The sequence below is a fragment of the Paenibacillus sp. cl130 genome (genome assembly GCF_900116035.1).
In the GTDB taxonomy this organism is placed as follows: domain Bacteria; phylum Bacillota; class Bacilli; order Paenibacillales; family Paenibacillaceae; genus Paenibacillus; species Paenibacillus polymyxa_B.
In genome coordinates, this window is record NZ_FOYG01000008.1 from 1 (window position 1) to 57,671 (window position 57,671).

Annotated in this window: 60 protein-coding genes and 1 rRNA gene (1 of these 61 running past the window's edge); 15 read left to right on the forward strand and 46 right to left on the reverse strand. The window is 45.4% G+C overall.

Features of this window, described 5'->3' with window-relative positions:
• From BM358_RS20165 to BM358_RS20245, 16 genes are all read right to left on the reverse strand, one after another.
• Positions 1-191: ribosomal RNA gene (locus BM358_RS20165) — 16S ribosomal RNA — on the reverse strand; the annotation flags it as partial.
• A gap of 453 nt (positions 192-644) precedes the next feature.
• Complete coding sequence (locus tag BM358_RS20170; protein WP_028541865.1) at positions 645-1,523, reverse strand: nucleotidyltransferase-like protein; 879 nt, start codon at positions 1,521-1,523, stop codon at positions 645-647.
• 112 nt (positions 1,524-1,635) lie between these two features.
• Positions 1,636-3,354 (reverse strand): glycosyl hydrolase family 18 protein, encoded by a 1,719-nt coding sequence (locus tag BM358_RS20175; protein WP_028541864.1) that lies wholly within the window; start codon positions 3,352-3,354, stop codon positions 1,636-1,638.
• A 185-nt stretch (positions 3,355-3,539) separates the two neighbouring features.
• Positions 3,540-3,971 carry a Fur family transcriptional regulator gene (locus BM358_RS20180; RefSeq protein ID WP_013311903.1) on the reverse strand — a complete coding sequence of 144 codons (432 nt, stop codon included), beginning with the start codon at positions 3,969-3,971 and terminating at the stop codon, positions 3,540-3,542.
• Between the two features lie 108 nt (positions 3,972-4,079).
• The gene (locus BM358_RS20185) at positions 4,080-5,483 is read right to left on the reverse strand and encodes a DUF4097 family beta strand repeat-containing protein (RefSeq protein ID WP_028541863.1); all 1,404 of its coding nucleotides are present in this window, start codon (positions 5,481-5,483) and stop codon (positions 4,080-4,082) included.
• Between the two features lie 7 nt (positions 5,484-5,490).
• Positions 5,491-6,144, reverse strand: coding sequence for a hypothetical protein (locus BM358_RS20190; protein WP_023990254.1), 654 nt, complete (start codon positions 6,142-6,144; stop codon positions 5,491-5,493).
• Positions 6,145-6,226: 82 nt separating this feature from the next.
• A complete protein-coding gene (locus BM358_RS20195) occupies positions 6,227-6,940 on the reverse strand; it encodes an MgtC/SapB family protein (RefSeq protein ID WP_028541862.1) in 714 nt (237 codons plus the stop codon).
• A gap of 98 nt (positions 6,941-7,038) precedes the next feature.
• Positions 7,039-7,500, reverse strand: coding sequence for a GNAT family N-acetyltransferase (locus BM358_RS20200; RefSeq protein ID WP_028541861.1), 462 nt, complete (start codon positions 7,498-7,500; stop codon positions 7,039-7,041).
• A gap of 130 nt (positions 7,501-7,630) precedes the next feature.
• A complete protein-coding gene (gene gatB, locus BM358_RS20205) occupies positions 7,631-9,076 on the reverse strand; it encodes an Asp-tRNA(Asn)/Glu-tRNA(Gln) amidotransferase subunit GatB (protein WP_013311908.1) in 1,446 nt (481 codons plus the stop codon).
• A 26-nt stretch (positions 9,077-9,102) separates the two neighbouring features.
• Positions 9,103-10,560 carry an Asp-tRNA(Asn)/Glu-tRNA(Gln) amidotransferase subunit GatA gene (gatA, locus tag BM358_RS20210; protein WP_028541860.1) on the reverse strand — a complete coding sequence of 486 codons (1,458 nt, stop codon included), beginning with the start codon at positions 10,558-10,560 and terminating at the stop codon, positions 9,103-9,105.
• A 27-nt stretch (positions 10,561-10,587) separates the two neighbouring features.
• Complete coding sequence (gene gatC / locus BM358_RS20215) at positions 10,588-10,875, reverse strand: Asp-tRNA(Asn)/Glu-tRNA(Gln) amidotransferase subunit GatC (RefSeq protein ID WP_013311910.1); 288 nt, start codon at positions 10,873-10,875, stop codon at positions 10,588-10,590.
• Between the two features lie 368 nt (positions 10,876-11,243).
• Complete coding sequence (locus BM358_RS20225; RefSeq protein WP_013311911.1) at positions 11,244-11,633, reverse strand: hypothetical protein; 390 nt, start codon at positions 11,631-11,633, stop codon at positions 11,244-11,246.
• Between the two features lie 80 nt (positions 11,634-11,713).
• Positions 11,714-11,923 (reverse strand): hypothetical protein, encoded by a 210-nt coding sequence (locus tag BM358_RS20230; RefSeq protein ID WP_023990258.1) that lies wholly within the window; start codon positions 11,921-11,923, stop codon positions 11,714-11,716.
• Positions 11,924-12,166: 243 nt separating this feature from the next.
• Complete coding sequence (locus tag BM358_RS20235; RefSeq protein WP_023990259.1) at positions 12,167-12,796, reverse strand: MBL fold metallo-hydrolase; 630 nt, start codon at positions 12,794-12,796, stop codon at positions 12,167-12,169.
• A gap of 3 nt (positions 12,797-12,799) precedes the next feature.
• Positions 12,800-13,369: a thioredoxin family protein gene (locus BM358_RS20240; protein ID WP_013311914.1), complete on the reverse strand. Its 570-nt coding sequence runs from the start codon at positions 13,367-13,369 to the stop codon at positions 12,800-12,802.
• Between the two features lies 1 nt (position 13,370).
• Positions 13,371-13,985, reverse strand: a complete 615-nt coding sequence (locus BM358_RS20245) for an undecaprenyl phosphate transporter UptA (protein ID WP_013311915.1) — start codon at positions 13,983-13,985, stop codon at positions 13,371-13,373.
• Between the two features lie 144 nt (positions 13,986-14,129).
• Between BM358_RS20245 and BM358_RS20250 the strand changes: the two genes are divergently transcribed.
• On the forward strand, positions 14,130-14,453 hold the full coding sequence (locus tag BM358_RS20250) for a hypothetical protein (protein WP_023990260.1): 324 nt from the start codon (positions 14,130-14,132) through the stop codon (positions 14,451-14,453).
• A gap of 81 nt (positions 14,454-14,534) precedes the next feature.
• On the opposite strand, the gene BM358_RS20255 is transcribed toward BM358_RS20250, so the two are convergent.
• Positions 14,535-15,749: a class I SAM-dependent methyltransferase gene (locus tag BM358_RS20255; protein WP_028541858.1), complete on the reverse strand. Its 1,215-nt coding sequence runs from the start codon at positions 15,747-15,749 to the stop codon at positions 14,535-14,537.
• Positions 15,736-16,392 (reverse strand): DUF6483 family protein, encoded by a 657-nt coding sequence (locus BM358_RS20260; RefSeq protein ID WP_028541857.1) that lies wholly within the window; start codon positions 16,390-16,392, stop codon positions 15,736-15,738. The genes BM358_RS20255 and BM358_RS20260 overlap by 14 nt, the downstream gene beginning before the upstream one ends.
• Positions 16,393-16,788: 396 nt before the next feature.
• Between BM358_RS20260 and BM358_RS20265 the strand changes: the two genes are divergently transcribed.
• On the forward strand, positions 16,789-17,355 hold the full coding sequence (locus BM358_RS20265; RefSeq protein WP_023990263.1) for a pyridoxamine 5'-phosphate oxidase family protein: 567 nt from the start codon (positions 16,789-16,791) through the stop codon (positions 17,353-17,355).
• A gap of 95 nt (positions 17,356-17,450) precedes the next feature.
• Here BM358_RS20265 and BM358_RS20270 read toward each other — a convergent pair whose 3' ends face one another.
• Positions 17,451-18,245, reverse strand: coding sequence for an alpha/beta fold hydrolase (locus BM358_RS20270; RefSeq protein ID WP_023990264.1), 795 nt, complete (start codon positions 18,243-18,245; stop codon positions 17,451-17,453).
• 89 nt (positions 18,246-18,334) lie between these two features.
• Positions 18,335-18,925: a spore protease YyaC gene (yyaC, locus tag BM358_RS20275; protein ID WP_049828442.1), complete on the reverse strand. Its 591-nt coding sequence runs from the start codon at positions 18,923-18,925 to the stop codon at positions 18,335-18,337.
• Positions 18,926-19,045: 120 nt separating this feature from the next.
• Between yyaC and BM358_RS20280 the strand changes: the two genes are divergently transcribed.
• The gene (locus BM358_RS20280; RefSeq protein WP_013373034.1) at positions 19,046-19,273 is read left to right on the forward strand and encodes a DUF1128 domain-containing protein; all 228 of its coding nucleotides are present in this window, start codon (positions 19,046-19,048) and stop codon (positions 19,271-19,273) included.
• Positions 19,274-19,469: 196 nt separating this feature from the next.
• Here the strand turns inward: BM358_RS20280 and BM358_RS20285 are convergent, their stop codons facing one another.
• Positions 19,470-20,189 carry a pirin family protein gene (locus tag BM358_RS20285; protein ID WP_025721764.1) on the reverse strand — a complete coding sequence of 240 codons (720 nt, stop codon included), beginning with the start codon at positions 20,187-20,189 and terminating at the stop codon, positions 19,470-19,472.
• A 231-nt stretch (positions 20,190-20,420) separates the two neighbouring features.
• Between BM358_RS20285 and BM358_RS20290 the strand changes: the two genes are divergently transcribed.
• The 4 genes from BM358_RS20290 to BM358_RS20305 all read left to right on the forward strand — a co-directional run bounded on the left by BM358_RS20290 (position 20,421) and on the right by BM358_RS20305 (position 22,540).
• A complete protein-coding gene (locus BM358_RS20290; protein ID WP_028541855.1) occupies positions 20,421-21,125 on the forward strand; it encodes a phosphatase PAP2 family protein in 705 nt (234 codons plus the stop codon).
• Positions 21,126-21,262: 137 nt separating this feature from the next.
• The gene (locus tag BM358_RS20295) at positions 21,263-21,520 is read left to right on the forward strand and encodes a GlsB/YeaQ/YmgE family stress response membrane protein (protein ID WP_013311925.1); all 258 of its coding nucleotides are present in this window, start codon (positions 21,263-21,265) and stop codon (positions 21,518-21,520) included.
• Positions 21,521-21,570: 50 nt separating this feature from the next.
• Entirely contained in the window at positions 21,571-21,972 is a 402-nt protein-coding gene (locus BM358_RS20300) for a YtxH domain-containing protein (RefSeq protein WP_023990268.1), read from the forward strand.
• Positions 21,973-22,063: 91 nt separating this feature from the next.
• Positions 22,064-22,540: a DUF5665 domain-containing protein gene (locus BM358_RS20305; protein ID WP_049828439.1), complete on the forward strand. Its 477-nt coding sequence runs from the start codon at positions 22,064-22,066 to the stop codon at positions 22,538-22,540.
• 115 nt (positions 22,541-22,655) lie between these two features.
• Here the strand turns inward: BM358_RS20305 and BM358_RS20310 are convergent, their stop codons facing one another.
• From BM358_RS20310 to BM358_RS20360, 11 genes are all read right to left on the reverse strand, one after another.
• Complete coding sequence (locus BM358_RS20310) at positions 22,656-23,615, reverse strand: magnesium transporter CorA family protein (RefSeq protein WP_028541853.1); 960 nt, start codon at positions 23,613-23,615, stop codon at positions 22,656-22,658.
• Positions 23,616-23,735: 120 nt separating this feature from the next.
• On the reverse strand, positions 23,736-24,509 hold the full coding sequence (locus tag BM358_RS20315; RefSeq protein ID WP_028541852.1) for a sigma-70 family RNA polymerase sigma factor: 774 nt from the start codon (positions 24,507-24,509) through the stop codon (positions 23,736-23,738).
• Positions 24,506-24,958, reverse strand: a complete 453-nt coding sequence (gene rsbW / locus BM358_RS20320; RefSeq protein WP_023990271.1) for an anti-sigma B factor RsbW — start codon at positions 24,956-24,958, stop codon at positions 24,506-24,508. Before rsbW ends, BM358_RS20315 begins: the two co-directional genes overlap by 4 nt.
• Positions 24,959-24,976: 18 nt before the next feature.
• A complete protein-coding gene (locus BM358_RS20325) occupies positions 24,977-25,315 on the reverse strand; it encodes an STAS domain-containing protein (protein WP_023990272.1) in 339 nt (112 codons plus the stop codon).
• 99 nt (positions 25,316-25,414) lie between these two features.
• Positions 25,415-27,085 (reverse strand): response regulator, encoded by a 1,671-nt coding sequence (locus tag BM358_RS20330; RefSeq protein ID WP_028541851.1) that lies wholly within the window; start codon positions 27,083-27,085, stop codon positions 25,415-25,417.
• 19 nt (positions 27,086-27,104) lie between these two features.
• Positions 27,105-27,974, reverse strand: coding sequence for a CheR family methyltransferase (locus BM358_RS20335; RefSeq protein WP_023990274.1), 870 nt, complete (start codon positions 27,972-27,974; stop codon positions 27,105-27,107).
• 79 nt (positions 27,975-28,053) lie between these two features.
• The gene (locus tag BM358_RS20340) at positions 28,054-31,773 is read right to left on the reverse strand and encodes a response regulator (protein WP_028541850.1); all 3,720 of its coding nucleotides are present in this window, start codon (positions 31,771-31,773) and stop codon (positions 28,054-28,056) included.
• Positions 31,757-32,938 carry a PP2C family protein-serine/threonine phosphatase gene (locus tag BM358_RS20345; RefSeq protein WP_028541849.1) on the reverse strand — a complete coding sequence of 394 codons (1,182 nt, stop codon included), beginning with the start codon at positions 32,936-32,938 and terminating at the stop codon, positions 31,757-31,759. Before BM358_RS20345 ends, BM358_RS20340 begins: the two co-directional genes overlap by 17 nt.
• 235 nt (positions 32,939-33,173) lie before the next feature.
• Positions 33,174-33,515, reverse strand: a complete 342-nt coding sequence (locus tag BM358_RS20350; protein WP_023990277.1) for a YflT domain-containing protein — start codon at positions 33,513-33,515, stop codon at positions 33,174-33,176.
• Between the two features lie 96 nt (positions 33,516-33,611).
• Positions 33,612-34,130, reverse strand: coding sequence for a hypothetical protein (locus BM358_RS20355; protein ID WP_028541848.1), 519 nt, complete (start codon positions 34,128-34,130; stop codon positions 33,612-33,614).
• A 51-nt stretch (positions 34,131-34,181) separates the two neighbouring features.
• Positions 34,182-34,703: a DUF948 domain-containing protein gene (locus tag BM358_RS20360; protein ID WP_028541847.1), complete on the reverse strand. Its 522-nt coding sequence runs from the start codon at positions 34,701-34,703 to the stop codon at positions 34,182-34,184.
• Positions 34,704-34,963: 260 nt separating this feature from the next.
• Here BM358_RS20360 and BM358_RS20365 point away from each other — a divergent pair, with 260 nt between their 5' ends.
• Positions 34,964-35,131 (forward strand): DUF1328 domain-containing protein, encoded by a 168-nt coding sequence (locus BM358_RS20365; RefSeq protein ID WP_028541846.1) that lies wholly within the window; start codon positions 34,964-34,966, stop codon positions 35,129-35,131.
• A 125-nt stretch (positions 35,132-35,256) separates the two neighbouring features.
• On the opposite strand, the gene BM358_RS20370 is transcribed toward BM358_RS20365, so the two are convergent.
• Both BM358_RS20370 and BM358_RS20375 read right to left on the reverse strand, forming a co-directional pair.
• Positions 35,257-36,423, reverse strand: coding sequence for a C40 family peptidase (locus BM358_RS20370; protein ID WP_028541845.1), 1,167 nt, complete (start codon positions 36,421-36,423; stop codon positions 35,257-35,259).
• A 191-nt stretch (positions 36,424-36,614) separates the two neighbouring features.
• A complete protein-coding gene (locus tag BM358_RS20375; RefSeq protein WP_028541844.1) occupies positions 36,615-37,484 on the reverse strand; it encodes a cation diffusion facilitator family transporter in 870 nt (289 codons plus the stop codon).
• 410 nt (positions 37,485-37,894) lie between these two features.
• On the opposite strand from BM358_RS20375, the gene BM358_RS20380 reads away from it, so the two are divergent.
• Complete coding sequence (locus tag BM358_RS20380; protein ID WP_013311941.1) at positions 37,895-38,080, forward strand: hypothetical protein; 186 nt, start codon at positions 37,895-37,897, stop codon at positions 38,078-38,080.
• A gap of 181 nt (positions 38,081-38,261) precedes the next feature.
• On the opposite strand, the gene BM358_RS20385 is transcribed toward BM358_RS20380, so the two are convergent.
• The 8 genes from BM358_RS20385 to isdC all read right to left on the reverse strand — a co-directional run bounded on the left by BM358_RS20385 (position 38,262) and on the right by isdC (position 48,848).
• Positions 38,262-39,890, reverse strand: a complete 1,629-nt coding sequence (locus BM358_RS20385) for an ABC-F family ATP-binding cassette domain-containing protein (RefSeq protein WP_023990284.1) — start codon at positions 39,888-39,890, stop codon at positions 38,262-38,264.
• 282 nt (positions 39,891-40,172) lie between these two features.
• The gene (locus BM358_RS20390) at positions 40,173-40,952 is read right to left on the reverse strand and encodes an ABC transporter ATP-binding protein (protein WP_023990285.1); all 780 of its coding nucleotides are present in this window, start codon (positions 40,950-40,952) and stop codon (positions 40,173-40,175) included.
• A complete protein-coding gene (locus BM358_RS20395) occupies positions 40,942-41,925 on the reverse strand; it encodes a FecCD family ABC transporter permease (RefSeq protein ID WP_028541843.1) in 984 nt (327 codons plus the stop codon). The genes BM358_RS20390 and BM358_RS20395 overlap by 11 nt, the downstream gene beginning before the upstream one ends.
• A gap of 14 nt (positions 41,926-41,939) precedes the next feature.
• Positions 41,940-42,899 (reverse strand): heme ABC transporter substrate-binding protein IsdE, encoded by a 960-nt coding sequence (isdE, locus tag BM358_RS20400; protein ID WP_028541842.1) that lies wholly within the window; start codon positions 42,897-42,899, stop codon positions 41,940-41,942.
• A 281-nt stretch (positions 42,900-43,180) separates the two neighbouring features.
• A complete protein-coding gene (locus BM358_RS20405) occupies positions 43,181-47,173 on the reverse strand; it encodes an NEAT domain-containing protein (protein WP_028541841.1) in 3,993 nt (1,330 codons plus the stop codon).
• Between the two features lie 89 nt (positions 47,174-47,262).
• Entirely contained in the window at positions 47,263-47,760 is a 498-nt protein-coding gene (locus tag BM358_RS20410) for an NEAT domain-containing protein (protein WP_023990291.1), read from the reverse strand.
• A gap of 32 nt (positions 47,761-47,792) precedes the next feature.
• Positions 47,793-48,260 carry an NEAT domain-containing protein gene (locus BM358_RS20415; RefSeq protein ID WP_029519187.1) on the reverse strand — a complete coding sequence of 156 codons (468 nt, stop codon included), beginning with the start codon at positions 48,258-48,260 and terminating at the stop codon, positions 47,793-47,795.
• Between the two features lie 72 nt (positions 48,261-48,332).
• Entirely contained in the window at positions 48,333-48,848 is a 516-nt protein-coding gene (gene isdC, locus BM358_RS20420; protein WP_028541839.1) for a heme uptake protein IsdC, read from the reverse strand.
• 399 nt (positions 48,849-49,247) lie between these two features.
• Between isdC and BM358_RS20425 the strand changes: the two genes are divergently transcribed.
• Genes BM358_RS20425 through isdG form a run of 4 tightly spaced genes read left to right on the forward strand, consistent with a single transcriptional unit; the run spans position 49,248 to position 52,376 of the window.
• On the forward strand, positions 49,248-50,228 hold the full coding sequence (locus BM358_RS20425) for an ABC transporter substrate-binding protein (RefSeq protein WP_028541838.1): 981 nt from the start codon (positions 49,248-49,250) through the stop codon (positions 50,226-50,228).
• A gap of 9 nt (positions 50,229-50,237) precedes the next feature.
• Positions 50,238-51,236 carry a FecCD family ABC transporter permease gene (locus tag BM358_RS20430; protein ID WP_028541837.1) on the forward strand — a complete coding sequence of 333 codons (999 nt, stop codon included), beginning with the start codon at positions 50,238-50,240 and terminating at the stop codon, positions 51,234-51,236.
• Positions 51,233-52,024, forward strand: a complete 792-nt coding sequence (locus tag BM358_RS20435) for an ABC transporter ATP-binding protein (protein WP_028541836.1) — start codon at positions 51,233-51,235, stop codon at positions 52,022-52,024. The genes BM358_RS20430 and BM358_RS20435 overlap by 4 nt, the downstream gene beginning before the upstream one ends.
• A gap of 1 nt (position 52,025) precedes the next feature.
• A complete protein-coding gene (gene isdG, locus BM358_RS20440; protein WP_023990297.1) occupies positions 52,026-52,376 on the forward strand; it encodes a heme oxygenase in 351 nt (116 codons plus the stop codon).
• 94 nt (positions 52,377-52,470) lie between these two features.
• Here the strand turns inward: isdG and BM358_RS20445 are convergent, their stop codons facing one another.
• The 4 genes from BM358_RS20445 to BM358_RS20455 form a co-directional block, all read right to left on the reverse strand.
• The gene (locus tag BM358_RS20445; protein WP_028541835.1) at positions 52,471-53,481 is read right to left on the reverse strand and encodes an MBL fold metallo-hydrolase; all 1,011 of its coding nucleotides are present in this window, start codon (positions 53,479-53,481) and stop codon (positions 52,471-52,473) included.
• Between the two features lie 211 nt (positions 53,482-53,692).
• Positions 53,693-53,803, reverse strand: a complete 111-nt coding sequence (locus BM358_RS27210; RefSeq protein WP_007432143.1) for a cytochrome bd oxidase small subunit CydS family protein — start codon at positions 53,801-53,803, stop codon at positions 53,693-53,695.
• A 6-nt stretch (positions 53,804-53,809) separates the two neighbouring features.
• Positions 53,810-54,841: a cytochrome d ubiquinol oxidase subunit II gene (locus BM358_RS20450; protein WP_023990300.1), complete on the reverse strand. Its 1,032-nt coding sequence runs from the start codon at positions 54,839-54,841 to the stop codon at positions 53,810-53,812.
• Positions 54,838-56,184 (reverse strand): cytochrome ubiquinol oxidase subunit I, encoded by a 1,347-nt coding sequence (locus tag BM358_RS20455; RefSeq protein WP_023990301.1) that lies wholly within the window; start codon positions 56,182-56,184, stop codon positions 54,838-54,840. Before BM358_RS20455 ends, BM358_RS20450 begins: the two co-directional genes overlap by 4 nt.
• A 351-nt stretch (positions 56,185-56,535) precedes the next feature.
• On the opposite strand from BM358_RS20455, the gene BM358_RS20460 reads away from it, so the two are divergent.
• Complete coding sequence (locus tag BM358_RS20460) at positions 56,536-57,090, forward strand: MarR family winged helix-turn-helix transcriptional regulator (RefSeq protein WP_023990302.1); 555 nt, start codon at positions 56,536-56,538, stop codon at positions 57,088-57,090.
• 89 nt (positions 57,091-57,179) lie between these two features.
• A protein-coding gene (locus tag BM358_RS20465; protein WP_028541834.1) for an MFS transporter crosses the window boundary here: on the forward strand, positions 57,180-57,671 show its 5' portion. 741 nt of this gene lie beyond the right edge of the window; 492 of the gene's 1,233 nt are visible here — the first part of the coding sequence; it begins with the start codon at positions 57,180-57,182; the stop codon falls past the right edge of the window.

The window sequence follows — 57,671 nt, forward strand, 5'->3', positions numbered from 1 at the left end:
AAAAGGATGTATCGGGTATTAGCTACCGTTTCCGGTAGTTATCCCTGTCTTGTGGGCAGGTTGCCTACGTGTTACTCACCCGTCCGCCGCTAGGTTGATTAGAAGCAAGCTTCTAATCAACCCCGCTCGACTTGCATGTATTAGGCACGCCGCCAGCGTTCGTCCTGAGCCAGGATCAAACTCTCCATTAAAGACCAACCGAAGCTGGTTTATAGAAAGAGCGATAAGCTCATTTTGAAACTGACGAGATAAAATATCTCTTGTTTGATTTTGCGAACAAAATCGTTTTACTCACTCGTTGTTCAGTTTTCAAAGATCAAATCTGCATTTTGTCTTACTTTGTTTCACCACCGCGTCTCAGCGGCGACTTAAATAATGTAACACATAACCTCATTTTTCGTCAAGCTTTTTTTTGAAAATTCATTTTTCTGCTTGATGCAACACGTTTATCCTGCTTTAAACAGTTCAAAATTATTCATGCTGCTTAATGGGGCGAGTTATAACTTATCACATATTTTATATACTCGTCAACCTAAATTGATAATTTATATTTTTTAACTATTTATAAATACTAAATCACGTACAAAAAAAGGAAGAAAAGTCGGTTTAACAACCTTTCTTCCTGACAAATCAACCCCTGCACATCAAATAAGGGAGTAACGCAGTTCACGATTTTGTCCACGCTCCCTAAAATCCCCGGCAGCTGTTTCTCTAATAAGTGAACGATATACCAGTTTACGGAGCACGACGGTAAGATCCAATTGGAGATTCTTTAGCTCAGGATGGTTAATAAGTTCATTTATAGACCAAGGTTCCCGTCTGCTGCCTAATATACGGAATAGCGGAGATGAGCATTCCTCCATTTTTGACATAACTGAAAATTCACAAGCAAGCAGTACTAGTTCAACCCGTTGTTCCAAGGTTTCCGTACTTAATGTGAGTTCGTTATACAGTTTGTCAATCGTTCGATCCAGAGGCTGTACCTGAACCCATAAGTGAACCTTTGGATAAATCCCCCGTTCAATGAGTTCAATAGATGCCCAATGATCCAATGCTTTCAGAACACTTTGATAAGCGTCAATGATCCGCCCTTCTCGCACCGCTCTTTTACCATGAACGTAATTGACCAGAAAGCGGGAGAACTCATGAAATCGCTTCTGCTCCCGCAGTGGATCGTTAAAATCAACAATTTCCTGTCTTAAAAGACGGACCCTGTCATCCCGTTCCCAGACAATACGACCTTCTAGCACATAATCTATAATGTTGGCTTGTTCACCAGCGATAATCCATTCCTTCAGACAACTGAGCGTTGCATACAACACTTGGCATCTTAGTCCATTCATAAATAAGTGTTGAATAGAACGAACTGGCTTGGTGCCTTCTCCAATAATTAGAATGAGTTCATCAAAGTCATACAACATCGAACCGTGAAAATACTCTCCCGGCTTTCTGTACGAAATAACACCTATTGAATCTTCCTGCAACAATTCATCATACATCAGGTTTAATTTGGTTAGCTGCACTTCTCCCTCCATACCTGCAAGGCGGCTATGACCGCAAATTGGATATTTGGATACATGTGATCATTTCTACATAAATAAGAGACTTCCTTCTTCAATTGTATAAATTTTTATCTTATTCACTTATTTTTTTCAGTATTACCCAAGCGTTTTCATCTGCAAAGGTTCGATTCCATGCACCAATTCCTCCGAGCTTCAGCGATTTGGCAAGGTCTACTCTTGCTTTTAGAGATACCTGATCCTCTAGCCAAATCTTTTTGACCACGCCGTCTTCTGTATACTCGACATAATTTTGACCTTCGGAAGCTCTAAACTTAGGCTTCAACTTAAATTTGTTTATGATATCCGCTGCTGACTCCATACCAAGCGATTTGGAGGTGACCTTAATCTTCCCTTCTTTGGGAGTCTCGGACCACACTCGAGTATATAATGGAATACCTAAAACCACTTTTTGAGGCGGCACTTCATCTTCCTGAATAATTCGCTTAATTGACGCTTCCGTCCATGGTAGCGAGGCGACAGAACCAGCCTTTGGACTAGCCGCCCAATGTTCATCATATGCCATTACCATGAGGTAATCTGTGATGGTGCCTAATGATTTTCGATCTAAAAAAGCTGACCACATCTCACTTTGAGATTTAGGCGTTACATCAATGGACAGTATCAAATCATGTTCCCGAGCCATCGGTTTAAGTTCCCGCAAAAATTGGGTGACATTTGGGCCATCCTTCGTATGAACATTTTCAAAGTCAATATTAATACCGTCCAGATCATTTTCTAGGGCAAGTGAAATCATCTGATCTACAATCGACTTTCGACGTTCAAAGGTGGACAAAGCTTCTGTTGTTAATTCGGGATTAAAGCTGTTGCTCAACAAGCCCCAAACCTCCATCCCCTTGCGATGTGCCCAGCTGACATAGGCAGGATCTGCCTTGCTTTCTACAGTACCTTCATGATCGACGACACTGAACCACGTAGGGCTCACCACATTTACTCCAGGCATAGGATCAAACTTGGAAGGATCGGGCTTGCGATTATAGACAGCTTCCCAAGCGAGGTTTACTGATCTACCCTCCCAATGTTTTTCCGAGATGGACAAATCGTCCTTAACCGAAGGGATCACAAGCTCTTCTCCTTCAGCGACATGGTCTGACTTAATGTATCCTGCATAACCATTGTCTAACTGAACAAAATACCAATCGCCCTGTCTGGACCAAATACGCACCTTCGTCCGCTGAGATATATCTGTCAAAATGAAAGATAGGCTAGAGGCTTCTTTACGTAAGGCGATTCTAGCATCCTGTGGGCCATCCTTCTTTTCTACACTCCCCAGCCTGACCTTCTCTCCAGCCTTCATTAGGATGACAGCACCAGTCACAGGATCTTCGTGTATAGAAACGCCGTATACTTCACGTACAGCCTCTATCGGGATATATACCTCTCCACTGATTACCTGAGGGGCTGCGCTCAGCGCATATGTTTTACCATTCAGTTCCCCTTGTGCCTTCGAAACCTTCATATAGAGCAGGCTTTGTCTCGTCGCCATAATAACGGTTTGGCTGTCATCCTCATAGCGAACGGTAGGATCAATTTTACTTTGCACCAATTTAAGCGGCATCAGCATGTTCTTGCCGGAGCTCTGAGCTTCATACCCAGTCAACTTTCCCTGCATAAAAATAGGACGGACACTGCCCTGCCAATCGGGTTTCTCGTGAAGGGGATTGCCAAACCATACAACAGTAATTGCACATATAATCGCTGCAAATAATAGCAGGCTTGCCGCTCCTTTGAATCGTGAACGTTTACGGCGGCGTCTGGAATGATTTCTGGCCAATATTGAACCTCCATTGTATGAACTTTGAATTTCCGTATTTTGTAACCTCAACAGATTACTTAAAACAAAAATAAAGTGATTTAAACAAAAAAACGCGGTAAATCCCCGCTTATGGGGAATTCCTCACGTTTCCAATCCATTACAATATATACATACCGCACAAAAAACTTCTATTCCTTGTTTCGTTACGTTTGTTTGTTACTACAAGCTTTGCATACTCCGTGTAACTCCATACGATGTCCATGCACCTCGAAGCCTGTTTCCAACGCGGCATGGCGTTCCACATCGGCCAAATACGGATAACTGAAATCTTCAATCTTTCCGCATTTTTCGCAAATGATGTGATAGTGCTCCGAAATATTGGCATCATAACGACTGGCGTTATCTCCATAGGTCAACTCATGTACCATACCCGCTTCTATAAACATCTTTAAGTTATTATAAACCGTAGCCACACTCATACTTGGAAACTTGGACTCAAGCGCTCGATATATTTCATCTGCAGTCGGGTGCCCCATAGTTTCCATTAAATAGTTTAATATGGCATGACGCTGGGGTGTTATGCGTACACCTGTCTTCTTCAGAAGTTCCAAAGCATGCTGGACGCGTGCTGCCATATATGTCCACCGCCTTATCCCTTACTTACGATCCTATCAATTACCACGCATCTATTTACAATTCACTTCTAAACCTACTCACATTGTACGGTCTACTCAAGTTTCTTGTCAACGCGCCGTATTGTCGCCGGATATTCCTATAGAGGTATCTGTCTCAGAAGCTCCCGGTTCAGCCGCAGAGCTTTCAGATGTATCGGGCGCAGTCGTACCCCCGGAATCATCCAAGTCGGGTAACGACGGCATCAGTAACTTTTTAATGGTTAAATTACTGTTGCCCTCTACGTTGATCGCATACTTGCCTGTCCCGTTTTGGCCTGAAATACTTTTACTGTCTATTTTAAATGGAAAATCGGATTGAAGATTACCATAACTGCTTGAACCCTCTAACTGAAAATCTCCATTCGACGGAAGATCCAATACGATATCACCGACAGCACTGTATATTTTCCAATCTCCGCCTATCTGCTCGCTATGCACTTTGATAGAGCCATTAAGCGAATTTGCATTCAGCTTGGCTGTAGAATTCAGCACATTCATGTCACCATTCTGAGTATCTACGGTGATGTCCCCTTCCGAACGAGCGAGCTGAATATCACCTACCATGGTGTGCAGTGTCACAGCTCCTTCAATATCGCCTGCTTGCATGTCGCCACGGTTCGTGCGCACATCCACATCTCCAGAAATCCGATGCAATTTAACCTGACCGTTCAGCGTGCCTCCCTTGACATTGCCGATAGCGTCATTAACAGTGAGATTTCCATTACCGCTCTCAAGCCGAATGCTGTCAATTGCATCAACTCCATTCAAGGAAATATTCCCGTTGGAGGTTCTAATCTGCACATTGAACCGCCGGTCCTCCGGCACGGTGATCAGCATGTTCACACGAGGCTGACGTTTGCTTGATGCTCCGTACGACTTTGCCTCCGGACGAATCTGGATAGTCTTGCCGTCGGTAGAAGTCAGTGAAGAAGCTTGAGCAATCTTGTCCGCTTCGGCAGCAGGCGCTTGATCCACCCATAGAGTCCCTCGTACCTCTATATTGGACACAGGCCGTCTGATCAGTGTTACATCACCATTAACCGAATCAACTACTAAATCGGACGTCTGCATAGTTACAGGTACCAGCATACCACCCATATCATACCGATTCTCTTTAGCCTGGCTAAAATCCATAGAGGCTGACGTCAGATTGAGACTGACCCGGTTCCACAGATACATATAATGATTTTGCTGGGTCACGATAAAAACCGAGGCTGCCACTACCAAAGCGGACAGAATCCCCTTTAGGTCAGGTCTGAATCGCCTTCCGTTGTCAGACTTGCCTTCTTTCCGATAGTACATGGCAAAAAAAATCAGATACTCCAGTCCCCAAAGCACAAAGATTACGGGCCACCAAACGAGGAGCTGAAGCATATATTCAGTATTTTGAAACACATCTACAATAAGCAAAATGCCTACAGCCATCAACAGAAGCGAAGAGGTGTAGCGCCCGACTCTTATTTTGCGGTGCACGCCAGCTTCACCCTCTTTCTTTCAACTTTTTACGCTTAAAGTTCAGAAAGGCTTCCCTTAGAAAAAGGAATAAACCGATCATCATTAATAAAATGGCCAGCGTAAGGAATCCATAATCCTCAAAGAAATTACTCAACCAGCGAGGTTTCATGCGAAACAAAATCATAAGTCCACCGCCTGCCACCATTAGCACAGCAAAAGCAAAGCCTCTCTCCCATGCATAAAAAGGACTACTTTGCTGGCCTCTAGCATCCATTCGTGCATAACGATCTGGCTTACGCCGATAACGAACCATGTAATCTGCTGACTGTAAGACATCATATACATTATAAAAATATAAAATGGGTATGAACAATCCAAGCAAAATAAGTAATGGAATGTTGATCCTCAAGCCGTCAGAGGAAACATACAACATCGCAAAAATATCTAGCAGGAGCAATACAATAAAACTAAGCCCCCTAATAAACAGTCCTAAAAAAAGATGTCCCAGTCCGGGTAACAATGCCGCCATGATAATAGCAATCACTTTGCGAAATTTAGCGTATTTTAGACGTTTCCCCTGTCTGGGCTGTTCCCGCTGTTCCGATGCTTGTAGCTGTCCAGCCTCTCCAGACGGTAACGGTTGTTCCGAGTTCATGCCATCCTCCCCTTTGAATCCCATGCGTGGCTCCGCTGAAAATACTTCGATGCTTACATAGTACCCCAATCGGATTTAAGAGTAACTGTTAAAAAAAGGTAGACTATTACTCGACGGAGACAGCAGCTATATCTTCCCATTGTCGTAAATCAGCTGCAATACGTACGGGATTAAAATCATGACGGGCCAGCACCTCTAGGGAAACTTCCATACTCTGCCGATCTGGGTGTAATTCGTGAAATGGGACATTTTCATGTTCTTTAATCATTATTTTACGTATTTCCACTTTTTCTTGCTCTAAATAAGTCGAAATCTGCTCCAGCAGTCCGTGAGAGGACAATCCGTACAATGTAATAAGATGACGCTTGCGTCCACGCATATACCGAAGTTCAACTTTGTTAAACACCCATAAATTTAAAAATACGAGCACTGTCGCCGCTATAGACGGGAAATAAAAGCCTGCTCCCACCCCAAGGCCAATAGCAGCCACGACCCAAATGGAAGCCGCAGTCGTTAGTCCGGTAATGGATTTACCTGTGAACATAATCGTCCCTGCACCCAAAAAGCCTACGCCAGTGATCACAGCCGTAGCCAAACGAGCGGGATCTATGCGTACATTAACTTCTTTAATGAAATCGGCAAAGCCGTAAATGGAGAGTAGCATAATCAGCGTCGAACCAAGACTGACCATAATATGAGTCCTCAAACCAGCTGCGTGATTGGAACGTTCGCGTTCAAAACCAATGAATCCACCGAGAAGCATGGACAGTAAAAGCCGTAAAATGATATGTGAATCGTCTATAATCCACGGATTATTCATTCGAGTCTCTCCTCCCGGTTATGTCGTGCTTCCCACTCCGGGTGCGCGGTTTGTGGGCTTATGTGCATTTTTAATGCCAATTTAATGTTATCTCAATGCTATTCCACCTTATGCAGATGGTAGGTGGTTAATTCCACGCCTGGGGCGACCTCGGCCGCAGATACGGGGCGAAAGCCATGTTTTCGATATAATGTCACCGCAGGAGTATTTAAGGTTCCTGTAGAGACGATAAACAACGGGATATTTTGATATTCACTCAAAACATGCTTCATTAAAGAGTCCGCAATGCCTTTACGAAAATGATCCGGGTGAACCATCATACGTGTAAGGGTAAGCGAATCGGGCGACTCAGACTGCACAGCCAGTGCTCCTAGCAATTCACCGTCCTCCAGCCACCCATAAAAAGACTCTCCACAGCTTTTCAGCGTATCCAATGTATCCATCAGTGGAGGAATCTCATCAAACCCAATCAGCTCAGCTTCCAACCTATAGGCAACGTGCTGTAGACGCCATATCTGACTGACGATATCATCATCTTCCAATGAACATAGGGTAACCATGCTGTTTTCCCTCCTAAGGAAACTCATAAAATGCCATCAGGATTCTAAAGCTTGTTCGCGCCAACCGTTCTCAGCGTCTATGCAAAAGGGGCCTGTCCCTAAAAGACAAGCCCCTGTCAAATCTATGCCATTAGCGGTTAAGCACTTCCGTCAGCAACTTATTAGCAAGACCAGGGTTTGCCTTCCCCTTGCTCTCCTTCATCACTTGACCGACTAGGAAGCCGATGGCCTTTTGCTTGCCAGCTTTGTAATCTTCGACCGATTGCGGGTTAGCTGCTACAACTTGTTCGACAATCGTCAGGATTGCACCCTCATCACTGATTTGTACAAGCCCTTTTTCTTCAACAATTTGCTGTGGCAGTTTATCACTTTCCAGCATTTCCTTGAAGACCGTTTTAGCGATTTTGCTATTGATCGTTCCCTTCTCCAGCAGTCCGATCATTTCACCCAAGCCCCGTCCGGTCAATTTAACCTGCGACAGCTCCACACCAGCACTGTTCAAATAACCGAGTAAATCCCCCATAATCCAGTTGGATACTGCTTTGGCATCCTTGGTGAATTGAAGGCTATCCTCGAACAAATCGGCCAATGGCTTGGAGGACGTAATCACCTGGGCATCATACTCAGGTAATCCATATTCCGAAGTGTAGCGTGCTTTACGCTGGTCAGGCAATTCAGGAATCGAAGCACGAATGCGTTCTTTCCATTCCTCATCTATATGCAGTGTAACGAGATCCGGGTCTGGGAAATAACGATAGTCATGGGCCTGTTCCTTACCACGCATGGATAAAGTTTTACCTTGCGCTTCATCCCAACGACGTGTCTCCTGTACAATCGTTCCGCCTTCGTCCAGCGTCTGCTCCTGGCGGAACTGTTCATATTCCAGTCCGCGCTGTACGCCACGGAAGGAGTTCATGTTTTTCAGTTCCGCTTTAGTTCCCAGCTCTTTTTGTCCATGCGGACGAAGGCTGATATTCGCGTCGCAGCGAAGTGATCCTTCCTCCATCTTCACATCGGATACGTCACAATACTGCATAATGGCACGTATTTTTTCCAGATAGGCCTTGGCTTCTTCCGGCGAAGATATTTCCGGCTCCGAAACGATCTCGACCAATGGTGTGCCGACCCGGTTAAAATCGACCAAAGATGCGTAGCCACCATCAACATGTGTTAATTTCCCTGCGTCTTCTTCCAGATGCAGTCGGGTAATACCGATACGCTTTGTCTCACCATTCACTTCAATATCAATCCAGCCATTTTCGCCAATGGGTTGATCGTATTGTGAGATTTGGTAAGCCTTAGGTGAGTCGGGGTAAAAATAGTTCTTGCGGTCAAACTTGCTCACATCAGCAATGGTGCAATTCAGCGCCATTGCTGCTTTCATCGCATAATCAACGGCCTGACGGTTCAATACCGGCAGCACCCCTGGATGACCGAGACAGACCGGACATGTATGAGAGTTGGGTGGTGCTCCGAAGGATGTCGAGCATCCACAGAATATTTTAGACTTCGTATGCAATTCCACGTGCACTTCAAGTCCGATGACCGTCTCATATTTGGATGTAGTTGTAGACATGAATAGGTTCCCTCCTTTTTGGCAAATTACAGCTGCGGACGCTGCTTGTGAAATTCGGTATTTTGTTCAAAAGCATGAGCTACGCGTAGCACGGAAGACTCGTCAAAGGCTTTTCCGATAATTTGTAGTCCGACTGGCATTCCATCCGCAAGACCACACGGAATGCTGATGGCTGGCACACCAGCCAAGCTTACCGGAATCGTCAAAATATCGTTCAAATACATTGTTAATGGATCGTCCACTTGCGAGCCGATTTTGAAAGCAGTTGTCGGTGCAGTAGGTCCGATAATCACATCATATTGTTCAAATACACGATCAAAATCCTGTTTAATCAGTGTGCGCACTTTTTGAGCTTTCAAATAATAGGCATCGTAGTACCCGGAGCTGAGTGCATAGGTACCCAGCATAATCCGACGCTTCACCTCGGGACCAAACCCCTGCGTACGGGACTGATGGTATAGATCAAGCAGGTTGTCCGGATTGTCAGAACGCACACCATAGCGCACGCCGTCAAAACGGGCCAGATTGGATGACGCTTCGGATGAAGCCAGCAGGTAATATGTAGCTACCGCATATTCTGTGTGAGGGAGAGACACTTCTTCCCAAACAGCACCCAGTCCTTCCAGCGTTTTCAGTGCATCCAGCACCTTTTCCTTGACCTGAGGATCGACGCCCTCACCAAGATACTCTTTAGGCACAGCGATACGAAGTCCTTTTACATCCCCGGTTAAAGCGTTCAAATAATCAGGAATGTCTACCTTCGCAGAAGTGGAGTCCTTCTGGTCATAACCTGCAATGGCTTGTAGGACATAGGCTGAATCCTGAACATTTTTAGTAATGGGTCCAATTTGGTCTAAAGAGGAGGCAAAAGCCACCAGTCCAAAACGGGATACTAGACCATAGGTTGGTTTCAGGCCAACTACACCGCAGTAAGAAGCAGGCTGGCGAATGGAACCACCTGTATCCGAACCGAGTGTGAAATAAGCCTCACCCGCTGCAACAGCCGCAGCTGAGCCGCCACTGGAACCGCCGGGAACACGTTCTAAATCCCAAGGGTTACGTGCAGGGAAAAAGCTGGAGTTCTCGTTAGAGCCGCCCATGGCGAATTCGTCCATGTTCATTTTACCGAGTGTCACGGTTTGCGCTGCGCGTAACTTGCTAACAACTGTGGCATCGTAAACGGGATCAAAATTTTCCAAAAACTGACTGCCACATGTTGTACGCAGCCCTTCTGTCACGATATTATCCTTAATACCAACCGGCAGGCCAAACAACAGCCCTCTTTCCTCTCCGGAAATCAGCTGATCATCCAGCTGACGTGCGGATGCACGGGCCTGTTCCTCGTCAACGGTAATATAAGCTCTGATCTTGTCTTCCCGCGCACCAATCGTCTCCAGAGCGTGTCCCACCAGATCACTCACGGAAATTTCCTTTTGATGCAGCTTGTTATGTATCTCGGGCAATGTGTTATTGAACAAGCTCAATTTGCATCCTCCTTTCAAATATGAGATCTATTCCAGAACAGCAGGAACCTTAAACTGTCCGTCTTCTTCTTCAGGTGCATTGCGCATCACTTGCTCATGTGTCAAACTTTCGCGAACTTCGTCGTCTCGCATGACATTGCTGACGTGCAGCACATGAGTGGTCGGTTTTACCTGCTCCGTATCCAGCTCATTCAGCTTCTCCGCATAATGGAGAATGGCGTTTAATTGTCCTGTCATCGTTTCTTCCTCAGCCGCGGTCAGATTCAACCTGGACAGCTTGGCTACGTGACGGACATCTTCCGTGGAAATGTTCATACAAAACCCTCCTCATGTATATGAGGATTTTGCAAAAAATCCTATAGGCGGCTTCCAATGAGCAAGATATAGATCAAAATGGTTTAGTTCATCTATATATTGCACTTCGGAGCGACTGGAATCGAATTTTGCAAAATCCTGATATTAAAAAATGCTGCACCGAACTTCGAAATAACGTTTTTAATTATAGGATAGAACCCTTTACAATTCAATCTTTGACGCGGTACAGAAGCAAACTGTACATCAATGAGGTAAATGTTGCTAAAAGGATATAAAAAAAGCACCTCTCGGTGCTCTTTCGAGAAAACTATAGGAGCTGAGATTGTGCCCATTATATATTTTTAAAAAGAGTCGGCAGTAGCCGACTCCTATATCCAAGCACGCAAATTGACTTGTCTGATAAAATCAGCCTGTGACAACAACTCTGCCGCGGTTTCTTCTTCCTCTTCAGTCTCTACCGAATCAAGACCACCGTTCATTACATGCTTGAACAGTTTCTCATTATGAGTAGCAAGGGCGTAATCTATCAGCGCTTCACGCTCAATCCGCTCGGCTTCCAGCTTGAGAATACTCTCTTCCAGCTCGATGTCCCCGGATGGTACAAAAAAGTTGCGGTTCACCTTCGGTACGCGAATGACATAGTCAAAAGCATTGTCCGCATTACGGTCGTAAGCAATGATATAACCATGTTCGCCCACAGGAAGATTCTGCTCAAAAGCATCCGCGACGATCATAATTCTAGCTCCTAAATGATGCATCGTTAGCCCCCCCGTTTGTCTGAACTTATCTGCTAAGTCTACTAAAAAAAAAGTAGCTTGTCTATATCATCTATGTATCTTCATAATCGACCGTCTCCACGTCCCAACCTGTGTTCATTCAGCCTCACATGCCAGTTTTGTGAAGGGATTCCGCTCCGTCGTTTCACCTTTTTCCAAGTCATGATCTTCGGCTCGGAACCTACCACAGAATCTTCAATATCTATTATATTGGGAACACGGAAACTACCTCCAATCTCACGTTGTACCCCAAATATATGTTTTCTTTTCATTCTTGCTCCCCCTTGTGATCTGACGGCCTCATGCCTCTTTATCCTCTTAATGGGCAAAAAAAAGAACGCAAACCGGGATTCATCCACAGCTTGCGTGCTTCGCGAGTTTAGTATGTAACTTTAATAAATTTATGTTAACAAAAATAAAAACCTTTGTCTATACATAATTTATAATTTGTTGTCGAAATGGGGCAAAACCTGTCACACCTTTGATTTTGCCCCTACTGAAAACGTTCATCACATTTACCGGATATACGGATTATTAGCTTTCTCATAACCGATAGACGTTTTGGGACCGTGACCGGAATAGACTGTAACGTCATCTCCGAGCGGAAACAATTTGTTCTGAATAGAATCGTATAGATCCCGTTCCCGGCCACCCGTCAGATCCGTGCGTCCGACGCCCTGACGAAATAGCACATCCCCGGAAAAAAGATCTTTGCCGCACAAAAAGCTGACACTTCCGGGTGAATGGCCCGGTGTATGGAAAACCCGGAACGTGTGCCCGATCAGGTTCAATTGCTGACCTTCTGCCAAATCATATTCGGCAGGTTCCGTCGAGATCGGAGGGGATGCCTCTGGCCACATCAAGGAACCATTCAGCTTAGGAGATGTGAGCCAGTCTTGCTCCAAGGCGTGCAGATAAACCGGGCAGCCTTTGGTATTGCGAATCTCCTCTACTCCACCGATATGGTCAAAATGGGCATGAGTCAGCAGGATAGCTTCAATGGTCAGTGGCTCAATAGCTCTGAGCAAAGGACCCGGATTCATCCCCGGATCAATAATAACGGCGCGCTGCGGATCATCCCCTTGAAGCAAATAAGCATTTGTTTGGAGAGGACCGAGATTAAAGCTGCGAATAGATAACGTCATAAGTTAAAATCCCGAGATCAGCTCGCGTAATTCCTGAACAATTACAGGATGGACCTCGGTTCCCTCCCCATATTTTTCAGCCATTTCTTTACGAGCAACTGCGATTTTTTCTTGATAATCATCAGCTTCCCGATCTGGATTTTCACGTTTGAATCCAATCATAATTTGTTGGACATGTGCAGGGCGTGGTCCCCAGTGGCCAAGTACGTGACCTCCTGTATCCGCAAAAATCACAATCGGAACAGCACGTCCTCCCATTGTCAGGAAGTCATCCATCAGCGCCTGATGGTTTTCCAAGATTAATACTTCGGTCGGAATCCCGCTATTCTCCAGCGCACGGAACACAACTGGCACATTGCGCACCACGTCCCCACACCAGTCGGCAGCCAAAATAAGCACGCGCAGATCATCCCGATGGTTCAAGCTTTCAAAATACTCTCGATCCTCTTCGCGATTCCATACAAACTGATCGTACCCAGAGCGGAAGGCTTCTTTGTTCTTTTCCATGCCCTCCATAAACTGTTCAGGGCTTAAGCCCTTTCCGAAGTATTGCGATACATTAGTACGGCTCATGTTATACACTTCCTTTTTTGTTTTTGGACAAAATCCACTTGATAACAAAATAAATGATCAAGAGTGCAAGGGCAACCAGCAAAATCGGTTTGATGTAAGGTGCTGCCACTTCGTCAATTTGCTCCCACTTGTCTCCTAGCAGCATACCTAAATATATAAACAAAACAGACCAAGGTATAATCGCTAGCGTTGTCAAAATAGTAAAGCGCCATACGTTCATTCGAGCCAACCCGGCAGGGATTGAGATGGCATGACGCACAACAGGAATAAAGCGAGCTGTGAAAATGACCCCTGTGCCGTATTTGTTAAACCAGGCTTCAGCATGGTCGACATGACTTTTTTTGATAAGTATGTATTTCCCATACTTATCTAATACCGGTCTGCCGCCATAGCGCCCAATCCAGTAAATGAATAGCTGGGCCAGCACCCCGCCAATCGTTCCAAAAACGACTGCGCCAAAAAAATTAATATGACCCGAGGATACCAAAAAGCCACCATAAGCGAGGACAATTTCGCTTGGAATGACCTCAACCATCAAGCCTAGCATAATACCAAAATACCCAAGACTACGAATGATCTCAAACAAATAATTAATGATACTAGATATTTGGTCCACTTCTCTTCCCACTCCCTGCCTGTTTCTCTATTTTCATTAGTGTATCACAGCGGCAGAACAAGTCGCCACTTCGCCCAAATAGGGAGGTCAGTGACCCCGACCCCTCTGCCCGCATAAGTTGAGAGAGAGAGGAGGGGGTACAATATGCCTCCCGGCAAATTCCCCAAACATGACAATTCACAATCCCGTTTACCCACGGCTCGTGGTATTCGCCGCGCATGTATCAAAGAGTTGTATCGAACCTGCAAACGTCTGCCTGTTCACATTGCTCCTGATCTGGTCAAGCAGGGCGAGGAGCTATACTGCCGCAAGGTCGTCGGACACCTTATCTGGATTGCGGAAAACCATAGTAACCGCAAACTACTATGCGACTGGTGGGACGAAGATGTCAGTGAGGAGCTCGCAGCATTGTGGAAGGTGGATCGCGATGTTTTGTGCACCGCTTTTAGAAGTGCCTATGGTGGATAGATGTTTGCGTACTGCAACTATGAACCGTGAACTACAAAAAAAGTGGAGCCACCCCGCAGTGGCTCCACTTTTACTATATTCCTAGCTGTGTGTCTGCTTTTTCCCTGCTCCATCGGGAAGCAAATCCGCACAAGCGCGTTCCAAATAAGGATCAGCATGAATAAAATCCCGAAATGCTGTGTATTCATGCCACAGAACGGATTGTTCTCCCGCTTGCCCTTTGACGGCACGAATCAGAATGTTTTTAGGTGTATGCTCCATGTCGATAAATTCCAACAGCTGTGTCCGATATCCCATCATATCCAGCAGTTTGGCCCGGATTCCATCTGTTGCCAGTGCAGAAAAACGCTCCTTTAAAATACCATGGGAAAGCAACGGCTCCAATACCGGATTTTCCAGTTGGCTGAACAGCTCATGCTGGCAACACGGAACCGACAAAATGACGGAAGCTCCCCAGCGGACGGCCTTTTCCAGCGCCGCATCCGTTGCTGTATCACAAGCGTGCAAGGTAACAACCATATCCACCTGTTCCAGTTCGTTATAGTCTGCGATATCACCGACCAGAAACTCCAACTGTCGATATTGCAGCTTTTGAGCCAGAACATTACAGGTTTCAATGACATCTGCCTTCAAGTCCAAACCAACGATCTGCAATGGTCGCTTTTGCTGTACAGCCAAATAGTGATACAGCGCAAAGGTCAAATACGATTTGCCACAGCCAAAATCCACAATCGTCAATGGGCGGCCTACCGGAAGGCTAGGCAATATATCCTGCACCATTTCGAGAAACCGGTTAATTTGACGAAACTTATCATACTTGCGGGCCAGTACCTTACCATCCTCATTCATTATCCCGAGCTCAATCAGGAAAGGAATTCGTTCCCCTTCTTCGAGCACATATTGCTTTTTGCGATTATGAGACAGGTCGGCTTTACTTTTGCTCGGTGACTTTGTCAGAATGGATACTTTATATTTTTTACTGATCAGCACTTGGTAGTCTGCATCCTTGGCGCATAAAAGTCCTTGGCGGAACGTGTCCTCAAACAAGGCAGTCATACGCTCATTAGCTTCGTCAGGGGTCAGATTTTCATGAATGACTTTGTTGCTATAATGAAAAGCAAACTGGTAATGCAGCTTGTTTTTCAATTCTACAGGTTTGATTTGCACTTTAGTAAAAGAAGCATCCTCCCGTTTGCGAAGCTGACTCAGCGTCGCTGTTATGAGGGATCCTCCCGTGGTCAATTGGTATATAAGTTCGCGCAGTGAATCCAAAAGGTACATCTCACTTTCTTTCATGTAATTGGGTGATCTCGGTCAAACCCTCGGTGACTTCCTGGCGTGAAATTCCACCCAGCTCCAGCTCTGCATTGGTCTTATCCAGTAATTGACTATAAAACTTCTCCGCTTCCGCTAGCAGCTCTGGCTGCTCCCATGCCAATCCAAACCAGACATCGGCGGCTTCGTCCAGCCTGTTTTCCCGCTCGTAATGAACAGCCAACAGCTTGCTGGTTTCAGGGGGAAGCTCATATTCATGCACCAGTTGCACGATACACGCTATTCGTTCAGGCAAGACCTGCAGATCACGAGTCGCGCCATTCGTATCGCTGTACAAATATAAATGAAGAGATTTCATCAAGATTCGTATGCCCTCGTCTGTTCTGCTGGTTTCCAGGTAAATCACGGCTTCTTCCTCTAAAATGCGAGCCACCTGCTGGAGCTTGTCTGCTTCAATTCCAGGGCCCAATCGGAAAAGCTCAATAATTTGTTCCGGCGGCAATCGTCTGAGCAGATCTGAACGAAGACGAAACTGCTTGTTGAGCAGGTCATCTAGCTGTTTTAGCGCTTCGACGTGTTTATTTTCACGCCTTAGACCGAGCACCGATGCTACTGCGGATGTCAATTCTTCCATCATACTGAGCAAATAATCTTTTCTAAGCAAGCCGTTCCCTTCCTTTCATCCCGATGCCTAGACAACCAGAAACTCTGTCTTCTGATTGTATGACATCCTTGTCTAAAAGCCAAATGCCCCACCATGCAGAAATACCACTCATAACCTTCACCCTCAGTTAATAACATCAATGATCAGGTAGTCAGAATGCTCACGTATGGCAGTGAAATTCCTACGGTACAGTACTTTGTAGCTGATCATGTGAATAGCGAATGATGAGTTTTTTTAAAATCAATATTGCTTCTTTGTTAGTGTCGTGATATTTTTGTTTCATACGAAACAAAAAATAATCAGTATATTTAAACATTCTATAAAATAATTCATAGTAATTATTTTCTTTAGAAACAAAATTTATATGAATATTTTTGTGAGAAAGGATGATGGAGTTTGGGTAAACAATTTAGCTCGATATTACCGGAACATCAAGAGTTTATACAGCGGCAGCACATTTTCTTTGTAGGATCAGCACCGCTATCCAAGACAGGGCACGTTAACCTTTCCCCCAAGGGATATGATTCCTTTCGTATTCTATCGGACCAAAGGGTAGCCTATCTCGACTTGGCGGGAAGCGGCAACGAGACAAGCGCCCACATTATCGAGAACGGACGGGTAACAATCATGTTTTGTGCATTTGAGGGCGCTCCCAGTGTATTAAAGCTCTATGGCACTGGTACCGTCGCGCTGCCTGATACTAAGCAATGGAATGTGCTGTACCCACTCTTCAACCCGCTTCCCGGTGCAAGACAAATCATTGTTGTGGACATTCACATGGTTCAGAATTCATGTGGTTTTGCGGTTCCCTTCATGACATACACGAGCGAACGGGAAAAGCTGAAGGAAGTCTCAATTCAGATGGGAGAAGAAGCACTTAAAAGATATGCCTATGAGAAAAATTTGGAGAGTATTGACGGTTTGCCGACAGCGTTTGCCTTTAACAAAAGCAACATAAATTAGACACCTTACACTCCTAAAAATAATTGACTACACAAAAAACCAGAACCTTCTGATTATCACCTCAGAAGGTTCCGGTTTTTTGGGCTTCCCTTAGTCTATTTTTTCAAGTTCTGCTCTAAAAATGTCAAGATAGCGTTCGCTAATAACTCCGGTGCTTCGAACAAGCTCATGTGACCTGCTTCCGGTAGGGTAACCTGAGTTACTCCGGCCCGATCTGTTGTAAACGTCCGCGCTGGAGGAACCGCCTGATCCTGCTCACCCGCTACTAAAAGGGCTGGCAATGCAGAAGCCGACAATACATCCCGACGATCAGTACGCTCGCGCATAGCCAGTGATGCTCCTACGGCTCCTTGTGGCGGTGTTTTGTAGCCAATTTCTTTGACTTTCAGTAATTGGCTGGACATCGACTCCACATGATCAGGAGCAAATAGCCCCGGTACAAGTCCATCTACAAAGGTCGTAATCCCCTCCGTTTGGATGGTGGATACAGCCTTATTCCGCTTTTCTTTACCTTCGTCCGTATCTGCATAAGCTGTGGAATGAATCAGTCCAAAGGCTGTAAGGCGCTCTGCATGTCTCTGCACTGCCGAAAGGGCTAGATAGCCTCCTAGGGAGTGGCCAAACCAGGCAGCCTGAGGGATGTCCAATTGTTCTTGAAGTTTAAGCACATCATCTGCCATTTGATCAATAGTATAGGCTCCTAGTGGAGCATCGCTGCGTCCGTGTCCACGCAAGTCTGGAACAATACAACGATAGCTTTGGGACAGCAATGGAACAACCTCATCCCAATAGGAGGAGCTTCCGCAAAAACCGTGCAATAAAATGATCGGTTCTCCTTTTCCCTGTTCGGCATAGCAGATCGTCGTTCCTTCGCATAATACCTTTTCCATATGGAACCCTTCCTTCTCTGTATATAATCTATTGGAGCTGAATATATTATTAAGTAGAACAATGCTGATGTATATTATTAAGCAGACCATCAATATCTGAAACGGTAACCCTCCGGAAAATCTTGCGAAGCTGTTTTTAAACCAAATTCATAAGCCGCCGCATTAGCAATATGCGCAGCCATTGTCATGACCAAGTGAAGCGACGTCATTTGGAGTGTCCAATAGGGTTTGGGACTGCGCTCATTTACAATCGCTGCAACACTATAATGACCAACAGACGGCAGAGACAGCCCCACCGATCGCGCAGGAGTTAGCGGTTCACACGCAATAAGAAACGTTCCCGTTGAGCCGTGCTGTCCAAGACAAGCATCTATGGCGATCACATGATGATCTTGGGGAATGCACTCCAAGTATGAAACCAGATGATCTGCATCACAGGGCTCCGTCATTGTGCCAATCACGTGCGGAAAGCCTTGCTCCTTGAGCATGGTGCCTACCAGTGGCCCAAGTGAATCACCCGATGAGCGATCTGTACCGATGCAAACAAAAGTCAACTTATCTATAGCATGCTGATGATGAATTTCTCGGAAAAACGGCGCGAGTCCATCTCGATCTGTTTTCTTTACATTATGTTCTAAGGACGAGCGACCGGGTGCGGAAGCTCGATTATACAAAGACAACTTTGTCCATCCTCCTTGATTCGGTTGTATATCGGTAATCTGGCTTTCAGTACATTCTACAACAAAAACATGATACAATACAGGCAACTTCCCCTGTTATGAAAGGATGGAAAATTAACGATGGATTTGTCTGTACCGTCTCATGCCAACATTGAGTATATGATTGAGGGTATTAAAACTAAACTCCGTATGGCGAGTGGTGCTGCTATGCAGGCATCCGCTTTCTCGCTGGAGCAATACGAGGACATTCATGATGTCTATGATATGGTGATAAGCAAGCCTAACCTGAGCATTTCAGAGGTTGAAGCTATTGTTTCTGAACTGGGCAGATTACGCAAATCCTCCTGAAATAGCTTATAGGAATACAGCTTAGCTGTATTACAACCTATCATCATGAACAACAGCCTTCATGATAGTGCCCTGTCAGCGTAAATAAAGCTCGTAGCTCCGCTCGTCTCAACAGACGTGCACCGGGATACGAGCTTTATTTTTTTCGATTGCATATGCGCATTTTCATACACTTCTTCACTCACTCAAGGATGCTTCAAGGCAAATCCGCTAACACCAGTTCAGATATATCCTCATTACCTGTAGCTCGTATCTTTAATGTACAGCTTTTTTGAATTCGCGCGGCATCACCAGGCCCTAACTGAAAATCCCCATCCTGGCATGTGACTTCTACATGACCGCTAACTACATAGATGTGGGTGCGGCGCTCCTCTTGCTGCGGATATTCAAGCTGCTGTCCTTTTTCCAATCTACTCAGATACAGATTTATATCCTGCGCGATGGATAACGCTCCCTCCACTTCTGAACCAGACACAACAGGCTGAAGCCGATTTAGACGTTCACTGTGCTTGAATCTTTGCACCTGATAAGAAGGCTGAATGCCTGGACTTTCGGGTAAAAACCACATTTGCAAAAAGCGGACCGGTCTTTCATCCCCAGTATTTCGCTCTTCATGTTCAATTCCGGTGCCTGCACTCAGAACCTGGATCGAGCCGCTTTTTAAATCCTGCTCATGTCCCAAGCTGTCGCTATGATGCAATTGGCCTTCAATTACATAGGTGACGATTTCCAAATCGTGATGCGGATGTCTTTTGAAGCCTTGCTGCGGTTCAAGCTCGTTATCATTATGGGCTAGCATACAACCAAAATGGGCATTGCTCGGATCTTCATAATCGGCAAATGAAAAGCTAAACTCACTATGAATCCATCCTTTATTTGAGGTATGTCTTTCTGCCGATGTCACTATTTTAATCATCCTTAACACCTCCATGGATTACAGTTCCGTAAAGCAGCTTTGCTTCGTGATGACTATTCCACTTCCGGCCCTGGCATTACAAACGCTGTGATACGATCCCTTTACCCCGGGCTTATATGCCTCAATCAGCCTGTCGTCGCCGTCGGGTTTTGCTCTTAAGTTCATTATTAGTTAAGTTAATAGTACGAAAAATTGAATCTATTACAGCCATAAGGAGGAGATTTATTACATATGCTATCCCATGAACCCCAACCATCCCGGTTCCTACCAAGCTATTTGCGTCGTAGTCTGTATGCATCTATTATCATGATCGCTGTGTTGCTGCTCATCGCCTACTCTGTGAAGTGGATTGGCACAGCTCCTTTTCTATATTGGGATGAACGCATACAGGATGCCGTTTTTCCAGACACAGCAACTGCTCGTTACCAACTGCTAACCATCGCTATATTCATTACATCTTTAGGTTCATTCCGCATGTCGTTGATCATCGCCCTCGGTGCTGCTACCTTGTGTTGGGTCAGTCTTCGTTCAAAAGCTTATTCCTTTGCGATCCTAAGCAGCTTTACGGCGATGTGGGTGCTGAATACGCTCATTAAGGAAATTTTGCAACGGGAACGCCCGTCACTTCAACATTTGGTTGAAGCCGGGGGTTATAGTTTTCCCAGCGGTCATGCGATGATTTCCATGGGATTTTTCGGAATGATATTTGCCATTTGGGCCATAGAACGAAAGATTCGTGGGCGTTCGCTCTTTCTTCCGTGCGTTCTTGGTGCACTACTGATTCTCTTGATTGGATTAAGCCGCGTATATCTAGGCGTTCACTTTCCTACAGATATTGTGGGTGGCTATATTGCAGGTATAATTTGGCTGGTGTTTACCGTTCCTGTGATCTATTGGCGAGCGCGCATGAAGCTTCCTTCCACTCCCCACCGGTAAATGTCCGAGACGGCTTTTTGTTTCACTCCGGGTCACGACGTTTATATACGAAGTAAGCAAGGCTCAGCAATATCGAAGCTCAGCCTTCATTAAAAACGTTATGGTTTTGTGAACTTAGGATAAGGGAGGCGATCCTTGTGTGGGGAATTGTACTAAGTATTGTAATGGCGATTATTATCGGATTGATTGGCGATGCACTGGCTGGTCATGAAATGCCTGGCGGCATTGCGGGCTCTATGATTGCTGGATTTGTAGGAGCTTGGCTAGGTGTCATGCTATTGGGAGACTGGGGCCCGGTCATCGGAGATTTTGCAGTCATTCCAGCCATACTCGGAACCGCATTGTTCGTGTTCTTGCTCGGACTTGTGTCCAGGCTATTAAGAAGGGCTACCTAACATTTATATATATCTTTTATTCTTTAATTCTATAAGAGGAGTGATATAACATGAGTAACATTGACAATCAAAATATGGCAAGTACTTCAGGTTTTGCAAAAGGTTTATTTATTGGAGGTTTGATTGGTGCTGCCGCAGCCCTGCTGTTCGCGCCGAAGCCGGGTCGTGATTTGCGTAGTGATCTGTCTGATAAAATTACAGTTGTCTCCGATAAAACAAAGGACGTGGCATCTGTAGTTAGCAGCAAAGCGACAGATTTGGCCAAAACCGTTTCCACCAAAACAGCAGATGTAGCCAAAACGGTATCCGAGAGCAAAGACAATATCGTATCCAGCGTAACCAAGGCTTCTGCAGATGTCGCTAATGAAGCAGCCAAAGCAGATAAAGAGGTTATGGATGCAACGGCTCAAGCGGCCAAGGATACGCAAAAACAATTGAATGCAAATTCCTAATAGCTACACATTCTGATGGCAAAAAAATAAGCCTACACTGAACAGCCAGCATGCAAGAAGCTGGCTGTTTTTAAATGATAGAAAGGCTGGGATGACAATGAACAAGCCAAATTCCTATGGAGATGATCTTACCGCGAACAACAAAAGAACCTTTCATCCCCTACAGGCTCAAGATCAGCCAGATGAGGTTTCATCCAAGCAGGCTTCTTCTACTCCTAATCATGTTAAAACGCATGATCAGGAGAGAGACTTTGATGTAAATGAGCATCCTTTTGAGCTGCGCCATGAGGTCAAGCGGCTTAACAAACGCTTAGATCAAATAGCAGATACGCTTGAAAGAGCGGAGTTCAAAGATATTCTGGAGAACTACTCCAGCACTAAAAGAAGAATTATGAGCAATCTGACCGCAGGGATTGCACGTGGTCTCGGCCTTACGCTGGGTACAGTGGTCATACTCGCCTTGCTCGCTTGGTTGCTCAGTTTCCTGGTACAATTAAATCTTCCGGTCATCGGAGATTTCATCGCCGAATTATTAGGATATATCAAAATGAGCCAAGGTACTAAGTAATTGTCCCTATCTCATTTAAAAACGATCCATCGTAACCGGTAATAGACTCCTCAAAGAGCCTCCAGTTACGATGGATCGTTTTTTATTTGTAAATTGTAACAGCAGTAGTCAGCCGCTACAATTTGTTGCGCTTGTTAGCTTTCAATAAGTCTCCTGTCCACCCCTTCATCATCAGCCAGCCGTACATTCCCAACATACTTAGCAATGTGGCAATAATCACGGTAGTAAAACCCCAGCCTGTTTTAATCCAAGGCAGATTTTCAAAGTTCATGCCCCATATAGCGCCCACTACGGTTGCTGGTGTAAATACGGCGGTGACAATGGTCAGCGTCTTCGTAATCTCATTCCCTCTAAATGCGGAAATGGCGTCGTCAATGGAGATCAATGTGTCGATTTCCTTTTCATAATGCAGGAAAAGTCCTTCCATCCGAGTAACACGGTAAAGTAACTGCTTGAAAAAACGATTCTCCTCCAGTTTATCCAGATATGCCTCCCGAGAAGCCGTCACCAGCTCTGAAAAGGGAATGAACATATTGCTCCAATACAACAGCTCGAAACGTGCATTCAATATAGAATCCATCAGCGTACGAGCATTCCTTTTCTCCATGTCCTCTTCCAGTCTTCTCAGGTTGATCTCGAACTTATCCATACCTGTATGAAAGTAATGGAGCACGGCTCTCGCCAATACAAACATGCCATCAGCTGCATCCTCACACTGTTCCAGCATTTTTTGGCGTTCCGCGGTGTGCATGATTTCACGGGTATTTTGATCCAGATTTAACGTCACTAACTTCTGATTTAGGACCAGAAAATAAAACTTGTTGCAATTGCGCTGACTGTCGATCTCCTCCTGAACAGAGTAGATCAGCGACCCGTACATTAAGGGCTGATTGCCATCTGGAAAGCGCACAGATATAAAGCTGGATGGAATGTCCTCTACCTTGTCCAGCCATTCTGAGGCTTCTGGGAGCTTCTCCTTCAAATGCTGTATGACCGAATCTTGCCAATTCCCAGCACTGATGTCCCACCATTCCCATCCTCCACGAAAGGAAGAAATCTGTTCAAATGCTGTCATGGATTCCAACCTTCCTCCCAACCTTTTTCGCTTTATAAAAAGGACACGCTTCCCATATCGGAATAACGTGTCCTTACGATGTGACGTCAAATATTTTAAGCCATATAATCTGCCATCTACTCATGAAATAGAGGAATTAGACATAATCTGCTTCAGCTTTTCCGTTGCCCGCTTCTGAATACGGGAAACGCTCATCTGCGATACGCCCAACGTCTGTGCAATCGCACGTTGAGATTGACCGTCCTGAAATGCCAGAAGAAGCACCTTTTGTTCCTGCTCCTTCAGTTGGCTTAAAGCCTGCTGCAAATCCATTCGTTTTTCCACAGTGTCATAATCGTTAGCATCCGAGCTAATGAGCTCGCCTAACGTAGCTGCACTCTCATCCTGGGATAAAGGCGAGTCCAGTGAAACATAGTGATAGCACTCACGGCCAGCAAGCACCTCAATCGTTTCTTCCACGGTAAGATCCAAATAGGTCGCAATCTCGTCCACATTGGGTGAGCGTTCCAATTTAACGGTCAGTTCATCAATAGCATGTTGAACAAGCGCACCCTTTTCTTTAATGCGGCGAGGAACCTGGATGTACCAGGATTTGTCGCGCAAATAATTTTTCATATGTCCCAGCATACTTTTCATAGCGTATGGTTCAAATGGGATACCCAAGCTGATATCGTATTGCTGAAGCAGACGTATCAAAGCCATCTGACCGGTCTGATATAAATCCTCGTATAAGTCCGGACGGTTACGGGAGATCTTCCCAGCAGCCATCTTGACCATCGGCTCATACTTACGGATCAGCACGGTAGCAATCTCGTTATCTTTTGTTTGCTGGTACTCCCAGATTAGACCAACGGCTTCATCCATCGACTCCGGGGGAGTTACCTTTTCATTCATACTCTTTCCTCACTTCTGGTCAGTCGCTTTACAAGCACCACTTCGGTGCCTTTTCCTGTCTCATTCAAGATATGGACATCGTCCATAAGCGCCTGCATGAGATAAAAGCCTAATCCGCCTATCTGCGCATCATTCAACTCCTTGTCATGCAAGGATGCGATACGGGACGGGTCCTCCACACGTTCAAAGCTCTCCCCTTCATCTTTGACACGAATGGACAACGAAACTTCATCAAATTCGAATATTACTTCCACGACTCCCCCCTCATGACCATAAGCATAAAGGACAGAGTTATTACACGCTTCCGATACAGCCACTTTCATGTCTTCAATATCCTCATAAGAGAATCCCATTTTCGCGGCAATACCGTATAAATTTAATCTTACAATATCAACAAAGTCAGCAGTTGCCGGCAAATTAAGAACTACTTTTTGAATTTGAGCATTCATTTCTTTTTCTTTCCTTTCCTATTGGGAATTCTCCTGGGGGACAAAGAATTTGGCAATACCGGTCATATCAAACAGCTTTTGAATTTGAGGTGGTACCTCTTGAACAGCAAAGCGAGACTCCATCCCATGCCTTGCTTTTAAAATGGATAACAAGATACCAATCCCCGTGCTGTCAATGTATTTAAGGTCTCTCAAGTTAATAATCAAATCTTGGCTGGACTCCCCCACCAAAGGCTCCATCACCAGACGAAAATCAGGTGCTACCGAAAGATCCAACTCTCCACTCAGATAAACGGTATTTACGCCATCGGTTGTTTCTGTAATTGCATTAAACTTCTCATTTTTATTTGTATTCATAGGCCTACTCTCCCGAAAAAAGATTTCCCTACATACTAACCCATTATACGATCGTTTGAATCACGGTATAACTTTTTAAACACTACCAAATGCCACCATCTAGGCTTCATTGATTTGTTCTTTACCCGGCTGCATTGGAAAATGGTCCGGAGAATGCCGTAGCAACGCCTGTTTTACACTGCTGATTTTAACGGGCTTACTGATATAATCGTTCATCCCAGCTTCAATACATCGAGGCTGAATACCCTCCATCACATTAGCCGTCATGGCGATAATGGCAGGTTGGGATCTTCCCGCCAATTGCTCACGCACTCTACCCGTACACTCCAGACCGTCCATCACAGGCATCTGTAAGTCCATAAAGATATAGTCATAGTCCTGATTCGCCATGACCATATCAAGCGCCTGTTGCCCATCTGCTGCCACATCTGAAGCTAAACCGAGCTTATCCAGTATATTAACCATCAGCTTCTGGTTAATCGGATGATCATCTACGACCAGTACAGGTTTACGGCTTGGAGATTCCCGATGTGGAATTTCCCAGTCGTGGCTGGACTCCCCCTCCAGTTCATTTTCCTGAGCAAAGCCAAGCTTCATTGTAAAATGAAACGTCACGCCCTGTTCTCCGCTCGTATCTACACGGATATCTCCGCCCATCATATTCACTAAGGTTTTACAAATGGCGAGTCCTAACCCGGTTCCACCATATTTACGCGTCATTGAAGAATCCAGTTGGGAAAAGGGCTGAAACAGCCTTCCAACCTTAGCGGGATCAATACCAATGCCTGTATCCTTCACTGAAAACTCAACGGTAAGTCCATTGTCGCTTTGCTCTTTGACAGATGCGAAGACATACACCCCGCCCCGGTCTGTAAATTTGACGGCATTGGATACCAGGTTAATCAATACTTGACGCAATCTTCCCATATCTCCATATAACACAGGAGGCATCTGTTCATCGAGGAAATAAACCAGTTCCAAGTTCTTTCGGTTCACCTCTACCGTAAATAGGCTGAAAACTTCCTTGATACAGGAAACCAGATCAAAAGGATATTCCTCTACCTCCATTTTGCCTGACTCCAGCTTAGTGAAGTCCAGAATATCATTAATGACTGCTACCAGCGCGTCTGCACTACGACGGATGATATCAGCATATTCCTGTTGGTCACTTTGCAGCTCCGTCTCCATCAGCAAATCAATCATGCCAATGACGCCGTTCATAGGTGTGCGGATCTCATGGCTCATCATCGCCAGAAATTCCGTTTTGGCATTGGCAGCAATCTCTGCTGCCTCCTTGGCGGCAATCAGTTCGCTGTTCATCTTCTCCAGCTGCTGGGTCTTCTGATGAAGCAGCATGGACTGTGTCTTCAAGCGCTTGTTTGTCAGATACATTTGCACGAAGCCTTCAATTTTGGACTTGAGAATTTGAGGGATGAACGGCTTCACCATATAATCAATACCGCCCGCTGAATACCCCGCAAATAAATGCTCCGCTTCCTTGCTGTTAGCTGAAATAAAGATAATCGGAATATCCTTTGTTTTCTCTCTGGCCTTGATTAACTTTGCGGTCTCAATTCCATCCATACCCGGCATCTGCACATCCAGGACTACGATTGCAAATTCATCTTTTAATAGACATCGCAGCGCTTCTTCCCCGGATGTGGCCTTTACCAAATTATATCGTTCACTCTCCAGCACCGCCTCAAGAGCGAGCAGGTTCTCAGGTCTGTCATCTACCAGCAATATATGAATCGGTTCATGAAGCCCCATGGAATCCTCCTAAGCATCTCTATTTAATCTTCCGGTAAATTTTTTCTATCCGGTCCAGCGGCTCGTAGGAATCACTATAATCGGTAAAATGTATGGATTCCTTGGCCCCAAGCACCAACACACCAAAATGACTCAAGCTATCATAAAACAACCCATGCACGTGGTTGCGAAGTTCGTCGTTAAAATAGATCATGACATTCCGGCAAAAAATAACATTGAACTCGTTAAAGGACCGGTCAGTCGCTAAGTTGTGCTCCGCAAAAATAATATTTTTCCGTAAAAAAGGATGAAACATCACTGAATCATACTTGGCTGTATAATATTCAGAGAACGATTGCGTGCCCCCGGACTCCAAATAATTTTTGGTATACAGCTTCATTCTGTCGATCCCGTATACGCCTTCCTTCGCCTGCTGTAAAGACAGGTTATTCATATCCGTCGCATAAATGCGGGCCTTATCATATAAGCCTTCTTCATGCAGCAAGATCGCCATAGAATATACTTCCTCACCTGTGGAGCAACCTGCATGCCATATTCGAATGTACGGATACGTTCGCAAAATAGGAATGATTTTCTGCCTAAAATTCAGAAACAGCTCCGGGTCACGGAACATCTCGGTCACCGGAATGGAAAGGCTTTGCACCAGTCTATCGAAGGCGCTGCGATCATGCAGCACCTTCTCCTGAAGTCCTGATATCGTGCTTACATTCTCGGACTGCGCATGATAATAAACACGCCGCTTAATCGATGGCAGAGCGTAGTTACGAAAATCGTAGCCGTACAGCCGATGTATACCTTCCAGCAACAGCTCAATCTCAATCAATTCCCGCTCAGTATCATTCGATTTCACTTCATTAGCAGCATTATCCGCCATATCCTTAGATGTCATAATCTCTCTCCAATTCCTAAATAGGTTTTGCCTGTGCCGCTCCAATCATGTGTCGATTTATATTACCCAATTTTTTGGGTTACGAATACAACCACACCCGCATTAATGATAAAAGCTGTTCGGTTTGAATCGGTTTTTTTACATAATCGGAAGCGCCTGCCTCAATACACTTGGAACGATCATCCTTCATGGCCTTGGCTGTCAGGGCAATAATAGGCAACTTCTCGAATTGTGGCATTAGCCGGATACGTCGCATCGCTTCATATCCATCCATTTCCGGCATCATCATATCCATCAGAACCAGATCAAAATCAGGTGTCTGTTCCAGCAGTTCCAGTGCTTCTCTTCCATTTTCCGCAAAGGTAACCTCCATACGATAGCTTTCCAGCACGCTGGACAGAGCAAATACATTGCGAATATCATCGTCTACCAACAATATTTTTTTATCTTCAAACAGTTCTTCCTTGTTGTATAGCTTCTGCAAAATTTTGCGTTTATCCTCAGGAAGATTCGCCTCTACACGATGCAAGAACAACGTTGTTTCGTCTAAAAGCCGTTCCGGCGATTTAACATCCTTAATAATAATAGACTCTGCATATTTGCGAAGTTGCGTTTCTTCTTTGCTGTCCAGATCTTTGCCTGTATAAATAATGATCGGCAGATCAGTTAGCTGCTCGTTCTCTCGAATACGATCCAGCAGTTCAAAACCAGTCATGTCGCTCAGCATCAGATCCAGTACCATGCAGTCATACCGCTGGGTAGCTAGCTCATTCAGTGCTTCCTGACCTGTCGATACCGCCGTAATGGCAACATCATCATGATCGATCAGCTCAATAATGGATTTACGCTGATTATCATCATCTTCAACCACAAGGAGACGTTTGACCATTTGGTCCGTATACGATTTTATATGTGAAAATGCCTTATCCAGACTTTCCTTCGAGGAAGGCTTTTTGAGATAGGCAATCGCGCCCATCATTAAGCCCTGCTTCACATCATCTATGACCGAAATAACATGCACTGGAATATGACGTGTCGATGAATTTCCTTTTAGCTCACCCAAAATGGACCATCCATCCATTACAGGTAATTGAATATCTAGTATAATAGCGTCCGGCAAATAAGATTGAGCCATGTTGAGCCCATCGTCTCCTTGGAGAGCGATCAGTGCCTTAAAGCCCCGGCTACGGGCCATATCGTACAAAATATTAGCAAAATTAATATCATCCTCAATAATCAGCAGCACTTTATCCTGCGAGGTAATCTCGTTTCGATCGTCTCCCGGATGTATAATGTCCTTCGCTTTGTTTTTCGAAGGCATCTGATATAATGGCAACCGTTCAGCAGGCATAATCATGGGAAGGTCCGTTTCTGCCGAGGCTGCCACATTCTCAAAATCCGAATTCACATCCGTACCGTTAAATCCCTCTCTCGAATGAGAGTCCATATCCTCAGCCGTTGGCGTTTGTTCCGGCAAATACAATGTGAAGCAACTACCCTGTCCCTGCTCGGATTCCACCGTAATAACGCCGCCCAACAATCTGGAAAGCTCGCGGCTGATCGACAGACCTAGTCCTGTCCCCCCATATTTCCGGCTGGTTGTACCGTCTACCTGCTGGAAGGCTTCGAAGATCAGATCCGTTTTATCGGAAGCAATCCCAATGCCCGTATCACGCACAGATAAAGCCAGATAGGATCTTCGTGGATTTAGCAGACCAGGAAGCTGCTCTCCGTTTGCCCGAGATACAATGAAACGAATAGAACCTTCCGTGGTGAACTTGAAGGCATTAGACAGCAAATTACGTAAAATTTGTTTGAGACGATAACCGTCACTGATAATGGCATCCGGCAGGTTCTCTTCAATTTCGGTATGCAGTTGAAGCTCACGTTTGGCTGCGACCGGAGCAAAATTCTGCTCCACAAACAGTTCCAGTTCCTTCAAATGGACCGCTTCATGGTTAATATCCATTTTTCCAGCGTCCACTTTGGATAAATCCAGAATTTCATCAATCATTTTCAACAAATCGGCGCCTGACATATAAATGGTTTGTGCATATTCCACTTGCTTTGGCTTAAGATTGCCTTCCTTGTTCTCAGACAAGAGCTGAGAAAGAATAAGCAAGCTATTTAGCGGAGTACGCAGCTCATGAGACATATTGGCCAAAAACTCGGATTTGTATTTGCTGGTGATTCCTAGCTGCATGGCCTGTTGCTCCAACTGAGCTCGTGCACGTTCGATCTCATCGTTCTTTTCTTCTACTTCTCGAACCTGTTCTTCTAGCGCTCTAGTTTTGGCAATCAGTTCAGTATTAAAATGCTCCAATTCTTCTTGTTGACGTTGTAACAATTCCTCTGAACGCTTGAGTTCTTCTGTTTGCTCCTCCAAATTTTCGTTGGAGCGCTTGAGTTCCTCTTGCTGAGTTTGTAGTTCTTCGGATTGGCATTGCAATTCCTCAGTAAGTGCCTGAGATTCGCGCAGCAATTGCTCTACACGCATCCGTCCCTTGATGTTGTTCAGAATGATCCCCAAGCTCTCTACTAATTGAGCAAACAGCTTCGTTTCCAGATCACTGAAGCGATCCAGTGACGCTATTTCTACAGCACCGATACACTCATCCTCGAACAAAATAGGAAAAATCATAATTCCCACTGGCTTACTTTCTCCTAAGGCAGAGCCTATGGACAAATATCCGTCAGGAGCCTCTGTAATCAAGATCGGCTTACGATCCAGAACACATTGTCCGAGCAAGCCTTCGCCCACATGGATAACGTCCCTAATCGAATTTTCGCCAGTCACCTTTGCATAGGAACCGTATAACTTAAAACGGTTGTCTTCTACATCTTTTCCTTGCAAATAGATGGCTCCATAGCTGCCTCCCAAGATGGGCGTAAACTCACTAATGAACATCTGAGCAACCTGCTCCAGTGAATTTACACCACGGAACAGCTCAGTCACCCGAGCAGTATTGGCATTAAGCCAAGTTTGATCCTTCTGCGTTTGAAGGACGGAATGCTCGAATTTCCGCTTTTCTTCCAAGTCCCCGGCCATTTGTTGAAATACACGAGCGACTTCACCGATTTCATCTTTGGAGGCAACACTCATTCGGCTGATGGCCCTGTACTTTCCCTTGCCAAAACCATTAATCATGAGATTAACGATATTTAGACCTTTGGCAATGCTTGGGAGCACCCACAAAATAACCAGTAAGCCCATGATCAGACCGGCGGCCATCAGAATTGTGGTAATCTGCACAGATTCCTCATAAGCCTGATTGGCTTGCTTCATGTCGTTATCAATCTCCCGATCCTGAAAAACGGCAAGGGCATTAATGCTATCCATTGCCTCCTGTTGAGCAGGCAAACCAGTGCTATTGCGGAAAGCGTTAGCCTCATCAATGCGATCTTGTCCCAGTAAAGAAACTAACCTTTGTTCGTAACTTAGAAATTCATTCCAGGCGACGGCTACCCGATCAACCTGCTGCTGCTCTTCACTGGTGCCTGAATTTGTTTGCAAACTTGCCAGCACTTTCGTTCCAGTAGCAGAAATATCATCAAGCTCACGTTTGGCCTCGCCGACGGAGGAGCCCGGATTTAAAATCAGGTTGGCCATAACTTTAGCCATATCATTCACCTGACCACGAATAGCCGTTGTTTTCCGGACCTTCACATATCGGTCCTGGTAAACCTGATTCAGCTGCTCATTCAGGTTCCCCATACGGTCATAGCTGATTAGCGTCAGCACAAGGAGGATCGCCATAAGCGATCCAAAGCCGATCAGCAGTTTATTTCTGATTTTCATGCAAGCTCTCTCCCTCTTTCAATGAAATCCAGATCAGGCACTTATCATCATCGCGATCCTGTGGCGTCTCATTACGAAAAAATGCATCCAGCATCGCTTCTTCGTTCCATTCCTCATACTTACGTAGACACTCAGTCAGATACTCCAACTGCTCCTCATATTCACCTTCCACCGCTTCCAGCAAGCCATCCGTATACAAAGCGATATGTCCAGTTCCTTCATAATGAATCGTGTGCATTTCTGCATCAATCTTATCAAACAAACCAACCGGGCTACATGCACGGTCAAATTTGGTAATGCTGCCATCCTGGTTGAACAGCAAACCGGGAGGATGTCCCGCATTTACATAGTCAATTCGCCGTGAACGGGTATCAATCACCATATAAATCGCCGTAAAATAATACTGTACCAGCTGCTTGCCCAGATCCAGTTGGTTAAAACGCCGATTCAGCTCTTGTATGACTTTCTCAGGCTCCACATATGTGGTCACCGTATCCTTAAGTACAGACGCAATGAACATGCAGAACAGCGAGGAAGAAATGCCATGCCCCATCATATCAAGCAAAATGATGGCATATCGCCCCTCCCCTAACGGATACCATGAATATAAATCCCCTGCCAGTTCAAAGGAAGGCTGATAGAGCGCATTCACTTGCAGCACCGGGTCATGGATGGCAGGGCTAAGCACCGCCTGCTGCACCATCGCGGCCAGCTTCAACTCATCCTGAATTCGCTGATCCCGATCCTTATGCCAATCCTTCTCCTGTTTGAGACGCAAGGCAGACCGGATTCGCGCCATGAGCTCTACCTTGTTGATTGGCTTCGTGACGTAATCGACGGCTCCCACATCTAGAGCTTCGGCCAATTTTTTGGAATCGCCTACCGCCGTTACCATAATAATCGGGATATCTTTTAAATGCTCATATTCCTGTACAATACTGCAAGCTTCAATGCCGTCCATTTCAGGCATCATCATATCCAGCAGCACCAGATCAATATCTGAAGGACGGGGCCTGAGACTAATGGTACGGTCGCCGATTCCCAGATGCTCCAACATTTCTGCGGCCGAGCTAGCAGAGATCACATCCCGATAATTTTCTTTTTTCAGTATTTCACGAATAATAATGACATTCGTCGGGTTATCGTCAACAATTAGAATTCTCATTGGCCTCTCCTTATCTGTAACTCATGTATTATACTATACCTGCTTATACGGCAACACCCTTGTTGATTGGAAGTAGTGTTTCCGTAAGAAGGCATTCCAAAAACATAGATAAGGAATGAGGCTAAAACCCCATTCCTTATCTATGTTTTTGGAGGACCCGCAAAACACTTGTGGTGCGGTCAACTTCCTCTTTTTCGAATCTAATGTCACTCAGCTTTTATGGTGAACAGCAATATCACGCTTTTTTAGCAATGACCAGCACTTTACCCTGATCCAGTTCTTTTTCATAAAAGTCAGCTTCGGTATCTGTAAATCCCAAAGAAGTAATTTTAGCGCGAAGCTCATCGCCACGGGAACGGAACAAGTTGGCTAATGAATCGAAAACGCCCTCTTCCTTAATCCCGATTTCCTTAGCATCCACCGTATCGGCAATACGATCTGTCCGATCCTGATCATGAGCGAGCACGAACACATCCTCATAACGATAGCCCGTGTTACGCAACTCATTTACTGCTTCAACGGCTTGTACACCGTTATCTACCACTTTGGCATAAGATTTATGATTGGTCTGATTCATGTTTCTCACGCTCCTTTAAGGATTGACTTCTCTGACTATTACACTTCACATATCCATTTGAAACTTCCATGTTATGTCACGCCTCAAAAAAATCGATTACCACTCCGTTTCATCAAAAAACTCAACATACTTAGGTTTATCAGACGTCTCATCCATAAACACTTTGATTGCACGTTGTCCGCGTACATAGACCTCTCCGTCTTCCGCCGTGAATTGCGAGCCACCCAGCGCCTGATCCAGCGTTTTCCGTTGCAGCGGCAGCCACTTATCATTTACCTTGATTCGACCAGCAGCAGGATCTACATGCACATAAGAAACGACGTCCTCACGCATACCTACAACAACATCTGGATATTGGTATTCTGTAGAAAGCAGCAGCATATCCTTTTTGACTCGTTGTGGCTTGCCTAGCTTCTTCAACACATCCGCACGGGTGTCATCCAAAGATATGCCATTTAAGGTATGAAAATCTGCTGGTACAGCATGTGGAGCGGGTATCGTCTGTACAGTCCTAACCATATGCCCCGCTGTTTGCGGGGAAACGGTTTGCTGAACCGTATCCTGTCCGGAAAAGGGAGTGAGCAAACCAGCAGCTAGTAATAACGTCTTCATCATAAATCTCACCCTTTCAATGAATTTCCTGTAGTTTACGGTTCAGCCACTATGCTACTGACGCATTTTCTGCCACACCCCAGCAGCGATGTCTACATAACCCAACCAGTTTTTACTCGGCTTGGCCGCAGGCTCTTCATAAGTCGCATTGTAGCTCTGAACCGTCCGCTCCGTTGCGGTCAAAGGTCTATTCGGTGTCGTTGCCTTAATCGCATTATCCGTTCTGGAAGTATTACTCGCAACGCTATGCGATTTCTGAAACCGTGTCATTAACGCTGTTGAAGCCTGCTTGGCAGCCAGCGTCACTTCGCTGAGTACCTCTCCCAAGTTTCTAACCGATTCCATCACTGGCTCCACTTGCTTCAATTTATGATCAACATCTGCGGTGATGTCATTCGCATGTCGAACCGTTTGTTTTACTTCATAACTCAGTTCATCTACCTTTTTTTGCACATCCTGTAAGGTTTGAGTCACCTTATCCAGTGAGCCTTGTGCTGCTTTCAACGTTTTAATGAGGAAAATAACGAGAACTGCAAATGCGATAGCAATAATAAAAATGCTGACCTGTGTTAACATGGCGTAACCTCTCTTTCGTCTTTCACGATGATGTTTATGATTACTGCATAGTTACCCTTTAGATTCAGACACGAAACAACGTCCAGGCTGGCTTCTTCTCCGCTCCAAACGTTATGATTCACGGACTCTCGCACCGTTTAAAACAACATATAACGATGGCACAGCCACGAGTAATCTATAGAAGTCACCGTCATCTGCAACCACGCTCTATCGGGGCGTGAGTATGCCACATTATATACAATTAAAGGAGGATACAGAACATGCTAAAATGGTCCGCTTTATTCTTAATTTTTGCTGTGATCGCCGGAATCTTAGGTTTTTTTGGTATCGTCGTGTCCATAGCTGCTACAATCGCTAAAATATTATTTGTGATATTTCTGGTGTTGTTCGTCATTTCACTCTTTACCGGAAGAAAACGGGTTTCATAGTTATCGGATGCTAGCTGTACAAAAGCAATATTCTAATGTTTATAAAAAAAGGATGTTCCCACCCTGGTCAACAGGGCTGTGGAACATCCTTTTTTGATGCAGCTTTTTTACGGTTAACGGCGCTTTTATTGAATCACGCTGCCCCCAAACAGGAATCGGTCCTGCCAAGGCTTGCTGAAATCCGTAACTTTTACACCGCCACCCGCTACAGAAAACGTATGGAGAAGCTTGTTGTCTCCCAAATATACAGCTACGTGTGTAATCGTTTGGGAGGAATTATCCAAGGACGTGTACGCCCCGGAAGATGCATTATAATTTGTAAAGAAGAGTAAATCGCCACGCTTCAGCGTAGTCATGTCCATATTCGGCTGACTGTTTTGCTTGATCCACTCACCCTGTGAACGGGAATCTGCCGGAAGCTGGATACCTACAGCCTGACGGAAAATTTGACGGGTAAATGCCGAGCAATCAAAAGTAGCCGTACTGTTACGATCCGAACCATATTCATATGGAGTTCCGAGATAAGTCATCCCCGTATTAATAACCTGCTCTATTGCAGCCGCTGCATCACCGGAAAACATGTTCGTAGTTGACGCAGGAGATGCTGTCACAGGTATTGCGGTAGTATCAGGAGTGGTTGTCACCGGAGCAGCCACAGGCTGCTGCACAACAACGCCCTCACCAATACGAATATACTGTGGAGACGAGCTGACATAGCCCACCGTACCATCAGCATTGGTAACCTTGAACCAATAGGCATTACTTGGATCAGTAATCGTAACGACATCCCCTGCATTCAAATAGCCCAAAACCTCGGAAGAAGTGGATGCCTCCGCCCGCAAACGAACGGACGTTTGAATCGTGGCTTTCGTTTGACCGGCAGAACTATTCACTGAGGCTACAGCCTCTTTAGCTGAAACATTTTTAACTGACTCTGCGGCTTCCGGTTTACGGCTGGCAGATGAAGTGACAGCAGCAGCGACGCTGGTAGCGCCAACTTTTATGTACTTGTCGGAGCTGCTAGTATATCCGGTTACTCCATCAGAAGTCTTGATCTTATACCAATAGCTGTTTGTTTTCTCCAATACCGTTACGGCCTCTCCCTGCTTCATAAAGCTGACTACATCCCCTGTAGTCGAAGGACCGGATCTAAGCTTTACAGCCGCCTGAATAACTGCCTTCTGTCCTGTGGATGCTGTTGATGCCGCTGCGTCAACCTGACCCGGCGCCACATGAATTGCTGCCAACAGCGCGGCTGACGTCATGAGCATTCCCATCACGCGTCTTCTCAATGTTGCACCTCCTGGCTGTTTTTACGAATTTGAAGAGCATATCCAATTCCGACGAATATAGCCGGACATGCCTTCATTATAGTAAAAGCAGCAGGAAGAGAGATATAATCCAAACGTCACAAAAGGAAGCGTATACGCCTTTCGCATATAGGCCTAAAGTCACTTTTAGCACTAAACATTTAATAATTAATCTATAATTTGGGTTCTACATGGACATGGACATGCATCGTATTATGAACCTCTTGCAGACGTTCCTCAATCCGGTCGCTGATCCGATGCCCTTCAATCAGGCTGAGTTGCGGATTGACCTCAATGACCACATCCACCAGCGCATGATTGCCGTGTACACGTGCCTTAACGTCCCGAATCCCCTCTACTCCAGGTATACAGGCAATCGTACTCCGTAAGTCAGACAGCTCTTGCTCATCAAATCCATCGGTCAAGCTGTGCGTGGAATCCTTAAAAATATCCCACGCTGTTTTACAAATGATGAATCCTACCGCGATCGCAGCTACAGTATCCAGCCAGGGTAGGCCGAACTGTGCGCCGATAATGCCAACTGCTGCCCCAACACTGACAAGTGCATCCGATAGATTATCCTTGGCCGCTGCCAGCAAAGCCTTATTGTTAATTTGCCGTGCCAGTCTGTTATTGTAAAGGTACACTCCCAGCATAATCACTGCACAAATCACAGCTACACCCGCGGAGGTGATATCCGGTATTTGCTTTCCGCCCTTGAAAATGCTCCCGATCCCATCAATAAGCACCTGCAAACCGACGACAGCCATAATAAAGGACGCCAGCAGCGCCGCGATCGTTTCTGCCCGAAAATGTCCATAGGCATGGTCAGAGTCCGGTGGCTTTTGGGAAATTCTCAGTCCAACCAGTACAGCAACCGACACTACAATATCGGTGACATTATTGAAGCCATCCGCCCGCAACGCGCTAGAAGCAAATATATATCCGCTAATCAGCTTAAAGGCGGACAGCAAGAGATAAGCAGCAATGCTCACCCACGCCCCACGCTCACCTTTTCGTATCTCTTCATAGACATTTACCACAACGTAGGACACTCCTTCAAATATATAGTTCCCAGCAGAACGATCTCACCGGGCCCAAAAATAAAAATAGCAGCGTTGATGCCCTGAATAATATCAATTTTCTTTGGTTAACTGTTATTTTCAGGATAGCAGACGATCTTTGTGTGGGTCTAGAGAAACAGTCTTTCCGCTCTGCATCGCTGTAGTAACAACGAAAAAGTATTGCCAGGCCCCATTCCTGTAGGTTATATAAAACATTTTTTACTTCACGCAAAAAACAGAGGTTTTCTCTTCCAACCCACCCCAGATGTGTGTTATCATTGTTGCCCTTGTCCCTTCTTTTAAAAACGTATAAAATGAGGACACAGCCGCGTTTTTATTCAATCCAGCATGATTGACATGAATTTGGCGGCAACAGGAGGAATTTATTCATGAGCGATGCTAATGAACCACGTAAAGTTAATCTCGCAGATGCCATTCGGGAAAAGCTGGCACAAAAAAAACAGCAGTCCGGCGCTTCACAGCAGGGCGGCTTTCAAGGCGGTTCCGCCAAAACACTGAAAAGCCAAAATACGAAGAAGCCGAACAACCAACGCCGTCGTACAGGCGGATCATAAGCCACCCCATAGTATATATATTGTACGCAAAATCGGACGAGGTCTATCTTACCTCACTCCGGAACCAAGTAAGCTATGGGCATGACACAAAAACGAAAAAGAGGAGTCTCCCCGCCATCTAAATGGCCTAAGGAGCTCCTCTTTCGTTTATCTAGTTGTTGAAGTTAGCCGGTTTGGATATTTAGCCGATTTCTACCGGATACATACGTTCACGCAATTTTGTGATTTCTTCATTTTCCAAGTATTCATCATAGCTCATCGTACGGTCGATTACGCCGTTTGGTGTAATTTCCACGATTCGATTCGCGATCGTTTGAATAAACTGGTGGTCATGGGATGTGAACAATATAGTACCGTCAAAATCAATCAGACCATTGTTCAGCGCTGTAATGGATTCCAGATCCAAGTGATTGGTCGGTTCTTCCAGCAACAGCACATTGGCACCGTTCAGCATCATTTTCGCCAGCATACAGCGAACCTTTTCGCCCCCGGACAGCACACTTGCTTTCTTAAGCGCTTCTTCTCCAGAGAAAAGCATACGTCCCAAGAAGCCGCGCAGGAACGTTTCGTCCTGATCCTTGGAATATTGACGCAGCCACTCCACAAGATTCATATCCACACCTTCAAAATAGGTGGAATTATCTTTCGGGAAATAAGCCTGGCTAGTTGTAATCCCCCAAGAGAATTCTCCGCTATCCGCTTCGATCTCGTTCATCAACACCTGGAAGAGCGTCGATTTAGGCATGCCGTTCGGGCCAACAAACGCGATTTTATCGCCTTTGTTCACAACCAGACTGAACTCATTCAGCACTTGCTCGCCTTCAACAGTTTTACTGAGGCGGTCTACTGTCAGGAGTTGTTTGCCTGCTTCGCGTTCAGGCTTGAAGTTCAGGAAAGGATATTTACGGTTCGATGGACGGATGTCATCCAACGTAATTTTATCCAGTTGTTTTTTACGTGAAGTAGCCTGTTTGGACTTGGAAGCATTCGCGGAAAAGCGCTGAATAAAGGCTTGCAGTTCCTTGATCTTCTCTTCCTTCTTCTTGTTGGCATCACGAGTCAAGGCAAGCGCAAGCTGGCTAGACTCATACCAGAAGTCGTAGTTTCCGACGTACATCTGGATTTTGCCAAAATCAATATCCGCAATATGCGTACATACCTTGTTCAGGAAGTGACGATCATGGGATACAACGATGACGGTGCCTTCATAGTCCATCAAGAAATTTTCCAGCCATTGAATGGATTCGAGGTCCAGATGGTTGGTAGGCTCATCGAGCAGCAAATTGTTCGGACGACCAAACAACGCTTGAGCCAGGAGAACACGTACCTTGTCATTACCACTCAGCTCAGACATGTTCTTGTCATGCAGGTCGCGGGGAATACCAAGACCGATCAGCAAGGAAGCTGCATCTGGCTCGGCATCCCATCCGTTCAGCTCCGCAAATTCACCTTCAAGCTCACCGGCACGTAGACCGTCCGCTTCGGTAAATTCCGTTTTGGCATACAGCGCATCCTTTTCCTTCATGATTTCATACAGACGCGTGTGGCCCATAATAACGGTTTCCAGAACCGGGAATTCATCGTATTCATAATGGTTCTGCTTGAGGACTGCCATCCGTTCACCCGGTGTCATGTGAACCTCGCCAGAATTGGCTTCAATTTCACCGGAAAGAATTTTCAAAAAGGTGGATTTACCCGCGCCATTCGCCCCAATCAGGCCGTAGCAGTTCCCAGGAGTAAATTTGATATTTACGTCTTCAAAAAGTGGGCGTTTACCATAACGAAGCGTTACGCCGCTTGTACTGATCATATAAGCATACCATCCTTATCATTAGTAAAGTGCTAAACACAAAATTACCGACGGCAATAGTATAACACACAAAAGATCGGATTCGAACCGTAGTATAAGTATAACCGCCCCTGAATCTCATCCAATATCTTATAAATAAAATAAAAAATGCTTCTGTCTCCACCATTGTCGCCTGACAAACACATGGACCAGAACCATTTTCATGTTCTAAATTCGTTGAGATGCCGTTAGAACAGACGCGTTATTCAGTCGCGGCATTGATGTTCCATGCGCTTGTAATTGTCAGGAAACCCCGACACCTAACGGAATGAGGTACATGCCGACTTCATCATCCTGTTTGATTACGACCTCCACGTCATAGACCGTCTGGATCAGTTCAGATGTAACGACCTCTGTAGGTGGGCCGTTCGCTATAATACGCCCTTCCTTCATGGCAATCATCACATCGCTATACCGAATAGCCTGATTGATATCATGCAGCACCATCACGATTGTCAGTCCATGTTCCTGGTTTAACTGCCGAATGAGCTCTAAAATTTCAAGCTGGTAGTACATATCCAAATAGGTGGTCGGCTCATCCAAAAATAAAATTGGCGTCCGCTGTGCCAAGGCCATTGCAATCCATACACGCTGCCGTTCTCCTCCTGAGAGCTGATCCAATGTGCGAGTTCTACGTTCGTTCAGGTTAGTGCAGGCTATTGCCCACTCAATCGCCTCCTCATCCTCGTCACGCCTCGCTGTGAACATGTTCTTATGCGGCAACCTGCCGAAGCTTACGAGCTTTTCTACAGTCAAGTCGGAAGGTGCCTCGTTCTGCTGATGGACTACCGCCAGTTGACGGGCCAGCTCCTTGGGCTTGTAGTGGGCTATCTCCTTGCCGTCCAGAATCACTTGGCCCAAGCGGGGAACAGCATTGTTGGACATCACGCTGAGCAGCGTTGATTTGCCGCATCCGTTGGGACCGATAATGGTAGTGATCCGTCCCGACTCAATAACAGCATTAATAGCATGCAGACGATCTGTTTTCCGATCATAAGAGAAGGTTATATCCTTAATGTCCATAGGTGCGATCCGCCTTTCTGATCAGGAATATCAGGAACGGCCCGCCAATGACGGCCATAATAATAGAAGCCGGGATTTCATTGGGAGCAAGCACTGTCCGCCCCAGTGTATCCGCGAGCAGCAGCAGCAAGCCGCCGCATAAGGCGGAAAATGGAATCAACCACTTATGATCCGAGCCAACTAGGTAGCGGGCACAATGCGGAACGAGCAGACCGATAAAGGCAATCACTCCCGCGATGGCTGTAGCCGTTGCTGCAAGCAGCACTGCAATCACAGAAATCAAAAGTCGTGCACGCGTTACATTGAATCCCAGATTTTTAGCTGTTTTATCTTGAAGGGACAAGAAATTGCACCAAGAGAACACGAGCATGGCTAAAATTAGTCCAATCCCGCCATAGGTCACAATAACCTCGACATCTACCCATTTTTTCATAGACAAGGTTGAAGTGGTAACCTGATTAATGCTAGTGACTGCATAACTGCCTCGATAGTTAAACGACTGACCTAGGCCGGAAAAAATGGCGTTCACAGCCACCCCGATCAGAATGAGACGAATCGGATGCAAGCCAGATTTCCATGAAAAACCATAAACCATTAGACAGGCTAACGCACCGCCAATAAATGAAAAGAACGGCATCCAGAAATAAAGCGCAGGAAAGACCGTCACCGCAATCAGCGAGATCAATGCCGCTCCCGAAGAAATGCCGATAACCCCTGCATCCGCCAGTGGGTTTTTCATGACGGCTTGCAGCAAAACACCCGCTACTGCAAGTGCTGCACCTGCCATCACGGACACGAAAATTCTCGGTAGTCTCAGGTCCTTGACCACATTCACCTGATCATCTGTACCTGTCCACAATCCGGTCATCAACTGACTCAAATCCACCTTGAGACTGCCTGTCATCGCTGAATACAGCATGACGCCGACGAGCAAGACAATTACAACAATAAGGCTCCATACTTTTTTGGACATGTCATCAGCTTCCTTTAATTCGAAGGATACAGCATTTTCATCAGCTCATCCAGCGCCGAGTTTGCCGCTAAATTCCCTGTTGTGCCAAACAACGGTTCAGGCAGATCATAGACATGCCCATTTTTCACAGCGTTGAAATGCTTCCAGATATCGTTAGTTTTGAACTCTTCATCGAACATTTTCACTACTTCATCCGGCATCCCGTGTGCAGCGCGCAAAATGATATCGGGGTTGGATTGCTGCAAGGCTTCGGTATTGTGGGCAATGAACTCCACCTTCTCGCCCTGAACCACATTGGTTCCGCCTGCAATTTTAACCAGATCCCCAATATAGGAATGCTCGGTAGCCACCAGATAGCTTCCTGGTACTCCCAGCAAAATCAATACTTTAGGGGATTTCTTCCCTTGGATTTTTTGTTGAATCTCAGCTACTTTGGCATCCAAAGCTCCATTAATCTCTTTGGCCTTATCGGCTTTGCCAAACGTGTCTCCCAGCTTTTGAATCTCTTTTTGCATATTCGCGAGACTTTCAAAATTCAAAAATTCGGCATTGATTTTCAAATCTTTAAATTTAGGCTCCAGATCATATTTCAGTGTCGTCACCGACAGTACGTCCGTCGGCTTCAATGACATCACTTTTTCCATATCAGGACTCATCGGATTACCCACATCAGGCACATCCTTGTAACGGTCAGGCAGCACTTTCGCGCTTGTCGGCTTGCCTGCCAAATCCAGGCCCAGTGCATCCGTGATTTCCGCAATGGCTACCGTAGTCGCCACAATACGAGGAGCTTGAGCTTTACCGTCAGACGACTTTCCGGTTGCATTAGATGTTGCCGCTGATTTCGAACCATCGCTCTGGTTCTGCCCGGCCTGTGCCCCTCCCGAACATCCAGCCAGCAACAAGATCACGATGCCGATTAACATATACAAACAAAACGATCTTCCTTGAGCCAATGCTATATACCGTTTCATGAAAATCCAGTCACCTCAATTCAAAATATAGAACAACATTAGGAACCCCAACTTTTCGGGTATCCGGATTTTGCAAAATTCGATTCCAGTGCTCCAAAGTGCAATATATAGACGAACTAGACCATTTCGATCTACATATTGTTCATTAGAAGTCGCTTATTGGATTTTTGCAAAATTCCTCGGGTATGTAAATGCTGACAAGTCTTGACGCCGGGGCACCAAGACTTGCTCGCATACAAACTTTGCTGTTATTCGGGCTTCATTGATGTCACAACCTGAGGCTACTTCGCTTTCAGGCTTGCTTCATCAAATTGAAACTGAACTGTATACCAGTGATCATACGGCACTCCGCCAAGGACCAAGCCAGGCACAATGACGTGTGTGTAAGCACTGATTTTCTGGGACAAGTCTCCTACCTCGAATTGAACGACACGTGTATCGCCGGATGTCGAGATCACTTCTACATCTTTCAGGGTACCGTTTTGCTCCACTTGTAGAGTTGGCATCCAAGAGCTATTTTTCAAGGTCACTTGGATATAGCGCTTGTCTCCCTTTTCAATCAGTGTGGCTGGCTTGTCGAGATAACCGTCCATAACGGAAGCTTCACTCGTTTTGTCTTTAAATACGTTGTAATTAATCGTGTATTGCTTCTCGGAAGCCGTTTGAATCGGTTGCTCAACTACTGGTTTTTTTTCTGCCACAGGTGTGGTCGTTTCTGCTGCCTTGTCCGTAGATGCTGCTGTCGGTTCAGTAGCGGTTGCAGTTGTAGCTGCATTGTCTCCCTCACCTTTAAGCGATGCACGGTCAAATTGAATCTGTCCGCCGAATTTCTCATTTAGAATGTATTTCTCAGGCAGATATACCTGTGTGTACACACTCAACTTTTTATCCAAATCAGGCACTTCGAATGCAATAGTGTGCGTGCCACCTTTGGTGTCTGAACCCATAATCGTCGGATTGGCATAACGGCCTTCAAAATCCGTTTGGAACAGCTTCAAAGCCTGGTTGTCCGTAACGGTTACATGGGCCTGAACCTTACCATTTTTCACAATCAATTTCGCCAGATTTTGTACAAAAGGAGCCGCTAGAGAATCCTTGTCCGTTCCGTTCGCCAGCACACGGAAGTTCGCACTGTACTCTCCATCCGCTAAGTTGTTTTTCCCTTGCTCTACTTCGTCTGCTTTAGTTTCGTTGTAGTAAGAAACATCGCTGGTGTTAAATTTAAATTCAAAATCGTATACCTTCTCTACCCGATCCTCAGTCTTAAAGACCATCGGAGTGGAACTTGCCACTTTAGGGGCTTCATAGACAACCAGTTGGCCTTTTACATTGTTTTTAAAGTCATTCACGCTAAAACGAACGTGCTTCGTATTGCTTGTTGCATCTTCCTGTGTCACTTCTGCGTCTCGGTAGTCCCCGCTTGCGTTGTCCCAAATGCGCAGCGCCTTCACTTCATTACTGTTTTGCAGCTTCAGACCTACAAACCGTTTGTCGCCTTCCACGACCAATTGCGCCGATTCGTCAGTGATGAAGCGTTGAGCCGGAGAATCCACTCCTGTGGAACCATCAGACAAAACGATACTGAATTTCAAAGCATATTTACCATTGGCAAGCTTGTCGAAATCCAATTTAACAATGGGATCAGCTGCACCCGAAGAGGAAGGCTCGACAAAGCTGCGAATGGTAGCAGGCTCGAATTGATACTGCACATCATATACGTGGTCATAAGGGATGCCACCCAAATCCAATCCAGGTACGATCACATGCGTATTTACTGTCACTTTATCCGACAGATTGGGTACTTCGAATTGTACTGTTCTTGTATCTGCGGAGCTCGATTGATCGACAACCTGAGCCTCTGCACCATTTACTTTGAACGTTTTAATCCAACTGCTCTTGTCCATTTTGATCTGAATCACATTTTTACCGGACTGTCTTAACAGCGTGGCTGGTTTCTGCATATAGCCATCCATCACAGATATTTCATTGCTTCCATTTTTGAGTACGGAGAAATCAATGCTGTATCTGCCGTTTTCAGTCACGGGAGTTGTGCCGCCGTCTGTTCCTTTTACCGCAATGCTGCTGCGGTCAAATTGAAGACGAAGCTTATGATCCATCTCATAAACCCCACCTGGATAGGTCGTGCTCACATGTACCTGTGCATTCATAATAGCGTCCAAATCGGCCACTTTGAATTTCACAACACGTGTGTCCGCTTTCTTGTCCACGCTTACGATATCTGCATCTGTTAACGTTCCGTTTTGTTCTGTTTTGAACTCCGTCACTGTGGCGCTGTCTTTGATCGTGAAGGAAGCTTCATACTTGCCTTTTGATACCGTCAGTGTTGCCGGAGATAATAAATATTGCGCCATTGCCGATTTTTGATCTTTTGTTGCGTGCAATGCATTGAACTGGATCGAATACGTTCCATCAGCTAAAACTTTTCCAGGCGTACCTGGCGTCCCAGGATCAACCGGGGATGTTGCCGTTCCTAATTGGAGATCGACATTATATGTTTCCACATAATTTAACTCAGGCCAGTTGATGCTTACCCATGCGTTCAGCTTGGCAGGCACTTCTTTAACCTCAAATTCGATAACACGTGTATTCGCCGTTTGATTTTCGCTTACTACGGCCGTATTGGTCAATACTCCGTTTTGTTCTACTTTAAAGCCGTCAATCTGTTTGCTCTTTTTCAAAGTGAACTGTACATATTTCCTGCCCTTACGTTCAACCAGGGTACCCGGTTTTTCTGTATATCCATCCATCATGGACTTTTCACTTGAACCGTCTTTTAACAGCGTAAAGTCCAGATTTGACGTTACTGGAGTTGAACCGTTGTCCGTTCCTGGCTGGTCAAATTTAAGGCGTATTTTGTGGTCTGCACTATACGTACCCATGAGAATATGGACTTGTGCGTTCAAAACTGTATCCAGATTCGCTACCTTGAATTTCACCACACGCGTATTGGCTGTTTTGTCCTCACTTACAATATCCGCATCCGTCAACGTTCCATTTTGTTCTGTTTTGAATTCCGTTACTGTAGTGCTGTCTTTAATGGTGAAGGAAACTTCTTTTTGCCCCTTCAATACCGTCAAAGTCCCTGGAGACACCAGATATTGCGCCATTCTCGATGCTTGATCTTTTGTTGCATCCAGCGCATTAAAGTTAATAGAGTACGTTCCATCCGCCAAGGTCGGTGGTGCACTAGGGTCAGGTGTAATACTTGTGTCAAACTTGATTTGAACATGATACCAATGATCGTATGGTACTCCTCCCAGTTCCAAACCAGGCACAATCACATGAGTGTAAGCATTCAATTTATTGGATAAGTTGCTTACTTCAAACTCAACCGTACGCTGATTAGCGTCACTAACCTCTGAAATAGTTGCTGCTTCTACAAATTTACCGTTTTGCTCTGTTTGAAATGAAGGAATCCAGCTACTGTTATTAAACGTCAGTTGAATATACCATTTATCTCCTTTTTGAACGAGCTTTGCAGGCTTTGAGGCGTAACCGTCCATCACAGAAACTTCTTCTGATTTGTCCTTCAGTATTGTAAAATTAAGGACACCCGGTTTCAAGGGAACTTCCGGCTCAGGTGAAGGGGTAGGGGGAGTTACGGGTCCCTCTTTTAAAGCTATAGTTGATGGATCAAATTCAATCCAGTTTTGTCTGAGTCTATTATTTAAATTGTAATTCACATCAATTTTCTGTTCCAAATTATACACATCAAATGTTACTGTTCGTGGTTCATACGTCTTTTCCCCTTTTACTAAATCTGAAATATGGGCAGGAACGGTTTCTCCGTTTTGTCTAAATTCGATATCTGTAAAGGGAGTATTAGGATTGTCGAGAATTAAAGAAACATGATACGTAGCCTGCCCTACAGTAGAACTCTGTTCAACCGTCAACGTAGCTGGCTTTAGGAACATATCATTATAAGGGGAAGTCACTACCCCTGACACCTTGCTTTCACTTTTAACAACGTAGCTAATAGAATATTCATTAGTATCCTTCACAGTGCTGGAACTCTGTGAGTCTGCGGCTGCTACTGTGTACGCACTTGCCACATCTACTGTTGGAACCACTTCTTCTGGACTTGGCTCTATCGGATATACATCTTGCGTCACAGAGGGCTCGGATACACCAGATTCAGTTGATGAGCTTGTCTCATCAGAAGCAGATACGGTCGGAGCAAATGGGAAAACAACTGAGAGCAGCATAACAATAGCTGCAAACGTCATTAAGTATTTTTTCAATTGCCTTTTCAAGTGTATTAATCCCCCTACTTAAAATATACTCATTTGGAGCTCAATAGAATTCCAAATGAGTATAAGATCAATGTATAATTACTCCACTATTAGATGGAATCTTCGTCAAATAAAAATTGAACAGTGTAATCGTGATCATATGGAATGCCGCCAGTGTATTCTTTAGGCACACTTACATGCAACTTAACATTCAATTTTTGGGAAAAACTACTTACAGGGAACTCTACTATTCTTGTATCACCTGAGGTACTTACCACACTCGCATTCACATACTGGCCGTTTTGTTGCGTTTTGAATTCAGTGACCCAAGCACTTTTAGTAATAGCTACTCTAACTTTGTATTGACCATTATTAGCGATTAATGTAGCGGGTTTGGCGACATAACCGTTTGAGTCCATGTATGAGGTTTCATTGGTACCATCTTTGTACACTGTATAATCAACGTTATACGTTCCATTAGGCAAAGCCGCATTCGCTTTATTGGCAGAAAATGGAGCTAGTACCACAAAAACAAGCGCTGCCATCAGTACAGTAAGCATTACTTTTTTCAAAGACAATTTTTCCATACGATTCATAATCATGTTCATGTTCTTAATCTCCTTTTACGTTTTATTTTGGATTAGATTTCGTCGAATTGCAGTTGTACATCGTACTTGCCTGTGTAGCCGATTACTGGAATTGTGATTTCAGCGTAAGCATTCACTTTTGCATTCAGATCAGCAACTTCAAATTCCACTACACGAGTGTTGCTAGCAGTATCTGTGCTTACTACAGTCGCATCTTGCAGTACGCCATTTTGCTCTACTTTGAACGTTGTAATCAGATTGCTGCTTTTCACAGTCAGACGAACGACATTTTTGCCATTAGCTACCGTAACCTGAGCAGGCTTCGTCAGGTAGCTATCCAATCGAGAAGTTTCATTGGTTTGATCCTTCAAAACAGTATAGTCTACGTTATACGTGCCGTCGGCTGCTGCCGCTTTAGCTGAGAATGGAGCAACGAGTGCAAAAACAAGCGCTGTCATGATCAATGCTACAAATACCTTCTTAAAAGAAAATTGCTCAAAGCGATTCATTACCATATTCATATCTACACACACTCCTCAATTTTTTATGCGTTAATTTGTGTTGATTTTATGAACGATAAAGATGGCTTGAATTTACTTCTTGGAAGATTTAGTTGATTTTGCTGACTGGACGGCTGCTATTTTTTTGACGCTTTTGGAATCAAAAGCGAAGCGGATCGTATAGTCATGATCGTAGTTATACGCAGGGACAGTAACATGGATTTTAGAGATTAGCGGGCTGTTCACACTCGTAATTGGAAATTGTACGGTGCGGGTATCGGTTTTGGCATCCTTATGGATGACCTTTGTATCGATGATTTTGCCTTTGTAATCTACTTTAAACCCGGTTGTCCATTCGCTATGATTCAGCTTAATTTGCATGGTCATTTGACCTTTTTTTACATACAACTTAGCTGGTTTTTCAAAATAATCATTAGCCATGGACACCGAATCATTTTCTGCCTTGAGGATATTGTATTTGAGCGTGTATGTACCATCCGCCAATTTTGGAGAAGCCGCAGCGGCTACTACAGATGACGAAGTTGGCCAAAAGCTCAGCACACTCACCAGCAGAAACACAGCAATAATTGCAGAATACCCCTTCTTCATTATGACAGCAGTCCCTCCCCACGAGAATTTAAGTAATTGATTATCATTCTCAATTGATAATTAAAAAAAATAGCTCTTTTTGAGCCGTGTCTTCCCACCTTTCTATTCCAGAATTTCGCAAAATAAAGTAAACCCATCACCAATATATCTTACACTTTTCGAAAATGTCAATATGTATTTGCATGTACATAACCCCTTGATATATGCTATTTTTTAAGAAAAATTTGTAGTTCCTTCTTCTATAATTCGAATATACCCCTTTTATTTTTAGTTCAAAATTTATTTAAAAATTTGCTTTTTTCAATTGACAATCCCCAGTGATATTCATTATCATTCTCTTATACATAAATGAAAATGATTATCATTATTGTTTAACTCGAAAATTGCAGGAGGAATAACATGAAATCTTATGTGTTGTGGTCGTCCGCAGCGCTTTTATTGGCAGTTACCGGATGTAGTAATGGTGCCTCGACCGCAGATCACAAACCAACCAGTGCATCCGTATCTGCCACTTCTGGCACGACAAGCAGTGCGGCGATTCAAGTTACTGATTTTTCAAAACGGACGTTAGCGTTTCAAAAGGTCCCTCAACATATCATTGCGCTCAGCAATGGCGATCTGGATATCATATACGCATTGGGTGGAACTGCCGTGGGCAGGCCCAACTCCAATGGACCTGCCATCGTACCTGCTGCTGAGAACGTTCAGCAAGTAGGCTCCACTCATGAAGTCGATCTGGAGAAAATTACGATGCTCAAACCGGATGTCGTGCTAGGCAATTATCCTATGAATGAAAAAGACATTCCAGCCATTGAAGGAGTCGGTTCACAGCTGCTGCTGACGGGAGCCAATTCAGTTCACGATATTCAGTCGCAAATTACGCTGTTCGGACAATTACTGCAAAAGCAGGCTCAGGCCGTGAAGCTAAATCAGCAAATTGACCAACTAATAGCTAAGCTGCAAAAGGAAACCGCTTCTGCCTCCAAACCGAAGGTGTTGCTAGTCTACGGAGCCCCGGCTACGTATATGGCGGCACTGCCGAATTCACTGAGTGGAAACATTCTGGAAGCTGCAGGTGGCTCCAACATCGCCGCTGATTTTCCGGGCCTGCAAAATTTCCCACAATACGCGCAGCTGAACACAGAACGCATCATACAGGCTGACCCTGACTACATCTTCATCATGACCCATGGCAATACGGAAGATGTTAAAGCCGCATTTATAAAGGAAATGCAGGAAAATGCAGCTTGGAACGGAATCCGAGCAGTCAAAAACAATCAGGTCGAGGTTTTACCTTCAGATCTGTTCGGTACGAATCCGGGCACACGTGTCACTAAAGCGCTGGATTTGATGCATCAAAAGCTGTATCCGGCGAAATAGGCGATGGAGATGAACAAACTACAGCGCGCCAGAAGACGCACCATCGCCTGGATTACCCTTCCGATTCTACTGCTGGCCGTCTCTGTGTACGGTCTGGCCTACGGCTCGGTGTCGATTCCACTTCAAGAAATTAATCATGTTTTGCTACATAATGATGAATCTACATATCGCACGATCCTGATGGATCTCCGGCTACCCAGAGTATTAGTAGGTTTACTGGTAGGAGCTTGTCTCGCAGCTTCCGGAGCACTTCTTCAAGGTGTCATGAAAAATCCATTGGCTGACCCTGGCATTATTGGTGTATCGGCAGGAGGTGGACTTGCCGCCGTCATTACGATGGTGATGCTTCCACAGCTCAGCTACCTTCTTCCGATAACCGCCTTTTTGGGAGCCTTTCTGAGCGCAATCGTCATTTATCTGCTGGCTTGGGACCGAGGGGCATTGCCTGTTAAAATTGTGCTGGCTGGCGTTGCGATCAACGCGCTGCTGGGCGCACTCACCAACGGCGTAATGGTCATGTACAGCGACCGCGTACAGGCCGTTCTTCCTTGGCTATCCGGCGGATTAAACGGACGAAGCTGGCATCATCTAGAGTTCATGGCTCCTTACGCCATCATTGGATTAATCGCCTCTTTCTTTGCGATTAAACCTGCTAATCTACTACTGCTGGGCGACGATTCAGCACAGCTGCTGGGCCAGCGAGTAGAGCTTCAACGTATGCTCATTATCCTGCTTTCTGCCCTGCTTGCCGGTACAGCAGTCAGTGTAGCCGGGTTGATCGGCTTTGTAGGACTGGTCGTTCCCCATGTCATACGGCTGCTGATCGGGGAAGATTATCGGTTCCTCCTTCCCCTTTCCATTGTGGGCGGCGGAACGCTGGTTGTTCTCGCAGATACGGTGGCGCGATCCTGGTTTGACCCGATTGAACTGCCTGTAGGTATTTTGCTGGCCGTCATCGGAGCACCGTTCTTCTTAATCCTGCTCAAGAAACGGGGGAGTTTCGGATGACAGCCATTCAGGGTGAGCATATCTCCTTACAACGTGGGTATTTCAAGCTGGACGATGTGAATATCACCTTGCCCGCTGGTCAGCTCACTGCGATCGTCGGACCGAACGGTTCAGGCAAGTCCACGCTTTTGCGGATCATGACCCGGCTGCTCAAGCAGGATCAGGGTCAGGTTTCCATCCTCGGCAAGCCCGTGCAGGAATACAAGCGGCGTGATTTTGCCCAGACGATTACAATGCTACCGCAAATGAAGGATATGCTGCCGTTATTGACGGTCCGCGAGCTGGTCGCTTACGGAAGATCTCCTCATGCCAAGGGCTTGAGGGTACGCCATACCGGACAGGACCAGCAAATCGTGGACCATGTCATGAGGATCACGGGCATCCAGCCCTATGCAGATCGGATGTTCCATACTCTATCGGGAGGTGAACAACAAAAAGCACGAATTGCAATGGCCTTGGCCCAACAAACGGATATTCTTTTGCTCGATGAACCGACCACTTTTCTGGATATCGCCCACCAATTTGAAGTTATGGATATGCTGCGGCGTATCAATCACGAGTCCAGCTTGACGATTGTTATGGTACTGCATGATTTGCAGCAAGCTGCGGCCTATTGTCATCATATGATTGCGCTTAAAAAGGGACGAATCGCCGTTGCCGGCGAACCCCGTGAGATTTTGACGTCTGCTTTTCTTCGCGACATTTATGAAATGAACGCTACCATCAAATTTGAGAATGGCTATCCGGTTATTATACCGACCATACCACATCATTCAGGAGGAATTTAATATGGTTATCGTTACAAATACATCTAAAATCACACCGGGCAATGCACATCTACTCATCGAAAGATTTAACAAAGAAGGAAAAGTTGAAAAAATGGAAGGTTTTCTCGGTCTGGAAGTGCTGCTGACTGAAAACACGAAGGATTATGAGGAAGTAACGATCAGTACACGCTGGAAAGAAAAGGAGAACTTCCAAGGCTGGACGAAAAGCGAAGCATTCCGCGAATCCCATAGCCACCGTCAAATTCCGGACTATATTATTGAAAATAAAATCACGTTCTATGAAGTTAAAATCGTTCGTCATCCCATCGCCAACAGCGATTCCTCTTTGGCGAGTGATACGGAAGCAGTTTAATCCTGCATCACAGCCTAAAAACAAAAAAGCGACTCCGCAGACAATATCAATTGTCCGCAGAGTCGCTTTTTCTATAAGGATTATGTCGAATTCCTCAGATTGTAGTTGAGCAGCGACGTCCAATTTTCAGCGTCTCTCCGTGCCCCAGAACATGAATGCGTTCCTTCGCAATACCCCTACGCTCACGCTCCGCTTCGAGCCGATCCAGCGCCTCTCTTGGCGTATCATCCGCTAGCTTGAAGGCTCCGTAGTGCATCGGAATCATCTGATCTGCGCCGCAATCTACAAACCCTTGCAATGCCTCCTCCGGTGTCACATGCTGCGAGGTCATGAACCATTCCGGTTCATACGCACCAATCGGCATAAAGGTCAGGTCAATGGCAAAGCGCTCGCCAATCTCCTTAAACCCACGAAAATATCCAGTGTCTCCCACAAAATACAACGTCGGTGTATGCTCTGAATCTGTATTCGAATGAGGATGAGGTTCCGTGACGGACGTGGCAGAGCCAATCACCTGCTGCTCATTTTGCAGAACGTATCCACCCCAATGCGAAGTGTTCGTATCAAACGGCGTGCGTCGTGTCCAATGCTGGGCTGGAACAAACGTAAATCGTACCCCTCCTACCGTAAAATGCTCCCACCATTGCAGCTCATGACAGTTACGAAAACCTTTGCGGATCATTTTCGCCTTTAACCCCGTGGGTACGAGCATCAGCGTATCTGCACGATATAATTTCCGCAACGATTCTAAATGTAAATGATCATAATGTGAATGAGACAGCAGAATGATGTCCAGTGGTGGTACATCCTGAATACGAATGCCGGGCGGAGCCAACCTTTTATCAAGAGCCATACGCTCTGCCCATACCGGATCGGTGACGATATTCAGCCCAAGATACTGGATGAAAAAGGTGGAATGTCCCACCCAGGTCGCTGTCGCCATCTCCCGATTGCTATGCAGGAACTCCAGCTCCGGGGGATGGTTTGGCACAACGAACGTATAATCCTTTATTTTGCTGCGTCGCTCCTGCCGCCATTGTCTGAATTGCTTGATTGTTTTATCGGTATTTACATGATCCATATTGTTAAAACGAACTTTGGGCATGATGCAGCTCCCTCCCTGATGAACCCGTTTTCCAAAAAACGCATCGGTTCAATTTAACTATATATTGTCACTCGAGTGTGAACATAAAATGATGCAACATCCTGATATATGTAAAGTATAATTCAATCACGTCTGTAAAGGAAATTCTGCGATAATACAGCAAAAACAGACCTCCCGAATCAATCAGGAAGGCCTGTTCCACCTGTTGTTGTCAGTCTTGTGGATTTTTAAAGCGTGCCGAATAAATAAACAAAAACACAATCGCCACGACAATAATGATAGGTGACTCGTACATAATCGTAAAATGCTCGAAAGCAGCCACTCTAACTCACCCTTTCTTCCCTTCATGTCCGCGCACATATTTTGCATCGAACAGAAACAATCTTAATATCAGGATTAGCGAAGGGATCAGCACCAGCAGACCCGCAACAAACGCCGTAATCAATGCATACGCCATCGTAGAATTTGTAAAGCTGTCGTAGACATTAATGTAGGGATACAGAACATACGGGAGATGCGAGCGGCCGTAGCCATACCAGGCAAATGCAAATTGCAGCATCACCAATATGAATGAAACCCCTAGATGCCGCCGCTGCCATACCAGATAAACTGCTCCCGCAAAGCATATGAAGGATGCAACAAACATCCAGGCTATGTTCAGCATATTGGTAAAATGATCTGGATTTTGTTTGTTAATCTGAAAAAATGCGAGCAGACTCGCCAAAATCGTAGGAGCACTCCAGAGCAACGCGTACCCTCGTACGATTTCGAAAGCAACCTTGTCCCCTGCCCTTTTGGCATAAAAGGACAAAAACATCGCCGAGATATACAATACACTCACCAGCGCCAGAATAATAACCGCCCACGTGTAGGGGTTGCTTAATAGCTGGCCCCATTGCAGATGAACACCTGTGCTGTTTTCTACAATAATGCCGCCTTCCGAAATGGCAAGAACCGTGGATAGTGCCGCCGGAATCAGCAACCCTGTCGCACCGTATAACGCCATGTAGACGATATTATTTTTACCGGAATGCCCATACGTATTGTATGCATAATACACTCCTCGGATGGCAAGAAGCACAATCGCAATACTGCCGGGAACGAGTAACGCCGTACCATAGTAATATGCCGCATCCGGGAAGAACCCGTTTAATCCCACCACAAAAAAGATGAGAAATACGTTTGTTACCTCCCACACCGGGGACAGATACCGTTGAATGATATTGTGGATTTTGTTCTGGTGGCCTGTTAACACACTGTAAAAGCTGAAAAACCCTGCACCAAAATCAATGGATGCCACAAGCAAATATCCGAACAGGAACGTCCACAAAATGGCGATACCTACAATCTCATAGCTCACTTGCCTTCAGCCCCTTCCAGGCCCAGCTGCCTTATCTCTTCTACCGCATCCTTATTGCGGAATAGCTTGCTGAGTACCTTAATGGCCGAGAAACACAACACCAGATACAAAATAACAAACAGCACCAGCATCCACCCGACACTCGTAGAAGTGGTCGCTGCTTCGGAGACTTTCATATATCCGCGTAAAATCCACGGCTGTCTACCGACCTCCGCAAACATCCATCCGAGTTCAATAGCTACCATCGCCATCGGCCCCACCAAAATGAGCGCCAACAGCAGCCATCTGGGGTATGGTTTGCGACCTGGCAAACGCTTGCGGATCAGATATAACAGTGGAATGACGAGAATCAGCACCCCTGTAGTGATTTTCAGGTCAAACATATAATGGATAGACAGTGGCGGACGCTCATCTACGGGATAATCATTTAAGCCCTTGACCTCCGTACTGGGCAGGTTCCCGGCCAACACACTAAGTGCATAAGGCACTTTCAGCGCATACTTGATTTCACCGTTCTTATCCATATATCCGCCATATACGAAGGGCGCATGCGTCATCGTATCAAAATGCCATTCGGCGGCGGCCAGCTTCTCTGGCTGATATTTGGCCAGAAATTTACCGGATGCATCTCCAATCATCACGGTACTGATGGCAAACACAATGGTACAGGTGGCAGTCAGCTTCAGTGCCTTTTTGAAATAAGGGTGATTACGTCCCCTCAGCATGCTGTAAGCCGCCAGTCCCATCAGCACCCCAGCGCTCAATGTATACGAAGAAGCCAGTACATGAGAAACTTTAGTCGGGGTAGCCGGATTTAGCATGGCCTGGATGGGATGAATATCAGTCATGACTCCATTTTTGAGTGTAAAGCCTTGAGGTTGGTTCATGAACGAGTTCACAGTCGTAATAAAAACCGCTGATGCAGATGAGGCAATCGCTACCGGGATGAGCAGCATCAGGTGAAAATATTTGCTTTTAAACCGATCCCAGGTATACAAGTAGATGCCCAGGAATATAGCTTCGATGAAAAAAGCAAACGTCTCCAAAAACAGAGGTAGCGCAATCGCTTGTCCAGCCACCCGCATAAAGGTGGGCCAGAGCAAGCTGAGCTGTAGACCAATGGAGGTGCCTGTAACGACACCCACGGCAACGGTAATGACAAACCCTCGCGCCCACCGTCGGGCCAGCAGTGTATAATGCGGATCACCGGTTCGCAGCCCACGCCATTCTGCTAGTGCAATCATTAAGGGTACGCCAACGCCGATGGATGCAAATACGATATGAACAAACAGGGTAATTCCGGTCAGCATCCGGCTTAGCAATACAGGGTCCAGTGAAGACAAATGGGTTTCACTCCTTTATTTCACATTTTAAACATCGCGGATCACTCTGGATTACCAACTAAGGAGTCAAGCGAGCTATGCTTTTAATTACGGCATATAGCATAATGGCCGCAATTACTATACATACAATAATGAGCGTTCTTTCCTGCTTGCGGAACATAGGAACGCCTCCTTCACTTATCTATTGGCGCATTTTGGTAACCTATTCACAGTTTGGTTCATTCTTCCGAGTTTTAACCCTGCTTCTGCATTGAATGTAGCCGTATTTCTTTTTAGATATTGTCTTATGCATTTCAATACGTTATATTGATATATAGTTAGATAACCTAATTATATGAAAAGAGTGAACTTATGCCACCAAAACAAAGTAAGCGGGACACCGTCCAGCAACCCCTTCCCCGTCTGGGTCCAGAACCTTATCTGGAGTTAATGGATCAAACTGCCCTTGCAGGAACGGACCGACAACTTGCCCGCATTGGTCTCTTCTTGCTGTGGACGGGTGATAACGTGCTGGACGCGATCGATCTAGATCTATCTGCCTACGGCCTCACAGAGAGTAAGCTAGATCTGTTGTTGCTGTTGACACTACACCAATCTCAGGCTCAGATGAGCCCCTCTATGATTGCCGACCGTCTGGGAATCCGTCGTGCATCTGTTACATCAATCTTGGACTGGACAGAGCAACGAGGATGGATTATCAGAGAACATAATTCTACAGATCGACGCAAAATTCATGTACGCATTACAGAAGCTGGGACTCATCTTGTACAGCAGGTGCTTCCTGTATTTTGGTCTTCCTGTGCTTCTCTAGCGAGTATTTTGGAGCCAGAGGAGCAGGTCGTTTTTTCGCGGATTATAGAAAAAATCCATCATCATATGGAAGGCAGATTGGGGGTGGGCAGATAAATTTTTTTAAACATATAATTAGGTTATCTAATATAATTAATTACGCGTATCAACAAGCTGTTTATTTTATGATCAAGGAGTGTTCATTGATGAGTAAATTACGAACCAATCATACCGTTATACAGAAAGAAAATGTGGCTCTCCCTTATGCATGGATGACTGTAATCCTATGCTGGTCAGCGGTTGCCGTTATGTCCAGCCTGTATGTGACGATCCCTTTGGTCCCTCTTTTTGCTAAAGTGTTTGGAAAAACACTTGCTGAAGCAGCCCTGCCGGGCAGTATCTTTTCCTTAGGCTTTGCGGCAGGATGTCTTGTTTATGGTGGATTGTCTGACCGCTTTGGACGAAAGCAGGTTATCGTCACCGGACTGCTCGCATTAACGATTATTTCGTTATCCATCAGCTTAACCAGTCAATATTCTGTATTAGTTACACTGCGCTTGCTTCAGGGTTTAGCTGCGGCCACCTTTTCTCCCGTTGCTCTTGCATACGCTGTCGATATGTTCCCGACCGAAAAACGGGTAACGGCTATCGGCTTTATCAGCACCGGTTTTCTAGTAGCAGGTATCGCTGGTCAGGTA

Bases quoted from the DNA above. Each gene is read 5' to 3' on its own strand.
- BM358_RS20355 (WP_028541848.1), bottom strand. From the start codon at position 34,130: ATGATGAAGACGTTATTACTAGCTGCTGGTTTGCTCACTCCCTTTTCC.
- BM358_RS20325 (WP_023990272.1), bottom strand. From the start codon at position 25,315: ATGAATACAAATAAAAATGAGAAGTTTAATGCAATTACAGAAACAACC.
- BM358_RS20425 (WP_028541838.1), top strand. From the start codon at position 49,248: ATGAAATCTTATGTGTTGTGGTCGTCCGCAGCGCTTTTATTGGCAGTT.
- BM358_RS20195 (WP_028541862.1), bottom strand. From the start codon at position 6,940: ATGAATAATCCGTGGATTATAGACGATTCACATATCATTTTACGGCTT.
- BM358_RS20200 (WP_028541861.1), bottom strand. From the start codon at position 7,500: ATGGTTACCCTATGTTCATTGGAAGATGATGATATCGTCAGTCAGATA.
- BM358_RS20180 (WP_013311903.1), bottom strand. From the start codon at position 3,971: ATGGCAGCACGCGTCCAGCATGCTTTGGAACTTCTGAAGAAGACAGGT.
- isdG (WP_023990297.1), top strand. From the start codon at position 52,026: ATGGTTATCGTTACAAATACATCTAAAATCACACCGGGCAATGCACAT.
- BM358_RS20390 (WP_023990285.1), bottom strand. From the start codon at position 40,952: ATGGACATTAAGGATATAACCTTCTCTTATGATCGGAAAACAGATCGT.
- isdC (WP_028541839.1), bottom strand. From the start codon at position 48,848: ATGAAGAAGGGGTATTCTGCAATTATTGCTGTGTTTCTGCTGGTGAGT.
- BM358_RS20225 (WP_013311911.1), bottom strand. From the start codon at position 11,633: ATGCATCATTTAGGAGCTAGAATTATGATCGTCGCGGATGCTTTTGAG.
- BM358_RS20460 (WP_023990302.1), top strand. From the start codon at position 56,536: ATGCCACCAAAACAAAGTAAGCGGGACACCGTCCAGCAACCCCTTCCC.
- BM358_RS20300 (WP_023990268.1), top strand. From the start codon at position 21,571: ATGAGTAACATTGACAATCAAAATATGGCAAGTACTTCAGGTTTTGCA.
- BM358_RS20345 (WP_028541849.1), bottom strand. From the start codon at position 32,938: ATGAGAATTCTAATTGTTGACGATAACCCGACGAATGTCATTATTATT.
- BM358_RS20310 (WP_028541853.1), bottom strand. From the start codon at position 23,615: ATGACAGCATTTGAACAGATTTCTTCCTTTCGTGGAGGATGGGAATGG.
- BM358_RS20340 (WP_028541850.1), bottom strand. From the start codon at position 31,773: ATGAAAATCAGAAATAAACTGCTGATCGGCTTTGGATCGCTTATGGCG.
- rsbW (WP_023990271.1), bottom strand. From the start codon at position 24,958: ATGAATGCTCAAATTCAAAAAGTAGTTCTTAATTTGCCGGCAACTGCT.
- BM358_RS20385 (WP_023990284.1), bottom strand. From the start codon at position 39,890: ATGATCAGTACAAGCGGCGTAACGCTTCGTTATGGTAAACGCCCACTT.
- BM358_RS20315 (WP_028541852.1), bottom strand. From the start codon at position 24,509: ATGAATGAAAAGGTAACTCCCCCGGAGTCGATGGATGAAGCCGTTGGT.
- gatC (WP_013311910.1), bottom strand. From the start codon at position 10,875: ATGAACATTTCCACGGAAGATGTCCGTCACGTAGCCAAGCTGTCCAGG.
- BM358_RS20360 (WP_028541847.1), bottom strand. From the start codon at position 34,703: ATGTTAACACAGGTCAGCATTTTTATTATTGCTATCGCATTTGCAGTT.
- BM358_RS20230 (WP_023990258.1), bottom strand. From the start codon at position 11,923: ATGAAAAGAAAACATATATTTGGGGTACAACGTGAGATTGGAGGTAGT.
- BM358_RS20270 (WP_023990264.1), bottom strand. From the start codon at position 18,245: ATGGAAAAGGTATTATGCGAAGGAACGACGATCTGCTATGCCGAACAG.
- BM358_RS20240 (WP_013311914.1), bottom strand. From the start codon at position 13,369: ATGAGCCGTACTAATGTATCGCAATACTTCGGAAAGGGCTTAAGCCCT.
- BM358_RS20365 (WP_028541846.1), top strand. From the start codon at position 34,964: ATGCTAAAATGGTCCGCTTTATTCTTAATTTTTGCTGTGATCGCCGGA.
- BM358_RS20350 (WP_023990277.1), bottom strand. From the start codon at position 33,515: ATGAATCAGACCAATCATAAATCTTATGCCAAAGTGGTAGATAACGGT.
- BM358_RS20285 (WP_025721764.1), bottom strand. From the start codon at position 20,189: ATGATTAAAATAGTGACATCGGCAGAAAGACATACCTCAAATAAAGGA.
- BM358_RS20415 (WP_029519187.1), bottom strand. From the start codon at position 48,260: ATGAATATGGTAATGAATCGCTTTGAGCAATTTTCTTTTAAGAAGGTA.
- isdE (WP_028541842.1), bottom strand. From the start codon at position 42,899: ATGAAACGGTATATAGCATTGGCTCAAGGAAGATCGTTTTGTTTGTAT.
- BM358_RS20255 (WP_028541858.1), bottom strand. From the start codon at position 15,749: ATGAAAGAAAGTGAGATGTACCTTTTGGATTCACTGCGCGAACTTATA.
- BM358_RS20395 (WP_028541843.1), bottom strand. From the start codon at position 41,925: ATGTCCAAAAAAGTATGGAGCCTTATTGTTGTAATTGTCTTGCTCGTC.
- BM358_RS20250 (WP_023990260.1), top strand. From the start codon at position 14,130: ATGCCTCCCGGCAAATTCCCCAAACATGACAATTCACAATCCCGTTTA.
- BM358_RS20335 (WP_023990274.1), bottom strand. From the start codon at position 27,974: ATGACATCTAAGGATATGGCGGATAATGCTGCTAATGAAGTGAAATCG.
- BM358_RS20280 (WP_013373034.1), top strand. From the start codon at position 19,046: ATGGATTTGTCTGTACCGTCTCATGCCAACATTGAGTATATGATTGAG.
- BM358_RS20190 (WP_023990254.1), bottom strand. From the start codon at position 6,144: ATGGGATTCAAAGGGGAGGATGGCATGAACTCGGAACAACCGTTACCG.
- gatB (WP_013311908.1), bottom strand. From the start codon at position 9,076: ATGTCTACAACTACATCCAAATATGAGACGGTCATCGGACTTGAAGTG.
- BM358_RS20290 (WP_028541855.1), top strand. From the start codon at position 20,421: ATGCTATCCCATGAACCCCAACCATCCCGGTTCCTACCAAGCTATTTG.
- BM358_RS20380 (WP_013311941.1), top strand. From the start codon at position 37,895: ATGAGCGATGCTAATGAACCACGTAAAGTTAATCTCGCAGATGCCATT.
- BM358_RS20330 (WP_028541851.1), bottom strand. From the start codon at position 27,085: ATGGGGCTTCATGAACCGATTCATATATTGCTGGTAGATGACAGACCT.
- BM358_RS20430 (WP_028541837.1), top strand. From the start codon at position 50,238: ATGAACAAACTACAGCGCGCCAGAAGACGCACCATCGCCTGGATTACC.
- BM358_RS20445 (WP_028541835.1), bottom strand. From the start codon at position 53,481: ATGCCCAAAGTTCGTTTTAACAATATGGATCATGTAAATACCGATAAA.
- BM358_RS20435 (WP_028541836.1), top strand. From the start codon at position 51,233: ATGACAGCCATTCAGGGTGAGCATATCTCCTTACAACGTGGGTATTTC.
- BM358_RS20305 (WP_049828439.1), top strand. From the start codon at position 22,064: ATGACAATGAACAAGCCAAATTCCTATGGAGATGATCTTACCGCGAAC.
- BM358_RS20235 (WP_023990259.1), bottom strand. From the start codon at position 12,796: ATGACGTTATCTATTCGCAGCTTTAATCTCGGTCCTCTCCAAACAAAT.
- BM358_RS20410 (WP_023990291.1), bottom strand. From the start codon at position 47,760: ATGAACATGATTATGAATCGTATGGAAAAATTGTCTTTGAAAAAAGTA.